Source organism: Gelidimonas diazotrophica, from assembly GCF_055694025.1.
On record NZ_CM146349.1, the window covers coordinates 1,553,657 to 1,611,327 of the forward strand.

General features: G+C 53.2%; 46 protein-coding genes (1 of these 46 cut by a window edge). 25 read left to right on the top strand and 21 right to left on the bottom strand.

The window, feature by feature from the left end:
- The 3 genes from KGFNPO_RS07180 to KGFNPO_RS07190 form a co-directional block, all read left to right on the top strand.
- A protein-coding gene (locus tag KGFNPO_RS07180; RefSeq protein ID WP_472633951.1) for a hypothetical protein crosses the window boundary here: on the top strand, positions 1-92 show its 3' portion. It extends 1,105 nt beyond the left edge of the window; the window shows 92 of its 1,197 coding nt (coding positions 1,106-1,197); its start codon lies beyond the left edge, outside the window; its stop codon occupies positions 90-92.
- Between the two features lie 299 nt (positions 93-391).
- Positions 392-1,561, top strand: coding sequence for a glycosyltransferase family 4 protein (locus KGFNPO_RS07185; RefSeq protein WP_472633953.1), 1,170 nt, complete (start codon positions 392-394; stop codon positions 1,559-1,561).
- Positions 1,551-2,312 (top strand): WecB/TagA/CpsF family glycosyltransferase, encoded by a 762-nt coding sequence (locus KGFNPO_RS07190; protein WP_472633955.1) that lies wholly within the window; start codon positions 1,551-1,553, stop codon positions 2,310-2,312. Before KGFNPO_RS07185 ends, KGFNPO_RS07190 begins: the two co-directional genes overlap by 11 nt.
- A gap of 298 nt (positions 2,313-2,610) precedes the next feature.
- On the opposite strand, the gene KGFNPO_RS07195 is transcribed toward KGFNPO_RS07190, so the two are convergent.
- The 10 genes from KGFNPO_RS07195 to KGFNPO_RS07240 all read right to left on the bottom strand — a co-directional run bounded on the left by KGFNPO_RS07195 (position 2,611) and on the right by KGFNPO_RS07240 (position 17,094).
- On the bottom strand, positions 2,611-3,621 hold the full coding sequence (locus KGFNPO_RS07195; RefSeq protein ID WP_472633957.1) for a right-handed parallel beta-helix repeat-containing protein: 1,011 nt from the start codon (positions 3,619-3,621) through the stop codon (positions 2,611-2,613).
- 1,153 nt (positions 3,622-4,774) lie between these two features.
- On the bottom strand, positions 4,775-5,902 hold the full coding sequence (locus KGFNPO_RS07200) for a glycosyltransferase family 4 protein (RefSeq protein ID WP_472633959.1): 1,128 nt from the start codon (positions 5,900-5,902) through the stop codon (positions 4,775-4,777).
- 73 nt (positions 5,903-5,975) lie between these two features.
- A complete protein-coding gene (locus KGFNPO_RS07205; protein ID WP_472633961.1) occupies positions 5,976-6,818 on the bottom strand; it encodes a glycosyltransferase family 2 protein in 843 nt (280 codons plus the stop codon).
- 376 nt (positions 6,819-7,194) lie between these two features.
- Positions 7,195-8,442 carry a glycosyltransferase family 4 protein gene (locus tag KGFNPO_RS07210; protein WP_472633963.1) on the bottom strand — a complete coding sequence of 416 codons (1,248 nt, stop codon included), beginning with the start codon at positions 8,440-8,442 and terminating at the stop codon, positions 7,195-7,197.
- Between the two features lie 250 nt (positions 8,443-8,692).
- Positions 8,693-10,042, bottom strand: coding sequence for an O-antigen ligase family protein (locus KGFNPO_RS07215; protein WP_472633965.1), 1,350 nt, complete (start codon positions 10,040-10,042; stop codon positions 8,693-8,695).
- 65 nt (positions 10,043-10,107) lie between these two features.
- Complete coding sequence (locus KGFNPO_RS07220; RefSeq protein WP_472633967.1) at positions 10,108-11,328, bottom strand: glycosyltransferase family 4 protein; 1,221 nt, start codon at positions 11,326-11,328, stop codon at positions 10,108-10,110.
- Position 11,329: 1 nt separating this feature from the next.
- Positions 11,330-12,826 carry a lipopolysaccharide biosynthesis protein gene (locus tag KGFNPO_RS07225; RefSeq protein WP_472633969.1) on the bottom strand — a complete coding sequence of 499 codons (1,497 nt, stop codon included), beginning with the start codon at positions 12,824-12,826 and terminating at the stop codon, positions 11,330-11,332.
- Positions 12,827-13,062: 236 nt separating this feature from the next.
- Positions 13,063-14,025 carry a GDP-L-fucose synthase gene (gene fcl, locus KGFNPO_RS07230; RefSeq protein ID WP_472633971.1) on the bottom strand — a complete coding sequence of 321 codons (963 nt, stop codon included), beginning with the start codon at positions 14,023-14,025 and terminating at the stop codon, positions 13,063-13,065.
- Positions 14,026-14,037: 12 nt separating this feature from the next.
- Positions 14,038-15,204, bottom strand: coding sequence for a GDP-mannose 4,6-dehydratase (gmd, locus tag KGFNPO_RS07235; RefSeq protein ID WP_472633973.1), 1,167 nt, complete (start codon positions 15,202-15,204; stop codon positions 14,038-14,040).
- Positions 15,205-15,672: 468 nt separating this feature from the next.
- The gene (locus KGFNPO_RS07240) at positions 15,673-17,094 is read right to left on the bottom strand and encodes a sigma-54-dependent transcriptional regulator (protein ID WP_472633975.1); all 1,422 of its coding nucleotides are present in this window, start codon (positions 17,092-17,094) and stop codon (positions 15,673-15,675) included.
- 18 nt (positions 17,095-17,112) lie between these two features.
- Between KGFNPO_RS07240 and KGFNPO_RS07245 the strand changes: the two genes are divergently transcribed.
- The 10 genes from KGFNPO_RS07245 to KGFNPO_RS07290 all read left to right on the top strand — a co-directional run bounded on the left by KGFNPO_RS07245 (position 17,113) and on the right by KGFNPO_RS07290 (position 27,431).
- Positions 17,113-17,346 carry a hypothetical protein gene (locus KGFNPO_RS07245; protein WP_472633977.1) on the top strand — a complete coding sequence of 78 codons (234 nt, stop codon included), beginning with the start codon at positions 17,113-17,115 and terminating at the stop codon, positions 17,344-17,346.
- A 403-nt stretch (positions 17,347-17,749) separates the two neighbouring features.
- On the top strand, positions 17,750-18,415 hold the full coding sequence (locus KGFNPO_RS07250) for a phosphoribosylanthranilate isomerase (protein WP_472633979.1): 666 nt from the start codon (positions 17,750-17,752) through the stop codon (positions 18,413-18,415).
- Between the two features lie 12 nt (positions 18,416-18,427).
- On the top strand, positions 18,428-19,660 hold the full coding sequence (gene trpB / locus KGFNPO_RS07255; RefSeq protein WP_472633981.1) for a tryptophan synthase subunit beta: 1,233 nt from the start codon (positions 18,428-18,430) through the stop codon (positions 19,658-19,660).
- Between the two features lie 238 nt (positions 19,661-19,898).
- The gene (trpA, locus tag KGFNPO_RS07260; RefSeq protein ID WP_472633983.1) at positions 19,899-20,696 is read left to right on the top strand and encodes a tryptophan synthase subunit alpha; all 798 of its coding nucleotides are present in this window, start codon (positions 19,899-19,901) and stop codon (positions 20,694-20,696) included.
- Positions 20,697-20,748: 52 nt separating this feature from the next.
- On the top strand, positions 20,749-21,621 hold the full coding sequence (accD, locus tag KGFNPO_RS07265) for an acetyl-CoA carboxylase, carboxyltransferase subunit beta (protein WP_472615469.1): 873 nt from the start codon (positions 20,749-20,751) through the stop codon (positions 21,619-21,621).
- Positions 21,622-21,718: 97 nt separating this feature from the next.
- Positions 21,719-23,023 carry a bifunctional tetrahydrofolate synthase/dihydrofolate synthase gene (folC, locus tag KGFNPO_RS07270; RefSeq protein WP_472633985.1) on the top strand — a complete coding sequence of 435 codons (1,305 nt, stop codon included), beginning with the start codon at positions 21,719-21,721 and terminating at the stop codon, positions 23,021-23,023.
- A gap of 27 nt (positions 23,024-23,050) precedes the next feature.
- Positions 23,051-24,052, top strand: a complete 1,002-nt coding sequence (locus KGFNPO_RS07275) for an SPOR domain-containing protein (RefSeq protein ID WP_472633987.1) — start codon at positions 23,051-23,053, stop codon at positions 24,050-24,052.
- Between the two features lie 40 nt (positions 24,053-24,092).
- Positions 24,093-24,581, top strand: a complete 489-nt coding sequence (locus KGFNPO_RS07280) for a CvpA family protein (protein WP_472633989.1) — start codon at positions 24,093-24,095, stop codon at positions 24,579-24,581.
- Between the two features lie 21 nt (positions 24,582-24,602).
- Positions 24,603-26,120, top strand: coding sequence for an amidophosphoribosyltransferase (purF, locus tag KGFNPO_RS07285; protein ID WP_472633991.1), 1,518 nt, complete (start codon positions 24,603-24,605; stop codon positions 26,118-26,120).
- Between the two features lie 69 nt (positions 26,121-26,189).
- The gene (locus tag KGFNPO_RS07290) at positions 26,190-27,431 is read left to right on the top strand and encodes a cystathionine gamma-synthase family protein (protein ID WP_472633993.1); all 1,242 of its coding nucleotides are present in this window, start codon (positions 26,190-26,192) and stop codon (positions 27,429-27,431) included.
- A 161-nt stretch (positions 27,432-27,592) separates the two neighbouring features.
- Here KGFNPO_RS07290 and KGFNPO_RS07295 read toward each other — a convergent pair whose 3' ends face one another.
- Complete coding sequence (locus tag KGFNPO_RS07295; RefSeq protein WP_472633995.1) at positions 27,593-28,186, bottom strand: LOG family protein; 594 nt, start codon at positions 28,184-28,186, stop codon at positions 27,593-27,595.
- A 51-nt stretch (positions 28,187-28,237) separates the two neighbouring features.
- On the bottom strand, positions 28,238-28,903 hold the full coding sequence (locus KGFNPO_RS07300) for a TetR/AcrR family transcriptional regulator (RefSeq protein WP_472633997.1): 666 nt from the start codon (positions 28,901-28,903) through the stop codon (positions 28,238-28,240).
- Between the two features lie 254 nt (positions 28,904-29,157).
- Between KGFNPO_RS07300 and KGFNPO_RS07305 the strand changes: the two genes are divergently transcribed.
- Positions 29,158-29,523 carry an HPF/RaiA family ribosome-associated protein gene (locus KGFNPO_RS07305; RefSeq protein WP_472633999.1) on the top strand — a complete coding sequence of 122 codons (366 nt, stop codon included), beginning with the start codon at positions 29,158-29,160 and terminating at the stop codon, positions 29,521-29,523.
- A gap of 272 nt (positions 29,524-29,795) precedes the next feature.
- Positions 29,796-30,743, top strand: coding sequence for a DUF808 domain-containing protein (locus KGFNPO_RS07310; RefSeq protein WP_472634001.1), 948 nt, complete (start codon positions 29,796-29,798; stop codon positions 30,741-30,743).
- Between the two features lie 36 nt (positions 30,744-30,779).
- Here KGFNPO_RS07310 and KGFNPO_RS07315 read toward each other — a convergent pair whose 3' ends face one another.
- The 4 genes from KGFNPO_RS07315 to wrbA are packed head-to-tail and all read right to left on the bottom strand — an operon-like array spanning position 30,780 to position 33,639.
- Entirely contained in the window at positions 30,780-31,205 is a 426-nt protein-coding gene (locus KGFNPO_RS07315; protein ID WP_472634003.1) for a hypothetical protein, read from the bottom strand.
- Positions 31,206-31,238: 33 nt separating this feature from the next.
- Positions 31,239-32,645 (bottom strand): FAD-binding oxidoreductase, encoded by a 1,407-nt coding sequence (locus KGFNPO_RS07320; RefSeq protein ID WP_472634005.1) that lies wholly within the window; start codon positions 32,643-32,645, stop codon positions 31,239-31,241.
- Entirely contained in the window at positions 32,642-33,034 is a 393-nt protein-coding gene (locus KGFNPO_RS07325; RefSeq protein WP_472634007.1) for a DUF2069 domain-containing protein, read from the bottom strand. Before KGFNPO_RS07325 ends, KGFNPO_RS07320 begins: the two co-directional genes overlap by 4 nt.
- On the bottom strand, positions 33,034-33,639 hold the full coding sequence (wrbA, locus tag KGFNPO_RS07330; RefSeq protein WP_472634009.1) for an NAD(P)H:quinone oxidoreductase: 606 nt from the start codon (positions 33,637-33,639) through the stop codon (positions 33,034-33,036). The genes KGFNPO_RS07325 and wrbA overlap by 1 nt, the downstream gene beginning before the upstream one ends.
- Before the next feature lie 183 nt (positions 33,640-33,822).
- On the opposite strand from wrbA, the gene KGFNPO_RS07335 reads away from it, so the two are divergent.
- Positions 33,823-35,091 carry a YihY family inner membrane protein gene (locus KGFNPO_RS07335; protein ID WP_472634011.1) on the top strand — a complete coding sequence of 423 codons (1,269 nt, stop codon included), beginning with the start codon at positions 33,823-33,825 and terminating at the stop codon, positions 35,089-35,091.
- A gap of 210 nt (positions 35,092-35,301) precedes the next feature.
- Here the strand turns inward: KGFNPO_RS07335 and KGFNPO_RS07340 are convergent, their stop codons facing one another.
- Positions 35,302-35,562: a hypothetical protein gene (locus tag KGFNPO_RS07340; RefSeq protein WP_472634013.1), complete on the bottom strand. Its 261-nt coding sequence runs from the start codon at positions 35,560-35,562 to the stop codon at positions 35,302-35,304.
- 440 nt (positions 35,563-36,002) lie between these two features.
- On the opposite strand from KGFNPO_RS07340, the gene rpoD reads away from it, so the two are divergent.
- The gene (gene rpoD, locus KGFNPO_RS07345) at positions 36,003-38,168 is read left to right on the top strand and encodes an RNA polymerase sigma factor RpoD (protein ID WP_472634412.1); all 2,166 of its coding nucleotides are present in this window, start codon (positions 36,003-36,005) and stop codon (positions 38,166-38,168) included.
- A gap of 246 nt (positions 38,169-38,414) precedes the next feature.
- Here the strand turns inward: rpoD and KGFNPO_RS07350 are convergent, their stop codons facing one another.
- Complete coding sequence (locus tag KGFNPO_RS07350; RefSeq protein ID WP_472634015.1) at positions 38,415-39,320, bottom strand: 1-aminocyclopropane-1-carboxylate deaminase/D-cysteine desulfhydrase; 906 nt, start codon at positions 39,318-39,320, stop codon at positions 38,415-38,417.
- 206 nt (positions 39,321-39,526) lie between these two features.
- A complete protein-coding gene (locus tag KGFNPO_RS07355; protein WP_472634017.1) occupies positions 39,527-41,122 on the bottom strand; it encodes an OpgD/OpgG family glucan biosynthesis protein in 1,596 nt (531 codons plus the stop codon).
- A gap of 331 nt (positions 41,123-41,453) precedes the next feature.
- On the opposite strand from KGFNPO_RS07355, the gene KGFNPO_RS07360 reads away from it, so the two are divergent.
- The 5 genes from KGFNPO_RS07360 to yjjJ all read left to right on the top strand — a co-directional run bounded on the left by KGFNPO_RS07360 (position 41,454) and on the right by yjjJ (position 49,925).
- Complete coding sequence (locus KGFNPO_RS07360) at positions 41,454-45,236, top strand: ATP-binding protein (RefSeq protein ID WP_472634019.1); 3,783 nt, start codon at positions 41,454-41,456, stop codon at positions 45,234-45,236.
- The gene (locus KGFNPO_RS07365) at positions 45,226-45,852 is read left to right on the top strand and encodes a condensin complex protein MksE (protein WP_472634021.1); all 627 of its coding nucleotides are present in this window, start codon (positions 45,226-45,228) and stop codon (positions 45,850-45,852) included. The genes KGFNPO_RS07360 and KGFNPO_RS07365 overlap by 11 nt, the downstream gene beginning before the upstream one ends.
- 8 nt (positions 45,853-45,860) lie before the next feature.
- Positions 45,861-47,090, top strand: a complete 1,230-nt coding sequence (locus tag KGFNPO_RS07370; protein ID WP_472634023.1) for a hypothetical protein — start codon at positions 45,861-45,863, stop codon at positions 47,088-47,090.
- Complete coding sequence (locus KGFNPO_RS07375) at positions 47,083-47,934, top strand: DUF7281 domain-containing protein (protein WP_472634025.1); 852 nt, start codon at positions 47,083-47,085, stop codon at positions 47,932-47,934. The genes KGFNPO_RS07370 and KGFNPO_RS07375 overlap by 8 nt, the downstream gene beginning before the upstream one ends.
- Before the next feature lie 584 nt (positions 47,935-48,518).
- A complete protein-coding gene (yjjJ, locus tag KGFNPO_RS07380) occupies positions 48,519-49,925 on the top strand; it encodes a type II toxin-antitoxin system HipA family toxin YjjJ (RefSeq protein ID WP_472634027.1) in 1,407 nt (468 codons plus the stop codon).
- A gap of 79 nt (positions 49,926-50,004) precedes the next feature.
- Here the strand turns inward: yjjJ and KGFNPO_RS07385 are convergent, their stop codons facing one another.
- Both KGFNPO_RS07385 and KGFNPO_RS07390 read right to left on the bottom strand, forming a co-directional pair.
- The gene (locus tag KGFNPO_RS07385) at positions 50,005-50,289 is read right to left on the bottom strand and encodes a type II toxin-antitoxin system RelE/ParE family toxin (RefSeq protein WP_472634029.1); all 285 of its coding nucleotides are present in this window, start codon (positions 50,287-50,289) and stop codon (positions 50,005-50,007) included.
- Positions 50,286-50,564 (bottom strand): antitoxin of toxin-antitoxin stability system, encoded by a 279-nt coding sequence (locus KGFNPO_RS07390; protein WP_472634031.1) that lies wholly within the window; start codon positions 50,562-50,564, stop codon positions 50,286-50,288. Before KGFNPO_RS07390 ends, KGFNPO_RS07385 begins: the two co-directional genes overlap by 4 nt.
- 746 nt (positions 50,565-51,310) lie before the next feature.
- Between KGFNPO_RS07390 and KGFNPO_RS07395 the strand changes: the two genes are divergently transcribed.
- From KGFNPO_RS07395 to KGFNPO_RS07405, 3 genes are all read left to right on the top strand, one after another.
- The gene (locus KGFNPO_RS07395; protein ID WP_472634413.1) at positions 51,311-54,076 is read left to right on the top strand and encodes a YjbH domain-containing protein; all 2,766 of its coding nucleotides are present in this window, start codon (positions 51,311-51,313) and stop codon (positions 54,074-54,076) included.
- Between the two features lie 242 nt (positions 54,077-54,318).
- Positions 54,319-56,217 (top strand): SLBB domain-containing protein, encoded by a 1,899-nt coding sequence (locus KGFNPO_RS07400; protein ID WP_472634033.1) that lies wholly within the window; start codon positions 54,319-54,321, stop codon positions 56,215-56,217.
- Between the two features lie 53 nt (positions 56,218-56,270).
- Complete coding sequence (locus KGFNPO_RS07405) at positions 56,271-57,491, top strand: GumC family protein (protein ID WP_472634035.1); 1,221 nt, start codon at positions 56,271-56,273, stop codon at positions 57,489-57,491.
- Positions 57,492-57,671 lie beyond the last annotated feature (180 nt).

The following is a 57,671-nucleotide window of genomic DNA, read 5'->3' on the forward strand; positions in this document are numbered from 1 at the left end:
TTGAAATTGGAGAGTATTCGGAAAATTCCGTATTGCAAAAAAAACGCACATTATGTCTTGAATTGTTATTACTTATGTTGACCCTGCGCTGACACAGGTAGTGTCTAAAGTGGATTTCGAAATCCGGACAAAAATTTTAGATATACCCAGTTATGAAAAGAAGAAGCTGGCAGTGAGCGAAGCAAGCGGAAAATTTTTACAGGCGACCTAAAGCCGGTCATGCGCAGAGCGACCCGAACCGGCTATACGTCGAGATTGGACAACGCAATCTGGCACGCGGCTTGGTGTATCTGATAAAAATTTATCTGGACAGAGGGATCTACTATACAAAGCACACGCATTAAAAATATACCCGCCCGGTTCTCCAACAACATTCTTGCCCACCTTCTTCATGAAAATTCTATTCGCGCATAATGGTTACCAGCATCGGGGCGGAGAAGATACCGTTGTTGATGCAGAGATCGCGCTGCTACGTGCGTACGGTCATACAGTCGAACTTTATCGACGGCACAACGATGAGCTCGCGCACATGTCGCGGGCGGTAGCGGCTGTATCAACCATCTGGTCGCAACGATCCGTAGGCCAGATGAAGAGTGCATGCGAAATTTTTCGACCGGATCTGATTCATGCACACAATACCTTTCCGTTGATTTCACCAGCGCTGTACTGGATGGCGGATCGCAAGCAGATTCCCGTGGTGCAGACTTTGCATAACTTCCGTCTCATCTGTCCGCAGGCGATGTTCTTACGTGAAGGCAAAGTGTGCGAAGACTGCCTCGGCAGATTGCCTTGGCGCGCGGTCACACGAAAGTGCTATCGCGAATCTGTCATTCAGTCGGTAGTCGCTGCCGGCATGTTAAGCGCCCATCGGCTAATCGGAACGTACAGTGAAAAAGTAACGCGCTATATCGCGTTAAACACCTTCTGCCGGGACAAATTTATCGAGGGTGGACTATCTGCCGAACGGATTCGTATCAAGCCTAACTTCGTTGCATCTGGCGCGCTTCCTAACTGGAATTCTCGTCGTGGCGGGCTATTCGTTGGGAGGCTCTCCACCGAGAAAGGACTCGACGTGCTAGCGGAGGCTGTGAATATTTTAAGTACCACCCGCATTGAAGTCATAGGTAACGGCCCATTGGTGGCGCTGGCAGCAGAATCTTTTGGTGAACAGTATTTGGGCTTCATATCTCTTGAAGACATCATGGACCGGATGCGTTCGGCGCTATTCTTAGTTGTATCGAGTATCTGCTATGAGAATTCGCCGCGGACTATTGTTGAGGCGTTCTCGTGCGGCCTGCCCGTTATCGCCAGCCGACTTGGCGCGCTTGTTGATATCATCCAAGATGGTGTCACAGGTTTATTGTTCAACCCCGGTGATGCGACTGACCTTGCTGCAAAGATTGCATGGGCGGAGTTACATCCCGACGAAATGCTGAGGATGGGGCAAGCGGCGCACGCTGAATACGAGGCGAAATATACGCCAGAGCGCAACTACCAAATGCTCATCGAAATATATGAAGATGCAATTGCGACAGCACAGGGAGATCGTCATGTTGCGTAAAGGCCCGGCCGTTCTTGGCGCCAGTATTGATGCCTTGTCCTGGAACGATGCAATCACACAAATCGTTACATGGGGTGCAGCGCACGAGTCTCGTTATGTCTGCGTTTGCAATGTCCATTCGGTGGTTACAACAACGCTAGACACTGAGTTCAAAATGGTGGTGAATGACGCTGATATGTCTACGCCAGACGGCGCTCCTGTCGCTTGGGCTTTGCGCCGGTTGGGCTTTCCAGTGCAAGAGCGGATTAATGGGCCGGATTTGATGTGGCGCTATCTGGGGGAGGCAGAGCGACTTGGTCAGACCGTGTTCTTCTACGGTAGTACGGAGGAGACTTTGGCAAAGTTGCGTGCATCTATTTCCAAGCATTTCGAACGCCTGGATGTGGGCGGCATGTACTCCCCGCCTTTTCGACCTCTTTCCCAGTTGGAGGATGAGTCGGAAGTGGAGATGATCAATCGCTCTGGCGCGCATGTTGTATTCATAGGGCTGGGGTGTCCAACGCAAGAAAAATGGATGGCGACACATCGCGGCCGGATAAATGCTGTAATGATTGGGGTAGGGGCCGCTTTCGATTACCATTCCGGGGCAATAAAACGGGCGCCATTGTGGATGCAGCGTAAGGGTTTGGAATGGCTTTATCGCCTCTTGACCGAGCCACGCCGGTTATATAAGCGCTATTTGATCTGCAATACACTTTTCACTATAGGCATTGCCAAGCAATTGATCGTCAGGATGTTAGCGCGCAATTGACGAAGATATTTATATGTCTTAGCTTCTTCTTTAGTCTGACAATACTGCTTTCTTTGTCAGTCTACGCTTCAGAGCCGTTGTGCTATGCCTATCCAGGTTAACGGCAACAAATACATTCCTACAATATCCGGGCCAATTACTTTTGCAGTCGCATTCATGGTGGACTCCCTCTCCCGATAGGTACGCGTCAGCCTGTCTGACACGCGTGGTACTTTATGATGCCGTCTTTGTGAGGGGAGTCCATTTTATTAACATCAGTTAATTAGCCGTTTCTTATAATCGTGGTTGGTGATTATAGTTAGGCGCCGCACTGGGGAAACGTTTCGTTCCAAATACTGGATCCGATAGTGGAATCTCCAAATACGTTATTGCTCATGGCGATCGGGCCGGAATTACCTGCATCCCACCAGTTGTTCGCCTCCCCATTGCTGTTCATCCAATTTATGCGATTGCCAGTCACTACTTGGCCGTAAGATGCAGGTCCGCTTTGATTCCAAATGTACGTACCGACATTTGTCCATGCATGAGCGGATGAGTAGACTTTGTTGTTGATAAGCTTGTTGTCGTGTCCTCCGCCAATTGCAATGCCATACTGTCCCGGATCGACAAGGATGTTTGTATCGAAGGTGACATACGAACCACCGTTGTCTCCAGCCATCAAACCGCCGCCTGAGGTGCTTGGGCCACCACCGCGCAACTTGTTATATTGGATGAGTAATGGACTCGCTGCCGTACCGGATGACTGAAACATGTTGACATGATCTTCTGTGCCGGCCTTGTAGCCAGGTGTCGTCTGATCACTCGCATTGCAAGAGACTCGGTTGCCGCTCCCGTTGACATTATTAAACTGTACCATCTGACCACGCGGCATAGGCCCGCGAACACGAGTTGCATAGTTATGGTCGAAGACGATGTTGTTTGTACTCGAGGCGATATAGAGGCCACTCGCCACATCATCAAAAGAGTTGTGGTCAACGCTGATGTCATGCGCATTCTCGATACTGATGCCAACACCGTCCGACCCTGGACCACATGGGCCGATCTTGTTGTTGTAAATATGCACATTAGACACCCCGCTTCCTTGGATACATGGACCATTTGGGTTTGTGATCTGCAGACCTGTGATTGTCTGACCGGAGGTGATGGTAATCGGGCCGGAAGGAGTAAATGTAGTGCTCGTTGGTCCGGCAACTGTTGCTGTGGTTGGTGTTGTAGTCGTGGTGGGACTTGCTGCTGTGGTTGCTGTCGGACTTGTGGATGCTACCTGACTTGGGGGTGCTGCGTATTCACAAGTTTTCTCGACGGTCACGAGTGGATCTCCGAACACTGCATTGGAGCACTGTATTGAACTGGTTGCAGTCTTGTAGAAGTAAGTCCCATTTAAACCATAACGTACCTGTTGTGAGCCGGAGAATGAGCACAAAGCCCCCTCCGATGCGCAAGGCGTCCAGCTTGTGGTTGAAGACGTGGGTGTTATGGACTGGGTGCTCCCTGCCAAGGTTTTAGCATCGCTTTGGGCAGTATCCCCGCCTGAGCCTCCGCCACAGGCTGCAAGCAAAACGGTTAGGCTTGTACATAACATGGCGCGAGGTGATTTGAATGGAAAAACTATCATATTTATCATTAAAAGTTCTTTAACTCACTAATTTAATCGAACTTTATTGATAAACATCACTTAGCTTAGTTCAGCCATTTTTGAAAAAAAATTCTAAATTGCAATATAATCAATTGACATATTATAATTTTTTTATTTAAAAATATATAATATGTCAATATTTTTCTCATTGAAAATTGATCCGGAAAACAACTGAATCGCCATTTATTATTGATCCCAAAAATCAGTAAAATCACGGATGCATGTGCACAATAAGACACAAAAATCCCACGATTTCTAAGGTGTTTATCTATGGCGTGGTTTGCTTTATTAGTGAATCTCCCTGGTCGTCTTAGGGAGTAGGGAATCTGTAATTTATATTATTATTTCTACATTTATTACTCTAAAAAAATATTAAAATAACATGTTAAATTTGCTTTTAAAATTATATTAATTTATTGCCAAATAATAAATTGAATATTTGGCAGTCAATTCATGATATGAAATTAAAGAAAGGGTTTTCATATAAAAAATGCAGCGCTAGGCTGCAAAAATGCGGTGCTATATCCGCTATATCCGAACACATTCACTTGCGCATACAAGCACGGACAGTCACATCAATTTAATGGCGTGGTAACGCGTTATGTTGATTAGCACAGGATAATTGATCGCTTAGATCAAAGCATCAATTCTGGTATGCATTGGCTCTCAGCTAATGAAAGAAAACGCCATTACCAATAGATTAATACGACATCCCATAACTTTCTATTTGCCCGGATTCAGCGATAGTAAAAAAGTCATGGATGTGTCGATTGAAGAGTGGCACACGATGCCGTAATCCTCTTCATGATCCCCACTCTGCTGGTCGTCAAATAGTGGGGCTGTCAACTTCGGCCGTTTCGTCCGCCGATAGGGCAAAGTGGCAAGCAGCCAGGAGTCCTGAAGCCGCTTTGTCAAATGTGTATTCACTTACCAAAAAACGACTGCGTTCAGAAAACCTCTGATAAACGTCAGGATGCGTCAAAAGCAACGCTGCACGTTCTGCCCACAGGCTCACATTGAGATCGCAAACGTATCCATTTTCACCATCCAGTACAAGCTGGCCAGCTACGCCCGCATGGGGCGAAACAATGACAGGTAGTCCAGCGGCACATGCTTCATTGGCAACCACACCCCAAACATCTCCAAGAGTCGGAAATAGAAATATGCGAGCGGATCGGTACAACGATGGCAGTTCATTTTGCGTCGCAAAGCCGTTAAATTCAGCTTCCACAAGGTCCTGTTGCAGTGGCGCCGCTCTCTTGACGTTTTCTTCTTGGCTGCCTGCTCCGACAAACAAAATTCTGATTTTTCGGTTTAGCGTTTTGGCGACTTCCAGCGCCACATTCAGCGCAAAGAGAGGACCCTTGCCTTGCTCAATTCGCCCACAAAAGATGAAATCAAATAATTTTTCCTCTTGCTTCGGTTCTGGAGAAAACGCTGCATTATCGATACAAAGGCAAGATTTAAAGCAATGTTCCGCCGCGATGCCATAGCTCTCGTATAACTTTTGTCCTCCGAAACTTGCTGAAATGAAAGCCTTGGATCTCGCGAACACAAAACGCCGAATGACCCTATGCCAGTAGCTCAATTTTTGTTCTGAGATATCTGTGCCGTCTGTCATGGGTATGTGAGGCAATCCTTTCGCCAATGCGTAACCACAAGTGTAGAGGTCAGTCGGATTGAAACCAGTCGTGACAATCACGTCCGGAGAAAACTTGGTCAGGCTTGAGATCACATCATAATTATTATGAATGCAACGTCCGTCCCACTTCACAAAACGCTCACGGAGAAAAATGTGATTAAAATTCAAAGGTGGCAAGTCCCACTTTCTATGCGGCTCCCGCTCGCAACAGAAGATAACTTGAAGACAGATGCCAGATGCCTGACTAATTCTCTGGTAAATGGGTACTCGGTAGGGCGGGGGGCTGTTGGTGACAATTGCAATTTTTAGCATTTTGCGTCTCCCCGGATTACGTAAGTGTAATTAATAATGTGGTCCATAAGTGTTATCTCCAATTCGGATCGTTTTAGCGTCGACGGTGGCCGCCAAAAATCAAGCTGATATAGGGCCATGTGAAGTACAGCAACCACAAGGGACCAGCGTGACGGCGGGTCAGCACGAGCCAAGATCGCCAAGGCAAGCCCTTGCGGCTCATCATCAGTCGCCAGCGGCGCGAAAGGGGTTGGCTCCCGTCGAAGTAGGTTCCTGTGTTCGGGTTGTTGCCGCAGGTGCCAAATACGCCAGGCCCAACCCACACCTCGAAACCTAGTTGGCGTGCCCGTAAAGCGTAATCGGTGTCACCCATGGCATGCTCGAACACGGGATCCAGGTTGCCCACGACCTGGGCGACTTTCGACGGAATTAAAACAATGTTGCCAGTCATGGAATCGCAGCGTTGTGGCACACTGCCAGGCACAACCCGCTGGAACGTAGTAGGCCTGAACCTAGAGTTCCGAACCACCCCGCCGTAGGTAAGCTCCCCGGTTTTGGCGTCTACCGTACTGCCGACCACGATCACCGGCTTCCTTTGTCCCTGTGCGTCCTCACACTCAAGCAAACGCAACAGCGCATCCGGACGCAGCAACGTGTCATCGTTCAACCAGAGGTAATAGTCGTAGTTGCCCTGCAGGGCAATTTCGAAGGCCTTATGCATGCCTCGGCACCAGAAAAGATTGCTGTCGCCGCACAGCACATGAACACAGGGGAATAACGCGCGCACAGCGTCAGCAGTGCCATCTGTGCTGCCGTCGTCGACAAGAAATACCTTAAGAATATTTCCATCAGGCAGCGAGTTTTTGAATAAAGCCTCAAGGCAAGCAAGGGTTGTTGCTTTGCGGTTGTGGCAGGTAATTAAAACGGAAAGTTTCATGCTTTAACCAGTGACGGACGCTGATGAGGGACAAGATAATTTTTTTGTCCTGCCTGTTTCGCTGTTTATCTACGCTGTTTATCTAATTAATGCGCACAAGTACAAGATGACAAATACATTAATAAAAAATCACTTTTTTAAAAAGGATCAACCGTCATAACTGCTTCAGACATCGAAAAATCTAATAACAAAAGAACCAATAAAAGCGACAATGATCGATTTACTGAGGTGCTCTCTTAGAGCAACGGAAAAAAGTGCAAATATGCAGCCAATTAACCCGAACAAACCTGCATTAGATATAGATTGGAAAATGATATTGTGCACATGGACGTAACCGGCATTGCCAGCCGAAAAATTTTGAGCCAGATGCAGGCAATCAATTACATGACTTACTCCCCTCAATCTGCTGCCGATATACATTTTCATAGGCCGCCGTCACCATCTCAGGTGAAAACCGTGCCTGTGAAGTTTGGTGTGCTACCACTCTAAATTTCCGCCAATGATCTTGATTGGACAAAAGGGCTTTAAGAGCATCGGCGATTTCAGTCGGGTTAGACACGTCTACCAGCGCGCCGCCATCACCTATCACCCAGGGCACAGCGCCACTTGTTTTGCCGCCCACTACAGGCAGACCCAGCGCCATTGCTTCTGCGACCACCATGCCAAACGATTCTTCTAACGACGGGTGTAATAAAACATCACCCTTAGCGATTTCCTCCAAAAGATTTTCGTAACGCAACCTGCCGACGAACTCCATTCCCTTTGCGATACCTTGCGCCTGTGCCCAACGATGGGCGACCTCACTTTGCCCAAAGTCAGCGCCAAACAATCTCAAGCGCGCGCCCCCATGAGTGGCGCGTAATTTTGCAAAAGCGAGCAATCCGGCCTGGGGATTTTTTAGCCTACCCCAACCATTCGCCACCATCACCACAACGGGCGCAGTGAGTGACAATTGCCTTGCTGGATCAAGTGTTCGATGCGCAATCATCGGAGGTATCGAGTTAGGAATGACTTCGATGTTTTTACGTGTCAATGGAAAAAGTGCCTTGCACATGTAAGGCGATACCGTGGTTAATTTTTGCGCCGCACGCATCGCCTTGAGCGCCATGAAAAAATGCCCTAAACGGTATAGATTAGACATATATTTTAAAACTTCTTGCGGCGCGTCGTGGCACGTCACCACATGAGGCTTGCCGGATGCGATGGCCGCTAAAGCGAATTCATAAGCCCAGTGCGCATGCACTATATCGGGGTTATCGATCTGTATCGCTTGTGCTAAATAGCGTCTTTCCAAGCCGTAAAAATCAACGATTCTTCCGAGGTGCCAACCATTCATACGCATGGAATGTTTGCGCATTGGGCAATAGTAAATCTTGAACCGCTCTCCCTGCGCCATGATTGGCTGTGGCAGATCCAGCGGCAAGTTCGACGAAAGGGTATAGGCGGATACGTGATGTCCACGATCCAACAACGCCCCGATGAGCGTCCCCAATAGCGGTGCGCCGCTATACCCCTTGGGTAACGTAGCGATATCATCTTTGATAAAACCAGCCACGCTTTCAGTTGCGATAGGGCCGGATATCCCTATATGGAGCGGGCCGGGCATAGTTACAGTTGGCATCATGACTCGGTGGTTCCTTTTGGATCAGGTTAAAAGGGCGATACCACAATTTCACCAGCTTCCGGTCGTATGCTCTGTTTCGAAAATCATGAACTGTACTGCGCACAATATGTATTCATGGAAATCTCTGAAAGACCCACTCGGTAGTGCTGTCAATGCGCCAGTTATCTATAAGCACAGCTATCAAACTTACGCCCCAGTTGTAACAGCGGATTCAAGTTGTTCTAGACATTGGAATGTCGAAGTACGCCGGTCATGACACGTTAGGATTGTAGTAATGCTCACTGCGTTCATCTTGTAACGGTTGCCGTATTTTTTGAATAGGCGACACACTGAATGCCAGATTTAATGCGAGACCAAAAATTATGCTTTGCTCATAAGTTGCGCCATAGGGGATAAAGTAAATGATTTCGGCAACGAGTAACGCTAGAAATATTCCCGAGTACGCAGCGGCAGGAGTGCGGTAACGTCCTCTCTTCCATAAGCCATAAACAGCCCATATACAAATGAGCAAAAATGTAGCCAGGCCGATCACCCCAGTCCGAAGTAGCGTTTCCAAGTAATAATTATGCGGAGCGTATTCCACAGCTTGTGTAGAAAGATCGCTCTCGTAGCGAGAATGTATAGTTCCGAATGGGAACCCAATGAGCTGAGTTTTCACTCCGCCCCCATCCCACTGCTTCAGTAATTGTGTCCAGCTATATGTCCGCGCAGCTACGGTGCCTTCTCCATGCGCTGCGGAAGTGCCCGAGTCCTCAATTGACGCTATTGCTTTTTTCCCAAAATCAGTCGTTGTCATGAATACGCCAACTACAACTAGAATTGTAAAAATACCGGCCACTGGAGCGATTTTTTTGACAATTTTCTCGTGAGTAACAAAATAGAGCACACCAACGCCTGCCACGACGGAAAGCCATACTGATCTATGTTGCAACAATAAAATTACAATAATAAACAACGGTAGCAATAGACGTGATGACTTTAATTGCATACCATTTAGAGATATTCCCATTAGGATAATCAGCCCATAGGCCATAAACAACGCCTCACGTGCTGTCATCACCCGGAACGGAGTACCTGCCCCAATTACCGTCCAGTCTGATAACCCCGCCGCATCTGTACCCCAGCGGAATATTGCTATAGCTGAAAACAGTATGGCGACTTTAACCCAGTGCCGTCCTATGGCGATAAACGGGAGTTTATGGAGTTGGAAACTCATAAAATAGAGACTGCCACTCCAAAAATAAAAATATTCTCTAAAATCCACACCTGCGGCTTTTCCATTGACATTCAATCCGATAATAAAATTAACAAACAGAAGACCTCCAAAAAAAAGCCATGCAAGCGTCAAAGGTCTAAAAAATTCCTTTCTGAAAATTCTTAAAATAGCTGCCACTGCGATTGGCGCGAAAATCAAGTCGGGTAGAAAAAGGTTCATGCCCCCGACGTTCAATGAAGCTGACGAGCCCATAAGGGTTTCAACAAAGAAGATCGTAAGGATTAAACCTATCGCGAGCATAGGCGCACGGTAGAGAGACCAAATTAGCCAGCTGCCGAATATTGCAACAGCCCCTGCGATAAATAATGAAATTACTAGATTCATCAAAATCTCTCTCTACACAAACAGGTTGAATATAGAATGTCCTAATATGCCAAGAACTTAGATCATTAACAATTCTTCTCTAGGTTAGTCGACTGGCTTTCCTTTGCATAATGCTGACCTGCAGTAAGCGACATTATGGTATTCAACCATCTGGCTGCTAACATGTCAGGATGGAATCGAGCTTGGAAAGTCAGCCTTGCACGTTCCGACATGCGCTGCCACTGCATCGGGTTATCGAGTAAATTTATAAGAATTTCAGCAGCTCCCTCGGGATCAGACAAATTCCAGAAATGACCTTCTTCACCATCTGCGAATATTTCTGGGATACCACCGACAGCTGCAGCTAGTATTGGTCGGCCATATGACAAAGACTCAATCAATGTAAGTGGCATATTCTCCATTTCCGCAGCATGTACAACTATCCGATGATTCGCTATCAAACGTGCTGCATTTGGCATGAACTCAAGAAAATTTACTTGTGCGCCCACACCTAAGCTTGCAGCCAACTGTGCCAGCCACTCGCGATCTGGCCCGCTACCAACCAATGTAAGCAGATATATTTTTTTATGCTTGTTACATGCAGCCAACACTTGCAACAAGTAGCCTTGATTTTTACGCGGCTCCAATGTACCAATGGAGATTAGATCGCCGGTAAGCACCGCATCGACAAGATTAGCCTCGACCGGCTTTGATGAAAAATTAGGGATGACAGCTTGGGGCACTTGGGATAATTGAGGCAGCCTTTGGTTAACCACCTGACTCATAAATTTTGAAACAAAGATCAGTTGATCGACCCTGGGCAGGCTGCTACGTTCTAAACGCATGAGCTCCCGCCACAACGCGCTGCCTTCAGTGGTCAACCCTTTTACAACCACCTCACTTGCTTCGGAAAGATTAAAGTGAGACACAGCAACAACACGGCAATTGCTGCTTTTCCGTGTATCCAGGGCCGCGGCGGTACTCAATGGGTCTTGCGCATACAACGTGATAACGCGACCTGCATTGTTAGCCAGCACAAACCGTAACTTACTTTTAAGCCTCCGATATGAAACCATACGGTTCCATATCGTCGAATACTCAGGGTTAAACAATTTCAGCAGTCGACCAATCCCATTTGCGGGTTTTCTCAATAGCCAATGCGTGTCATGCGGCATTACCAATATAGTCTCAATACCTTTACTGGCTGCGTATTCCATGATTAGGTTGAAATGCGTTTCAACCCCGGTAGGACCTCTACCCGTAAGGCAGCTCACGACTATCAGCATGGATTGAGATTTTTTTTCCATGTTAAACACCTAGCAAACGATGAAACATGACTGGCAACCTGCCAGAGGCGAGGAGATAATCACCGTGCGGCCCCCGCAATATTCTCTTGCCGAATAGTCCCATCAATACAAACAGAGTTACTGCAGCGGTTGCGATGTCGGCAATGAGTCTTGGAAAAGGCGATATGCCTTGCAATACCTGATCAGCAGAAAATGTCAGTAATGCCAAAATCACCGCGCACACAAACGGCCACTGTAGTATTTTTAACATATCAGTCCAGCCTGTATTTAAACTGCCCAGGATGGCGTTGGCTAACAATGTCCAGCGCAAAAAATAAATACACATCACACTCCAGGCAATGGCTTGGAGCGATTGTTGCGCCGTGAAATACAGTACAGGAACCATTACCAACGTAGTAATAAGTTGGGCACGCAACTCCAGGCTAACTTTGTTTTTTGCCATCAAAACTGGGCCAACAATTGCGAGCAAGGCATTCAGAGCCATTGCCAATGCTAGTGGAGGTAATATCGGAATGACAGCAACCCATTTCACTCCGTATATCGCAATGACGATTGTTTCAGGGACACTCGCCACCGTAAAAGCTATTGGCAAGCACATTAATCCAATCACAGCTGTTGCAGCAAAGTAACCTTTTTTGAGTTGCACGTTATTGGACTGGGCGCGCGAACTTGCAGCGAATAACACACCCTGCAAACTGGTTGTGAGCGTATTTATTGGAGTCGCCACCAACACCATGGTTCGGTTATAAATCCCCAAGCTTACAACCCCGAGCATACGACCAATCACAAGACTATCGAGATTGCTGATGCTCCAACTAGCGAGATTGGCGCCGATTACTTTGCCACCAAAAGCCAACATGCCAGGTGAAGTTGGTTTTAATGTTGGACGCATGGGTAGCTTTGTCTGCCACATCGCCGCTAGTGAAAAAATTAACGACTGAACTAGTTGCGCTGCCACCAAACTCCAAGCGCCTAAGCCGTAATATGCGCAAGGTATGCCTATCAGAAGATAACCGATCAAATAGGAAGCAATATTGGTTCCTTGATAGACCTTGAAATTGAGCGATCTACGCAGTAATGCCCCTGCCGTCTGACCAAACGATTGCAGCAGAAATAGAAACGCCATGGCTTGTATAACTGGGCCGGCATCAGCATGGTGAAAGAAAATGGCGATTGTATTTGCCGATAAAAACCCGATCAGCGTAAGTAGCGCGCCCAATAACACTTGTGTAGTAAATGCAAATCGAATGTCTTTATCGGCAATGGTTTTACATTGGATCAGTGCGGCGCTCAAACCAAAATCTGCCACCAAATTTCCAATGCCCACCATCAACCATCCGATAGCCACAGTCCCGAAAGCTTCCGGACCAAGTAGTCGAGCGAGGACTATCCCAATTAGAAACTGAGAGGACATGCGAACAGCCGACCCAATATAATTCCAAATAAGGGCGTTGTAGCTGCGCTGCGCTATTCCTCCTGATCCGCTTTCTTTTATCATTTTTCGTAACCTGTCAATTCTTATCTGGTGTACTGCACAAGATTCAAACTCTCATTACTTATCCCCGCTTCCGTATTTTTACGCCTCGCCAATGGCGTATTTCCAATTATCAGATTGCGTCGCACAACGTTGTATTTCGTCTTACCCGGTTCGTTTTCCAAAATGCTGGCGCAAATGCAGCTTGCGCTTTTTGTGGGACGACTGGTTATAGGGCAAAAAATCACGTATGGTGACCTTCACGTTTTTGCTCCAATCAGGAAGTCTTCATAGGTTTGTTTGAGTCCTGCTGGCAGGCCGACATGTGCGGCCCATCCCATACCGGCCAGATTGGCGGCATCCAGCAGCTTGCGGGGTGTGCCGTCCGGTTTGCCGGCGTCGAATTCAACGGTGCCTTGGAAACCGACCGTATGCATGATCGTTTCTGCCAACTCCCGAATGGTAATTTCTTCCCCGGTTCCGACATTGATATGGCTTGAGGTCGGCGTGGTATGGGCATCATAGGTGGCGCGTTCCAACTCCATCACATGCACACTCGCTTCAGCCATGTCTTCTACATATAAAAATTCGCGGCGCGGCGTGCCGGTGCCCCAGACCACCACTTTTTTTGCGCCGGTGCTTTTGGCTTCGTGGAAGCGGCGAAGCAATGCGGGAATGACGTGGCTGTTCTCCGGATGGTAATTGTCGCCGGGGCCGTACAGGTTGGTGGGCATGACGCTGCGGTAGTCAGTGCCGTACTGGCGGTTGTAGCTTTCGCACAGCTTGATGCCGGCGATTTTGGCAATCGCGTAGGGTTCATTGGTGGGTTCGAGCGGGCCAGTCAGCAGAAATTCCTCCCTGATCGGTTGCTCGGCCAGGCGGGGGTAGATGCAGGAGGAACCTAAAAACAACAGCTTTTGCACGCCCGTGCGCCAGGCTTCGTTGATGACGTTGGCTTCCATCATCATGTTCTGATAAATGAATTCCGCAGGATAGGTATTGTTGGCATGGATGCCGCCGACGTGCGCAGCGGCCACGTAGACTTCATCGATCTTTTCCGAGTTAAAAAAAGCACGCACTTGCGCCTGGTCGGTCAGATCGAGTTCCGCATGGGTTCGCGTGACAATGTTGTTGTAGTCGCGCTGCCGCAGCGTACGGACAATGGCGGAGCCGACCATGCCGCGGTGGCCTGCTACGTAGATGCACTTTTTCGTATTGGGCATTTTGATAAGTCCTTATTCGCCATGCGCGTAAGCGGCAAAACCGTTCTGCCTGATCAGCGCGTACTTGCGATTGGCGTCCAGGTCTGCCTGCACCATCTCTTTGACCAGTTGCCCGAATGTGGTGGCGGGCCTCCAGCCTAATTTGGCGTGGGCTTTGCTGGCGTCACCGAGCAGGGTTTCCACTTCGGTGGGGCGGAAATAGCGTGGATCAACACGCACGATGACCTGGCCGGGCTTGGTGCCGGTATGCGGCCCGGCATTTAATACACTGGCGGTTTCTTCCTGCCCTTCACCTTGCCAATCTAGCGTCATGCCTAGCGCAACGGCTGCTGCGTTGACGAAGTCGCGTACGCTGTACTGGAAACCCGTGGCGATGACAAAGTCTTCCGGTTGCTCCTGCTGCAGCATCAGCCATTGCATTTCAACATAGTCGCGTGCATGACCCCAGTCGCGCTTGGCACTCATGTTGCCCAAATACAGACAATCCTGCAGACCGAGCGCAATACGCGACAGTGCGCGGGTGATCTTGCGGGTGACAAAGGTTTCCCCGCGCAACGGCGATTCATGGTTGAAAAGGATGCCGTTGCAGGCATACATGCCATACGCTTCGCGGTAGTTGATGGTGATCCAGTAGGCGTACAGCTTGGCCACAGCATAAGGACTGCGCGGGTAGAAAGGCGTTGTTTCGCGTTGTGGGGTTTCCTGCACCTGGCCATATAGTTCTGAGGTGGAAGCTTGGTAGAACCGTGTTTTTTTCTCCAGGCCGAGGATGCGGATGGCTTCGAGCATGCGCAGTGGCCCGAGCCCATCGGAATTGGCGGTGTATTCGGGCTCTTCGAACGAGACGGCGACATGGCTTTGGGCGGCGAGGTTGTATATCTCGTCCGGTTGGGTCTGCTGGATGATGCGGATCAGGGATGAGCTGTCGGTCATGTCGCCGTGATGCAGGGTGAAGCGATGCGGCGTCTCGTGCGGGTCCTGGTATAAATGGTCTATGCGCCCGGTGTTGAGCAATGATGTGCGGCGTTTGATGCCGTGCACTACATAGCCTTTTTGGAGCAGCAGTTCTGCCAGATACGCGCCGTCCTGGCCGGTCACCCCTGTAATCAGTGCCACTTTAGGGGTGGTTTTATGATGGGGCGTGATGAGATTGGAGGGGGCGTACGGTTCGGTCGTCATGGCTATTCTCCCTCTATGTGCTGGTGTTTTTTATTATTCTGACATCGGGTGTCCATGCTGGCTTGACCTGCGTCATGCTTGCGCAACACATAGGAATAATTTGTTTGGTCTGTCGATGACTCAATAACCGTGCGGATTCATCTTTTGCCAAATCCCGCCAAGGCAACTGCACCGCCGGCCTTGGCGACGGGTAAAAGTAATTTAGGATAATTCCGCTAGCAGGGATCTGGGCGATGGGCGGAGGTAACCCCCGCTCCTATCGCGACCAATTACTTTTACAGAATTACCTACCTGTATCGCTGTCAACTTAGCAACAACGGCCCAGATTGCGAAGGTCTGCGATGAACATCTGCTGGCCTTGGCGTATGCACGCGGTCTCCGTCAAGGCGGACTTGGGATTTATCAGAAATTAAGCACCGCAATCCGTGCAATGACTGCCATTTACATCACTGAAAAAATCACGCCGCGTTAAATACCGGGCGTGCGTTCGCGCTGCTCAAAGCTGCTTCCGGAAGAATCGAAGAACTGCAAGTCACACTCGGAATCGTATTCATGCAAGCGGTTGTAGAGCGTTTTCAAGCTGATTCCCAAGATGTCTGCCGCCTTTTCCTTGGCACCCTGGCACTGCTCCAATGTCGCCAGAATGAGCCGGCGCTCCACTTCCGCGACTGTACTGCCGACGCGCACCTGTAGAAAGGGACCGGCGGCATCATTTGCCATATTTAACCTCACCGGCTGCAGCGAAAAGCTTTTGGCATCGACCAACTCGTCAGCCAGGATGTAGGCCCGATGTATCGAATTTTTTAGCTCCCGCACATTGCCCGGCCAATGGTACTTTTTCAGTAGGTCAAGCGCATCCGAGGAAAAGGTCTTGGTGGAACGTTCAGCCTGATTGAGTTCGTTCAGATAAGCATTGGCGAGCAGTCCAACGTCTTGCTCCCGCTCGCGCAACGGCGGCAGAGACAGTGGAAATACTTGCAGACGATATAACAAATCTTCCCGTAATTTACCGTCGGCAACTGCCTCTTCAGGAATGCGGTTGGTAGCGGCAATCACCCGCACATCCATTTCAATGTCTCGACCGGAACCGACCCGCATGAAAGTGCGCGCCTCCAGGACCCGTAACAATTTGACCTGCAATTCAGGCGGCATTTCAGTGATTTCATCGAGAAACAAGGTGCCGCCGCTGGCGCGCTCGAAATATCCCTTGTGTTCGCGCAGGGCGCCGGTAAAGCTGCCTTTTTCATGGCCGAACAGTTCGCTTTCAATTAACTGCGGCGAGATGGCGCCACAATTAACCGCAACAAATGGATGCGTATGCCGGCGGCTCAGATCATGCAGCGTCTGCGCTACCAGTTCCTTGCCGGTACCGCTTTCTCCGGTGATAAATACAGTTGCCGAGGTAGGGGCGACGCGCTCAATCTGGAGATATATTTCTTGCATTGCGGGAGAAATTCCCAGCAGTCGTCCGAAATATCCCGCATTGCGCAATCGTCCCGGCAATGCACCGAGGCCATTTTTGAGAGCCGACGGATGGGGCACGCGCGACAGGATGGCTTTTAAGTGCTGGATGTTAATCGGCCTCATCAGGCAGCCGACAGCGCCTAGGCGCAATGCCTGGGCCGAGGTTTCGACGCTGGAAAGGCCGGTAATGATAATGACCTGGTTGGTAACATGCTCGACAATGTGGCGCAACAACTGCATTCCGCCTCCATCGCCATCAGGCAACAAGACATTGAGCAACACAACATTCGGGCGCTGTTCCGCCATGCGTTCCCGCGCTTGTTGCAGATTGGTTGCGATAGCTGTCGTGAAGCCCTCACCAGAGGCCGCTTCGGCGAGCACATTCAAAGTAGTTTGGTCATCATCTACAAAAAGTGCATGCATCATCCGGTTTAACCTGCAGGAATGATTTTACAAACACGAAACAGGGTCTGGAACCTAAGGCCTGAAACGCAAAGTATCGTGATTTTTGATATCGAGGTGATGAGATTGTTCCCGACTGGCCGCCTACAGCGCCAGCGCATCCTGCCGCTTATGGCAACTATCATCCGGCTTGTGGCGGATATGGGGATAAAGCTCAATGCCGCAGTATTCCGGATTCCACAAGCGAATTGTGCAGGGACTGATCATAGCTTATAGGTTAGTGAGAAGGATCGACAGATCAAGGCTGCATCGGGTACGCATTTGCGTTATATCAAGGAACGCACACTCCACCATCGACAACACATGGGACATGGGAAAGCAATTGCTTATACCTTCATTATCATTCTTGCGATGACCAAACCACCAATCCATTCCTACCAAAATGTATTGTTTCAAGCGCATTCTTAGCTGGAAATACAAGTACCGTTCAGGCTTATACTTTCTTGAATAAGTATCCGGCTTTTCATGCGGCATCCTGGCGGGTACACTCTAGCCGGATTGCTGTCTTGCACCATATTTTATAAGTCGGGAATCAGCGTAAATACTGTTTTTTGCCTGCACTGCTTAATTATTTAATTACTTAATATTAATTGCGTAGCCCTATACCTGATTGGACCCGATGCGCCAGCGAACCCGAATTAAAATTTGCGGACTGACCCGCAGCGAAGATGTGCAGGCAGCGGTGGCTGCCGGTGCCGATGCGATCGGCTTCGTGTTTTATCCCGGTAGTCCGCGTTATATCGCGCCCGAAGCGGCGGCACGTTTGATTGCCGCAATGCCGCCGTTTGTCACTGCGGTAGGCTTGTTCGTCAATGCCACCGAGCAACAAGTGGCGCAAGTGCTCGCACAAGCGCCGATTGCGCTGTTGCAATTCCATGGCGACGAAACTCCGGCCCAGTGCACGGCCATTGCCAAGGCGGTCGGACGGCCGTTTATCCGCGCGCTGCGGGTACGCCAGGATATGGGCGCCGCTGATTTGCTAGAATGCGCACAGGATTATTGTGATGCCGCCGGATTGTTGCTCGACACCTTTGTAGACAGCTATGGCGGCGCTGGAAAGGTATTCGATTGGTCTGTCATTCCAAAAGAACTCGCGCTTCGGGTCGTTTTAAGTGGTGGCTTGCGCGCACAAAACGCGACTGACGCAGTGCAGCGCGTGCGCCCTTACGCGGTCGACGTCAGTAGCGGCGTCGAACACAGCAAGGGCATCAAGGACGCCGACAAGATTCGCGCCTTCATCGACGCGGTACGTCAGGCCGATGCCATCCCGGACACTTCCGACTAATTGAGAAAAACCATGAGTGAACACGACACCACCCCTCTTTTCCATGCGGAAAATTATCCTTTTCCGGACGCCAACGGCCATTTCGGCCCGTATGGCGGTACTTTCGTTTCCGAGACGCTGACCCATGCGCTCACGGAATTGAAGGAAGCCTATGCAAATTACAGTAGCGATCCCGAATTTCTGGCGGAATACCGCTACGAACTGAAGCATTTCGTCGGCCGTCCAAGCCCGATTTATCACGCCAAGCGCTGGTCCGAACTGCAGGGCGGGGCGCAGATATTTCTCAAGCGCGAAGACCTGAATCATACCGGCGCGCACAAAATCAACAACACCATCGGCCAGGCGTTGCTGGCGCGGCGCATGGGCAAGCCACGGGTGATCGCCGAAACTGGCGCCGGCCAGCATGGCGTGGCAACCGCCACCATCTGCGCCCGTTTCGGCCTTGAATGTGTGGTCTACATGGGTTCGGAAGACGTCAGACGCCAGGCCCAGAATGTCTACCGGATGAAGTTGCTGGGCGCTACCGTGGTGCCGGTCGAATCCGGTTCCAGGACGCTCAAGGATGCGCTGAATGAAGCGATGCGCGATTGGGTCACTAACGTCGAAAATACGTTTTACATCATCGGCACCGCCGCCGGTCCGCATCCTTATCCAATGATGGTGCGCGATTTCCAGTCGGTAATCGGCGAGGAGTGTCTGACTCAGATGCCGGAAATGACCGGCCGCCAGCCCGATCATGTGGTGGCTTGCGTTGGCGGCGGCTCGAATGCGATGGGGATTTTCTACCCGTACATCGACCACCAGGACGTCAAGCTGATCGGGGTCGAGGCGGCCGGCGAGGGCATGGAGAGCGGCAAGCATTCGGCTTCGCTGACTGCCGGCACACCGGGCGTGCTGCACGGCAACCGCACTTATCTGCTGCAGGATGAAAACGGCCAGATCATCGAAACCCATTCGGTTTCGGCCGGTCTGGATTATCCCGGCGTCGGTCCGGAACATGCATGGCTGAAAGATTCCGGCCGTGCCCAATATGTGACTATTACCGATGAAGAAGCGCTGCAAGCATTTCACCGCTGTTGTCGCATCGAAGGCATCATCCCGGCGCTGGAATCGAGTCACGCGCTGGCCTACGCCGCCAAGCTGGCCGCCACGCTACCGAAAGAGCAGACGATACTGGTCAACTTGTCGGGGCGCGGCGACAAAGACATACATACGGTAGCCGAACGGATGGGCGATTTTTATTGATTTTGCAGCAATTTTAAAAATTGCAACTATCCTGCGATGCGTACTATACGGATTTCTCTTCTGAATGCATACTGCGCATCGTATTTTTTAAAGTTATTTAAAATATTGCGGAATAGTGGCTATTTTTTGCCATACTCCCCTATAAATATTTTTACAGAAATCGGCTGGCAAATTTGGCATAAGCCGTTTATGCACCGCATTCCTGCCGGATAACGAACACATTACTGCGAGTCCAACCATGTCCAGAATCCAGCCCACTCTATCCGCTTTGGCGGCGCACAACAAAAAAGGCTTGATCCCCTTCATCACCGCCGGCGACCCGGACCCGTCGCTGACCGTGCCGCTGATGCACGCGCTGGTCGCAGGCGGGGCCGATATTATCGAATTGGGCGTACCCTTTTCCGATCCGATGGCCGACGGCCCGGTGATCCAGCGTGCTTCGGAACGCGCATTACTGAAAGGCGTCGGCTTGCGCGACGTATTGGGTTATGTCAGCGATTTCCGCACTACCAACCAGAAAACGCCCGTGGTTTTGATGGGCTATGCGAATCCGATCGAGCGCATGGGTACCGATGCGTTCATTCTGGCGGCCAAAGCGGCTGGCGTAGATGGCGTGCTGGTGGTGGATTACCCGCCGGAAGAGTGCGAACAGTTCGCCGCTGCCATGCGAGCCCAGGAACTCGATACCATCTTCCTGCTGGCGCCCACTTCGACCGATGAACGGATCGCAAAAGTCGGCAAAATCGCCAGCGGGTATGTCTATTACGTGTCCCTGAAAGGCGTCACCGGCTCCGGCAGCCTCGATCTGGACGCGGTGGCAGCCATGATTCCGCGCATCAAGCGCCATGTCCAGGTGCCGGTTGGGGTCGGTTTCGGCATCCGCGACGCCGCGACGGCGAAGGCGATAGCATCGGTGTCGGATGCGGTTGTGATCGGCAGTCGCATCATCGAAGAGTTGGAAAATACGCCGCCAGATCATTGCACTGAGGCAGTACAAACCTTCATTTCCAGCGTGCGTCAGGCATTAGACGCGTAAAATTGCACAAAATTATGCGGCAAAGTCGCAGTATTCCACCAAGGAGTTCACTATGAGTTGGCTAGAAAAGCTGCTTCCCCCGCGCATTCAGCGCTCCGATTCCGCGAATCGCAAGTCGATGCCGGAAGGCCTATGGGTCAAATGCGCATCTTGCGAGGCGGTGTTGTACCGTTCAGACCTGGAGTCCAATCTCCACGTCTGTCCCAAGTGCAACCATCACATGCGAATTCGCGCCCGTGAGCGGCTTGATGCCTTGCTCGATGCCGGCGGCCGTTATGAAATCGGTCAGGAATTGCTGCCGGTCGATACTCTGAAATTCAAGGACAGCAAAAAATATTCGGATCGCCTCAAAGCCGGCGTCGATGTCACCGGCGAAACCGATGCGATGGTGGTTCTGGGCGGCGCCATCATGACGGTGCCGGTGGTGGTGGCCTGTTTCGAGTTCGATTTCATGGGTGGTTCGATGGGCTCGGTCGTAGGCGAGCGTTTTGTGCGCGGCGCGAAAACCGCAATCGAACAAAAAGTGCCTTTTATTTGCATTACCGCAACCGGCGGTGCGCGTATGCAGGAAGGCTTGTTGTCGCTATTTCAGATGGCTAAAACCACCGCTATGCTGACCAAGCTGTCAGAAAAGAAAATACCGTTTATTACCGTCCTGACCGACCCGACCATGGGCGGCGTGTCGGCATCTTTTGCATTCATGGGCGACGTTGTGATTGCCGAGCCGAAAGCACTGATCGGTTTTGCCGGTCCGCGTGTGATCGAAAATACCGTGCGCGAAATACTTCCGGAAGGCTTTCAGCGCGCCGAATTTCTGGTCAAGAAAGGCGCAGTCGACATGATCGTCGACCGTCGCAAGATGCGTGAAGAAATCGCTCGTATCCTGGCGTTGTTGCAAAATCAGGCCGCAGACGCGGTGGCCTAAGTCGTCTGGACGCACCGCATAACTCCAGCCAGCAGCCGGAGCGGAATGTCACGCAAGCGATTACAATTGCACGTTTCCTCTTTCCTACAAGTTTTGCATGTCGATCCAAACACTACACACACTGCCGCAATGGCTCGAAACCATCTCCCATTTGCATAGCCACACCATCGACATGGGGCTGGACCGGGTGGCAGAGGTGTATGCCCGTCTGGATATTGGTTTTGACGCCGCCGTCATCACGGTCGCCGGCACCAATGGCAAGGGATCGACTTGCGCATTGCTGGAATCGATCCTGCTGCAGGGCGGCTACCGGGTCGGCTTGTACACTTCGCCGCATTTGCTGGTTTTCAACGAGCGGGTGCGCATCGGTGGCGAAATGGTGACCGATGCAGCGCTGATGGCTGCCTTTACACTGGTCGAAGCAGCCCGCGGCGAGATCACCCTGTCTTATTTTGAATTCACCACGTTGGCGGCACTGAAGCTGTTTGCCGACGCCGGGCTGGACGCCGTGATTCTGGAAGTCGGTCTGGGCGGCCGCCTGGATGCGGTCAACGTGATCGATTCGGATGTGGCTATCGTTACCAGCATCGATATCGATCATACCGATTACCTGGGCGACACCCGCGAGAAAATCGGCTTTGAGAAAGCAGGGATTTTCAGGACCGGCAAGGCGGCGATCTGCAGCGACCCTGTACCGCCGCAGTCGCTAATTGATTATGCGACGGAAATTGGCGCCGATCTGTGGCTATTCGGCCGCGATTTCAATTATTCCGGCGACCAGTTGCAATGGAATTTCGGTGGTCGTAACCAGCGCCGCAACTCGCTTGCTTACCCTAGTCTGCGCGGCGCCAACCAGTTATTGAACGCCTCGGCGGCACTGGCAGCGCTGGAAGTATTGCGTTTGCGCTTGCCGCTGGGCGCGCAAGAAATCCGTAAAGGCATCGTGCTGGTGGATTTGCCGGGCCGCTTCCAAGTCTTGCCGGGACAACCGACCGTGGTGCTGGATGTGGGGCATAATCCGCACGCGGCAGCGACATTAGCCCAAAATTTGGGCAACATGGGTTATAGCCCCTACACTTACGCAGTATTCGGCGCAATGCAGGACAAGGATATCGATGGCATCATCGCGCATCTGAAGCCTTGCGTTGATCACTGGTGCGTAACGGACCTGCCGTTGCCGCGTGCAGCTTCCGCTGCCGCATTGCAACAAAAGCTCTTGCAGGCGGGCGTTCATGATCAGGCAGGGGCGGCGGCAGATTCGAGCATCAATACTTTTTCGTCTCCGGCAGAAGCTTTTGCAAATGCACAAAGCAGGGCAGGTGTGAATGATAGAATCGTGGTCTTCGGCTCTTTCTTGACCGTCGCCGGCGTGTTAACTGCACGAAAATCCGAATCTCACTAACTCACTAACGAATTTAGCATCTACCGTATGGGCTTGTTCTCGTTTCTTGGTACAAAAAAGCAGAAATCCACTAGCGGCAAGCCAGAATTTAACTCTCGCTCCGAAGAAAATTCTCATGCTTCTAGCAACCGAAGCACCCGCAGCAAAAAGCAGCCGGACGGTGCTACTCAAGCATCTTCTGACACCGCACTGCCTGAAAAAAAACGGGCCCGGAGACGCCTGATCGGCGCCATCGCTCTGGTACTGGCAGCCATTATCGGATTGCCAATGCTGTTCGATTCCGAGCAGAAATCGGTGCCAAGCGATATCGCCATCCAAATCCCTTCTGTGGATACCCCACCAGCACCAGCCGCACCAGTCTCCCCGGCCATGCCGGCGCCACCGGCCGCAGCAGCAGGCGCATCGTCTTCCGGGGCAGTGTCTGCTTCCACCGCATTGAGCCAGCAAGAGGAAATTATCGAATTGGCGCCAGCACCGACACCAGCACCAGCACCAGCACCAGCAATTGCGCCAGCTCCCGTAACTAGCAGTGCCGCTGCGCAGCAAGCGCCGGTGGTGGATGGCGCGCTGCACAAGCCCGTTCCGGAAACCAAGCCCGTCCCAAAATCGGAACCGAAGCAGGAGCCAAAACCAGAACCCAAGCCGGTGCCTAAACCAGAGCCTAAGCCGGAACCCAAGCCGGAACCCAAGCCGGAACCCAAGCCAGAACCCAAGCAAGCTAAAAAACCAGATGAGGCAGCGCGCGCTCGGGCCATTCTGGAAGGGCGGACCGTTACCGTTGTAGCGGAAAAAGTATCGTCCAAATTCACGCTGCAGATCGCTGCATTGGCAAGCCAGGAAAAGGTTGACGAATTGCAGGGAAAGTTAAAAGGTGCCGGTATTAAATCGTATACGCAAAAAGTCGCGACCAAATCCGGCTCGCCTATTCGTGTCAGGGTAGGACCATTTGCCAGTAAGGAAGAGGCCGAGAAAATGCGCGCCAAGCTGGTTAGTCTGGGTTTCGGCGGCACTCTGGTGCCGATTAACTAGCAGCCGCTGGCAACGAATGGCAGCGGATGGTGACTAACTTGTGACGATCTTCGATTATCTGGTTTTGTTCGTGTTGCTGTGCTCCATTGTCATCAGTACGATGCGAGGTTTGCTCAAGGAAGTACTGTCATTGCTTGGCTGGATAGCGGCGTTCGTTGTCGCCAATGCGTATGGCGCAAAACTGGCTTTATTGTTGCCGGAGATCATTCCCGGCGGCACATTGCGTTTGATTGTGGGCTTTATCGTGCTGTTTATTGGCACCCGTTTGTTAATGTCGTTACTGACGATGGCGGTCGATTCTGTGGTTACTGCCAGCGGTCTGAAGGTGATTGATCGCGGCTTGGGTGGTTTGTTCGGCCTCGGGCGTGGGGTTGTGATTGTGCTCGCCGTGGCTTTGCTGTGCGGCATGACCTCGATTCCGCAACAGCCGTTCTGGGCCGATGCACTATTGAGTCCGCTGGTGGAAAGCGCTGCGCGCACCGTCCAGCAGTTTTTGCCGGGCGATATCGTGCGGCATGTAAAATTTTGAATCATTTGTTAGGAGTCCTCCATGTGTGGCATTGTCGGTGTTGTTTCTCATGGTCCCGCTAATCAGCTGATTTATGACGCTTTGCTCTTGTTGCAGCATCGAGGCCAGGATGCTGCGGGTATTGCAACCAATCACGGAAATAAATTCATCATGCACAAGGCCAATGGCCTGGTGCGTGACGTATTTCGCACGCGCAACATGCGTTCGCTGCTGGGCAATACCGGCATCGGTCAGGTGCGCTATCCGACCGCCGGTTCTGCTAGCGAAGAAGAGGCGCAACCGTTTTATGTCAATGCGCCGTTCGGCATCATTCTTGCGCACAACGGCAACCTGACCAATAGCGGACAACTAAAGATCGAACTGTTCAAAAACGATCGGCGTCACATCAATACCGATTCCGATTCGGAAGTGCTGCTCAACGTGCTGGCGCACGAAATTCAGGAAGCCACCACCGGTTATTCGCTCGATCCATCTACGTTGTTCAAAGCGGTTGCAACCGTGCACAAACGGGTCCGCGGCTCGTACGCAGTGGTGGCGCAAATCGCCGGCCACGGCTTACTGGCCTTTCGCGACCCGTACGGCATCCGGCCACTGTGCATCGGCGTCAATGAGACAGCCAAAGGCAATGAATACGTAGTTGCCAGCGAATCGGTGGCGCTTGAAGGCTTGGGTTTCCGGTTTTTGCGCGATGTCACGCCTGGCGAAGCCATCTTCATCGATCAGGATAGTGTGATGCATAGCCACCAATGCGCGGACAATCCGACGCTCAATCCTTGCGCGTTCGAGTTTGTATATTTTGCACGTCCGGACTCCATCATCGACGGCGCATCGGTGTATGCCAGCCGCCTGAAAATGGGCGAGTATCTGGCAGAAAAAGTGCGGCAACAATTTCCGCAGGGCGACATCGATGTCGTGATGCCGATTCCAGACTCGGCGCGCCCGGCAACCATGGAACTGGCTCTGAAGCTGAATATCCAGTATCGCGAAGGTTTTATCAAAAATCGTTACGTGGGTCGTACTTTCCTGATGCCAGGACAGGCAATCCGGCAAAAATCGGTGCGCCAGAAACTCAATGCGATAGCCTCCGAATTCAAGGGAAAATCCGTGTTGCTGGTGGATGACTCGATTGTGCGCGGCACCACCAGCCGTGAAATCGTGCAGATGGCGCGCGATTCCGGTGCCAAACGGGTGATTTTCGCTTCTGCAGCGCCACCGGTGAAGTTCCCGAACGTGTACGGCATCGATATGCCCACCCGTAACGAACTGATTGCTTTCGGGCGTTCCGATGAAGAAGTCTGCCGCGAGATTACCGCCGATGCACTGGTGTATCAGGATCTTGATGCGTTAAAACGCTCCATCTCGGATGTCAATCCGGCCCTGAAGAGATTCGAGGCATCCTGCTTTGATGGCGTCTATGTGACAGGCGACATCACGCGCGATTATCTGGACTGCATCGAGGCGGCGCGCAACAATCCGCGGCCCTTGCTCGAAGATGCGGTGCGCTCGCAATTGAACCTGAATCTGGCGCACGCAGATTGATCACTGCACCTGCGACGATGTCCCGGTTATCCGGGGCAGGAGTGCTTGTTACTATTAAAATTGGTTAATATGGCCGACCTCAAAAACACCGGATTTACCACCAGCATCCTGCATAGCGATCGGCAAAAACCGATTGAGCATGGTTCGCTGCACAAGCCGATTCATACCTCGGTCGCGTTCGGCTATAAGGATGCGCGTGAACTGGCCGCCGTATTCCAGGGCAAGCAGCCCGGTTACCGATACGGCCGGCAAGGAAACCCGACTGTGTCGGCGCTGGAAGACAAGATTACCAGGATGGAAAGTGCCTATGCGACGGTTTGTTTTGCTACCGGCATGGCTGCTATCGGCGCTATTTTCCAGAGCTTGCTGCGCCAGGGCGACCATGTTGTATCGTCTTCCTTTTTGTTCGGCAATACCAACAGTCTCTGGCAAACGGTGAATGGTCAGGGCGTCGACGTATCGTTTGCTGACGCTACCGATGTCCGGCAGATCGAAGCGGCGTTGACGCCGGCTACCCGCATCGTGTTTGTCGAAACCATCGCCAATCCGCGCACCCAAGTAGCCGACCTGAAGCACATCGGCCGTCTGTGCCATGATCGCGGCATTCTGTATGTAGTCGATAATACGATGACGTCACCTTACCTGTTTCAGGCGAAATCGGTCGGGGCCGGGCTGGTCGTCAATGCCTTGACAAAATCGATAGCCGGGCATGGCAATGTACTGGGCGGCAGCCTGACCGATACCGGCCTGTTTGACTGGACTGCATTTCCGAATATCGCACCGGGTTACAAGCGCTTCATACCCACTCAGTGGGGCATGGCGCAGGTGCGCGCCAAGGCCTTGCGCGACTTCGGCGCTACATTGGGCCCGGAAGCCGCGCATCACATTGCGATGGGAGCCGAAACCCTGGCGCTGCGTCTGGAGCGCGCATGCGCCAGTGCTCTGGCGATTACCAGCATGCTGGAAGCCGATCCGCGGGTCGCAGCTGTCTACTATCCGGGCCTGCCATCGCATCCGCAGCATGCCATTGCTACCGAGTTATTCCGCCATTGCGGCAGCCTGTTCAGCTTCGAATTGGCAGAGGGTATCGATTGTTTTGATTACCTGAACCAGCTCAGACTGGGGATTCCGGCCAGCAACTTGGGCGATACGCGCACCCTGGTGATCCCGGTTGCCCACACGATTTTCTTCGAGATGGGCGCCGAGCGTCGCGCCAGCATGGGAATTGCCGATTCGCTGATCCGGGTCTCAGTCGGGATTGAAGATACGGCCGACCTGGTTGAGGATTTCCGGCAGGCTTTAGAGGCTTGATGCGCTGTCTGTAGGGGCGGGTTTGGAACCCGCCCTTTTGTGGCCAAAATACGAGGGCGGGTTTGGAACCCGCCCCTACCAGAGTTTCGGCATTTTTAATGGAGTATTATTTTTCTCGCTTATAAAAAATGCGTAAATTGCATGTTTTATTGATATACACGTCAGGGGTATATATTGCGATCCGGAGGCAGCGTCCATTTATTCAGATCGCCCGGCTGATAAGACTTGAATTTTGTCACCAGCGCAGCGGGCGTCGTTTCCGCCAGCAACAGGGATGCCTGTTCCGAGCGCAGGAAGCGCTCGGTGACGATGTGCTGCATGAAACTAAGCAGGCCGTCAAAGAAACCGCCCACATTCAGCAGTCCAATAGGCTTGTTGTGCAGTCCCAGTTGCGACCAGGTAAACACTTCGAATAGTTCCTCCAGCGTACCAATCCCGCCCGGCATCGCAATGAAGCCGTCTGACAAGCTCGCCATCATGGCTTTGCGCTCATGCATATCCTTGACGATGTGCAGGCGCGTCAGGCCAGGATGCCCGATTTCCTTGTCTCGCAGAGCGCTCGGGATGACGCCTGTGGCTTCGCCACCGAGCCGCAAAACTTCGTCGGCGATGATACCCATCAGGCCGACGCTGGCGCCGCCATAGACCAGGGCGATATTGTCAGCGACCATTTCCTGGGCCAGCGCACGCGCCGCTTGTGCATACATCGGCGAGGCTCCGGCAGAAGAGCCGCAATAGACGCAAATTGATTTCATTTTCATTGTTGAAATTAATTGTTGAAATTGAGCTTTGAAATTCAGACAAGTCTATTTGGATTTTTGCAGATATTCGGACGACAGCTTGTCGAACAGGGAGTGCGTATCGCCGCGCAAGAATGGTTCAATTACCGACAGTACCTGATAACAGCCGCGCGCCAGCGCTTCCGACATTACTTTTTGTTCGGAATAATTGCGCGGATTGCGCACGTATTCGTATGACAGCCAGTAAGTCGCCACCACCACCATATTTGTGGCCAGCGCATCGATTGCTGCATCGCTGGCTTCGAGCGCCTTTTCAGTGCGCAATTCTTCACACAAATGCTTCGCAACTTTGACCTTCTGCGCCAGAATCTGCTTGAAATGCAGTTCCAGTTTGCGATTGCGCGACAGCAAATCATTCATGTCGCGATAAAAGAAACGGTAGCGCCACACCAGCTCAAACATCCAGTGCAGATACAGCCAGACGTCTTCGATGCTGGGCCGGCGTTCGGCGGGAATCGCCAGACGACGGTTGATTTCTTCTTCGAACTGGACAAAGATCGAGTTGACGATGTCATCCTTGTTGCGGAAGTGGTAGTACAGGTTGCCCGGTGAAATATTCATTTCTTCCGAGATCACCGTGGTCGTGATGTTCGGTTCGCCGAATTCATTGAACAAGCGCAATGATAATTCCAGAATTCGTTCGCGCGTGCGGCGGGGGGCTTTTTGTTGCATATATAGCAATCTTTCTGTATAAAATCAGTTTCTGCGCAAGCTTAACATCATTGAAATTTTACGCAAACGCCCTGAACAGTGCCAGTGGTCAATGATTAAGTCCGCACCTTGAAATGGCATTTTGTAGCGCCATGTAAAAGACATGGCAAAAGAGGGCAAGATACAACCGGCATTGCTGTCCTCGTAAAAATTGCCGGACCCGGCTTTGGCGCCGGGAAGATCGATTCATCCACCCGTATCAGGAGTAGGCAACCATGCAAATTCAAGTCAATACCGATAGCAACATCGAAAACAATGAAGGACTGACTAGCCACATTGAAACCGTAGTTCGCGGCGCTCTGAGCCATTTCAAAGAACAGGTGACAAGGGTGGAAGTCCACTTGAGTGACGCCAATGGCCCAAAATCAGGCGCTGCCGATAACCGTTGCCTGATGGAAGTGCGGCTGCAAAACCATCAGCCAATCGCCGTAACCGAGCAAGCAGCGACGGTGCATCAGGCGGTTCAGGGTGCGGCAGAGAAATTGAAGCGTACAGTGGAAAACACATTGGGCCGGCTGGATGCGAATGCAAAAGCGCGGCCGGAGTCGGTGGATGCGGCAGAAATCGATGAGGATGCATAAGCGATAAACATCGCGTTTTTTCATTATTTTTACTGGCAGCCGGATGGTGTCTTTGATGTCTGGTTTTCTTCAGGCATCAAGAGCGTCATCCGGCTGCCGCTTTTTGTACGGCGGATTGGATCGCCTGAATTCGGATAAAATGCGCAGCGCGCGCAAATCCTGCAATTTGACACACGTAATTCGACAACGCTGACAACGTCAACTTTGGCCGCCTCCATCATGGCAAATACGCGTCATGTTTGAAAAAATTTTATCATCCAAGGAACTCAAGCATGGCCGGATCCAGCCTTTTAGCCCTCATCGATGACATTGCCAGCATCCTCGATGACGTTAGCCTGATGACCAAGGTTGCCGCCAAGAAAACGGCTGGAGTGCTGGGCGATGACCTGGCATTGAATGCCCAGCAAGTCACCGGCGTGAAGGTCGAGCGCGAACTTCCGGTGGTCTGGGCGGTGGCAAAAGGCTCTTTCCTCAACAAGCTGATTTTGGTGCCGTCGGCGCTTGCCATTAGTTTTTTTGCGCCGTGGGCGGTAACGCCGCTTTTGATGCTGGGCGGCGCATTTCTTTGCTATGAGGGCTTTGAAAAACTGGCGCACAGCTTCATGCGCGGCAAGGAGCAACACGACGCCCATCAGACCGAATTGCTGCAAGCCTTGTCGGACCCGGTGGTCGATATGGTCGCGCTGGAGAAGGACAAAATAAAAGGCGCGGTGCGCACCGACTTTATCCTGTCGGCTGAAATCATCGCCATTACCCTGGGCACGGTGGCCGCAGCGTCGTTCGGCGAGCAAATCGTCGTGCTGTCGGTGATTGCGGTCATCATGACCATTGGCGTCTATGGTCTGGTGGCCGGCATCGTCAAGCTTGACGATGCCGGACTGTACTTGAGCCAAAAAGATGGCGACAGTTTGTTGCTGAGAATGCAGCGCAGTCTCGGCAGGGGCATCCTGATATTTGCGCCGTACATGATGAAGAGCCTGTCGGTGATCGGCACGGCTGCGATGTTCATGGTGGGCGGCGGCATCCTTGCCCATGGCGTACCCGCCGCAACTGGATTGATCCACGATCTGGCGCTCAGTTCAGGCACACTCCCGATGGTTGGCGGCGTGCTGGAAACGCTGGCCCCGACACTGCTGAACGCGGTGTTGGGAATCGTGGCTGGCGCAATAGTGATGATTGCCGTGAGTGGTGCACAGAAAATCTATCGCCTGTTCCCGTAGGGGCGAATTTATTCGCACGCATCAAATTGTGATTTATTATTTTCCGCAAGCGAGGGTATATTTCTCAGCGGCGCGGCGCGCTTTACTTTTGGCGTTTTCCATCGACTTCCTGGACGCAGTTGCAGCATCCTCTTTAGCCCATTGCTGGCGCTGTTCCAGCACCGCGCATTGTTTGCGCCTGGTGGCAGCGGCGCGGGCGAATTTTTCATGGGCGCGATCTTCGCTGGCCTCGTTTTTATTGCGCTCGCGCGTCAATCGATTCAGTTCGGCCTTGTCCGTTGCCAGGCGCTGGCGCGCGTCTACGGCAGCTTGTGCGGAAAACGTATCGTCGGTCTTGATAGCTGTTCCGTTGGCGCATTCGGTATCGCTATAAGTGATTTGCGTACCCGCTTTACATTTGTAAATAGCCGATGCGGGTACCGATACCGCGCACAGGGCGGCTAACAATAGCAATCTGTTCATAGTATTTTCTCTGGACGATGCTACAGAACGAGGTTACAAAACTTTACCCGGATTCATCAGGTTCAATGGGTCGAACGCTTGCTTCAGCGTTTGCATCATCTGCATTTCCACTGCCGACTTGTAACGCCGGATTTCATCGCGTTTCAGCGCACCCAGACCATGCTCGGCGGAAATCGAGCCGCCGCAGCTGTGCACGCTGTCATGTACCACCAGGTTGATCGCCGCTTGTTGCGCGATGAAAGCCGCGTCGCTGATACCTTCCGGCGGCGATACGTTGTAATGCAGGTTGCCGTCGCCGAGGTGGCCGAAAGTGACCATCCGGCAGCCGGGCGCTGCCTGCTGCAGCAGCACATCGGTGGCCAGGATAAAGTCGGCGATGCGTGAGATCGGCACCGAGATGTCGTGTTTGACGTTCTTGCCTTCGGCTGCCTGCGCCAGCGAGATGTGTTCGCGCAGGTTCCATAGCGATTTGGATTGGGCGATCGAGGCCGCGACGATGGCGTCTGTAATGACATCCTGTTCCAGCGCCGCGCCTATCAGGCTTTCCAGCATCGCGTTGGCATGTTGTTCTGATTCGCTATCGGATAATTCCAGCAGCACATATTGCGGATGATTTTCCGCAAAAGGCAGGCGCATCTGCGGAAAATGCTTGGTCACCAGCTGCAGGCAGAAATCCGACATTAATTCGAAGCCGGTCAGCGCCGCGCCGCAATGCGCCTGCGCCAGTGTTAACAGTCGCAGCGCATCGGCTGGCGTTGACATTGCAGCCAGCGCGGTGATCTGCGCCCTAGGCTGCGGAAACAGCTTCATCACGGCAGCGGTGATGATGCCGAGCGTGCCTTCGGCGCCGATGAACAGGTCGCGCAGATCGTAACCGGTATTGTCTTTGCGCAACCCGCGCAAGCCATCCCAGATTTCGCCCTGGGCAGTCACGACTTCGAGGCCGAGACAGAGTTCACGCGTATTGCCGTACCGCAGCACGGCGGTGCCGCCCGCGTTGCTTGAAAGATTGCCGCCGATGGTGCAACTGCCTTCGGACGCCAGCGAGAGCGGGAACAAACGTTCGGCATTGCTGGCGGCTTGTTGCAGATTTTCCAGGATGCAGCCGGCTTCTGCCGTAATGGTGTTGTTGAGCGTGTCAATCGCGCGGATCTGGTTCAGGCGCGTCAGCGACAACACGATGGCGGCACCGCTGTCGTCCGGCACGCTGCCCAGCACCAGCCCGGTATTGCCACCCTGCGGCACTAGCGGGATGCGAAACTGATTGCAGAGTTTGACGACAGCAGCGACTTCGGCAGTGGAACCGGGTTTGACCACGGCAATGGCGCGGCCGGTAAAACGTCCGCGCCAGTCAGTCAAATAGGCGGCGGTGTCAGTCGCCTCGGTCAAGACATAATTGGCCCCAATTGCAGCGCGGCAGTGAGTGAGGAAATCGTTCATTTTGCAGCCTTCTCGATGGTTTCGCGCGCCAGTTTTTTGGCGGCCCGCTTGAGCGGTCGCAGATACAAAATCGCGCAAAAGAAATAAATCACGGACAGTGCTACTTCAGCCCAGCCCAGTGTGGCCGACAGCCCTTGGTCGCTGGTGGCGCGCACCAGACCTTCCATCAAATACAGCAGGATCAACATCGACGACCATTGCAGCGTGTAATTGTCGCGCTTTAAAACCCCGCGCAGCGGCAGCAGCAGCGGCACCACTTTGAGCACCATCCATGAGCCGCCCGGGCGCAGCGGCGCCAGCACCAGTTCCCAGGCAACGCACAAGGCAATCAGTGCGATCAGACTGAGGCTGGCGCCGAGGTGATAATTTTTTTGGAGGTTGTTTTGCATCATTTTTGTAATTTAGTGGCGGTGCTGGCGAGCCGTTGTCCGAGGGCGATGGCGAGGTGCCGGGTGTCGTTCGAAATCGTCTTGTTGCCGTCGGCGCCGGCCCAGTGCGTGGCGCCATAGGGGCCGCCGCCGCTGGCAGTAGTCATCAATTCCGGATGCGTGTAGGGCAAGCCCTGGATCAGCATGCCGTGATGCAGTAGCGGCAGCATCATCGACAGCAAGGTCGATTCCTGGCCGCCATGCAGGCTGCCGGTCGAGGTGAAGACGCAGGCCGGCTTGCCGCACAGGGCGCCGGACAGCCATTGCGCTGCAGTGCTGTCCCAGAAATATTTCATCGCGGCTGCCATGTTGCCAAAGCGCGTCGGCGAGCCCAGCGCCAGACCGGCACACTGTTCCAGATCGGCCAGTTCGACATAGGGCGCGCCTGCAGCCGGAATAGCCGGTGCGGTGGCTTCCGCCACGGTCGAGACTTCCGGCACGGTGCGCAGCCGGGCATCGCAGCCGGGCACGCTTTCAATGCCTTGGGCGATGCATTCTGCCAGTGTGCGGGTGGAGCCATGCCGGGAGTAGTACAAAACGAGCAGAGTAATGTTGGATGGATTCATGCTTGATATTATATTGTGGTTTATCAGTATCTGATGTTACGCACGTTGCATGCAAGACATGAAAGGCATTGTCCACGAAATACACGAAAAGCACGAAAGAATGTAAAGAAGTTTTTTTCGTGGACCGAATTTTTTTGTGCGTAACATCAGTAACCACTTTATTACACCGAATTATCGCAGCCAATGTCCCTGAAAAACCTATCGATTCTGCGTGGAATGTCCTGGGCCGACTTGCGCGACCTGTTCCTGTTCGCGCGCAACCGTTTGCATGAAGAACGCCTGTCGCAAGTGGCGGGCAGCTTGACCTATACGACCGTACTGGCGCTGGTGCCGATCCTGACGATTGCGCTGGCGATCTTTACTACTTTCCCGCTATTCAATACCTTTCGCGCAGCGCTCGAATCATACCTGGCCGGCAGTCTGATGCCGAGTTCGATTTCCAATACCATCCTGGGCTATCTGACCCAGTTTGCGACCAAGGCCAAGAGTCTGTCGGCGGTCGGCGCAGTGCTGCTGATCGTGACCGCAGTGCTAATGATGATGACGGTCGACCGCACCTTAAACGACATCTGGCGCGTCAAGACGCAGCGCCCGTTTGCGCAGCGGGTGACCGTGTATTGGGCCGTCGTGACGCTGGGCCCGCTGCTGATCGGGGTGTCGATGACGCTGACTTCGTATTTATTTACCGCCACCAGCGATGTGGTGGCAAGCGTGCCTTTCATCGGCGCGGTGTTTTATACGCTGGTTTCGATCCTGATTACCGCCGGCGCGTTCACCCTGCTGTATGTGATGGTGCCGAACCGGCCGGTCGATTGGCGCGACGCCGCTTGGGGCGGCCTGGTCGCCGCGATTGCATTCGAGCTCGTCAAGCGCTTGTTTGCCGGCTTCGTCAGCCAGTCGCCGACCTACACTCTGGTGTATGGCGCAGTGGCTGCGATACCGATATTTTTGTTGTGGATTTATCTTTGCTGGCTCATCACCTTGTTCGGCGCGGTGCTTGCCGCATCCTTGCCGATTGTGAAGTACGAACGCTGGTGGCATGTCGCCGCGCCCGGCAGTGCTTTTGTGGATGCGATGTCGGTAATCGAAGTGCTCTATCGTGCGCGCGTTTCAGACACGACTGCCGTGGTCGACACCCTGACGATCCGGCGCAAGACGCGGCTTGGTTTTGAAGAGATAGAACGCCTGCTGCAAAACATGCACGACGTCAATTGGGTCGGGCGCGTCAAGCCGGAGCAAGCCGGAACAAGCCGGGCACGCTGGGGCCGGCGCATTGAAAAAGGATTCGATAGCTGGGTGCTGGTCGCCAATCCGGAACAATTGACGCTGGCAGATGTCTATCGGATGTTCGTATTCGATCCTGCCGGCGATGCGGGACTGGCCAGACAGGTGGAAGCGGCGATCGAGCAGGGCTTAAAAGAGACGCTGGCAGAACATTTTTCCAATGCCTGATATATCTTTGAAGCGAAAACATACTGCATCCTCTATTTTTATAAAGTCTTAAAAAATATGCGGGTAAGCACATGTTTTTGTCTATACTCCGCCAAAAATGGCGATGGCATGACGCGGTGGCAGGCTCGAAATACGACGTATGGATGATGATATGCGCGGTAATGCGCTTAAAAAATGCCTGATATGCGAGCCAAGTATTGGAAATTATTGTCATAAAGCGGCATAATGCCAACTTTTCGTCATTATCTTTTTTGGAATGAATTCCCAGCTCGCTTTTATCAGCGGGCTTTTTTGCTTTCCAAACAAACCAATAGAAATTTTGCATCTTATAAATCGATCCGGCCTATCCAGCAGGCACAAGGGGACGTTAATCTTCACCCATCCAATGAATAATTCTGGAGCGCGGATTGTCGGTGCGTGTTTGGTGGCAAGTGGTTGAGCGGTAACACAGTGATCTTCAACGGTACACATATTACAAGCTCTACCTATTCCCCATTAGCCGGATTGGGTCGAGTCATTCACCTCGTACATGAAAGTAACCAAGTTCGTCTTGACTTGGTGTTAAAGCAATGAAAAATACTTCAAAAACACTGAAACTCGCCACCAAAACTGAGCGCACGGATTCGACGCCATTGACGCTGCCAAAAGGCACGCTGAGCCATGTACTTGAACTTGATAATGCCGAAACGCCAAACAAGGTGAAAGTCGTCACCAAACGTTCCAGGCTGGCCGTGTCCGTTGTGGCGGAACCGGTTGCAGCGCCTGAAGAAATCCTGACCGAGAGCGCGCCCATAGAGCTGGCGGCAGATCCGGATTCTGCTCTTGCAGTGGTCAAGGCTCCTGTAGTCGCCAAGAAAGCCAAGGCAAAGACAGTCATTGTGCCTGCCAAAATTGCCGCCCAAGCTGAAACCATGCCGGACGCGACTCCAATGGTAGGGCAGGTGGTCAAACAAACCACCGATGCCGCAACGCTGGCGGCGATCGACACCTCCGGCTATTTCCTGCCTTCGGTCAAAGTGCCGGGCCGTCGCGGGCGCAAGCCGAAGGAATTCCAGCCTGAGAACGATGAAGTTGCCGCACTAAACGCGGTCGAGCGCTCCGAACTGAAATCGGTAGCCAAGGCCAAAAGCCGTAGTGCGAAAGAAAAAGCCCTGCTCAAAGATGCGCTTTCGGCCGATAGCGAAGCGACCCCGGAGGACCTGGAGCAGCGTCGCAGCAAATTGCTGGCCTTGATCAAGTTCGGCAAGGAACGCGGCTTCCTGACCAACGCGGAAATCAACGATCATCTGCCGGAAAACATTTTCGAGCCGGAAGCCATCGAGGCGATCATCAGTACCTTCAACGATATGGGCATCGCAGTCTACGAACAGGCTCCGGATGCCGAGTCATTGTTGTTGACGGACAATGTTGCGACCGTCACCAGCGATGACGAGGTCGAGGCAGGCGCCGAGGTGGCACTGTTGACTGTCAATGCGGATTTTGGCCGCACTACCGACCCGGTGCGCATGTACATGCGCGAAATGGGTGCGCGCGATCTGCTGACACGAGCCGGCGAAATCGAGATTGCCAAGCGCATTGAAGGCGGCCAAAACGATATGATTCAGGCAATTTCTGCCTGCCCAACCACGATTGCCGAAATTATTGCCACTGCAGAAAAAATCGCGAATGATGAAATCAAGATTGATGAAATCGTCGATGGTTTAGTCGATCCGGATAAGTCCGACGAACAAGCTGCTACGGCAAGCACGGACGAAGACGATGAAGACGATAGCGACGACGAAGCCGAGGCCAATGAAGACGAACCGGGCAGTGGCGGCATTGCCGGCATTGGTGGCGCAGCCGGCTTTAGCGCCGAGCAGATCGCGCAACTGAAGCAAGCCGCGCTGGCGAAATTCGCCATCATTTCAGTCCAGTTCGACAAGATGCGCAAGGCCAACGACAGCGGTGCTTACAAATCTGACGCTTACAACCAGGCACAGGCAGTCATTTCATACGAACTGCTGGGTATCCGCTTTACCGCCAAAGTGGTCGAGAAACTGTGCAACACGTTGCGCGGGCAAGTCGACGAAGTGCGCCACATTGAAAAGCAATTGCTCGGGATTGTGGTCGACAAGTGCGGCATGCCGCGCACCCACTTCATCAAAGTGTTTCCTGGCAACGAAACCAACCTGGATTGGGTCGATGGCGAAGTCGACGCCAGGCATCCATACAGCCTCGTGCTGAGCCGGAATGTGCCGGCAGTCAAAGAGTTGCAGAAAAAACTGATAGCCTTGCAGTCGCGTGTCGCATTGCCGCTGCCTGACGTGCGCAGCATCAACAGGCAAATGTCGGCCGGCGAAATGCGTACCCGCAAGGCCAAGCGCGAGATGACGGAAGCCAACTTGCGGCTGGTGATCTCAATTGCCAAAAAATACGTCAACCGCGGCCTGCAATTTCTCGATCTGATTCAGGAAGGCAACATCGGTCTGCTGAAAGCCGTCGACAAGTTCGAATACCGTCGCGGCTACAAGTTCTCGACCTATGCGACATGGTGGATTCGCCAAGCGATCACCCGTTCGATCGCCGATCTGGCGCGCACCATCCGCGTTCCGGTACACATGATCGAAACCATCAACAAGATGAACCGGATCTCGCGCCAGGTGCTGCAATCCACCGGTGCCGAGCCGGATGCGGCGACCCTGGCATCGAGGATGGAGATGCCGGAAAACAAGATCCGCGAAATCATGAAGATCGCCAGAGAGCCGATTTCAATGGAAACCCCGATGGGCGAAGACAGCGATTCGCAACTGGGCGACTTCATCGAGGATAGCCACACCGTGGCGCCGGCCGATGCCGCGCTGTATTCATCGATGCGCCGGGTGGTCAAGGATGTACTGGACTCGCTCACGCCACGCGAAGCCAAGGTGCTGCGCATGCGCTATGGCCTTGAAATGTCGTCCGACCATACGCTGGAAGAAGTCGGCAAGCAGTTCGATGTGACCCGCGAACGGATACGCCAGATCGAAGCCAAAGCGATGAACAAGCTGCGCCAACCGTCGCGCTCGGACAAACTCAAGAGCTTCATGGGAGCTAATTAAGCAAGCAGTGGATTACTTGTATTGAAAATATACTATTGGCTGTATTTTTAATAAGCGCAATGAATACATGCGGTAAATACGGTGTTTTTGTCTATACCCATTGATAAATCGTGAGTGCTGAACGGCTCAGTGCGCTGAAGCATTTTTTGGTGGAGCGCACTTGAGTGCGCTCCACCAAAACCGCAGCACTGCGCTCTTGGTTGGTATGTTGGCTAATAATTACGAATTATTAACGGTCCTGCAGCGCTAAAACCCCCGCGCCCCTTGTAATCCGCCCGTATGCACCGCGACGATGCGTTCCTCCGGGTGGAAAGCGCCCGATTGCGCCATCTGCCGGAGCGCATAAAACAGTTTGCCGGTATACACCGGTTCAATCGGGATTCCAGTTTCCTGCACAAAATCAGCGCAAAACTGCCTTAACGCCGGCGGCGCCTTGGCGTAGCCGCCGTGATGGCAATCGGTCAGCAAAGTGTAATTGTCATAAGCCGGATAATCAGCCTGGCGCAACAGTCGCGCAATTTCCCGATGCAGATATTCGGCATTCTTGAACACCGCAATCCCGATCACGCGACCGCGCCCCTGCAAGCCGGCCAGCAAACCCGCCAGCGTCGCGCCCGTCCCGCAAGCCACCATCATCGTATCGGGAATGAAAGGCAATTCGTCCACCAGTTCCGCCACGCCGCGCAGCGCTGCCGGCGCGCTGCCGCCTTCCGGCAGCCAGACATGGCTATCGTCTGTGTTCGCGTCCAGAGCCGTCACATGTCGCCGCCGCTGTTCAGGGCATTCGCGCAGCGCCCGATAATCCTCACGTGACACAAATATAATCTGCATCCCGAGCCGCCGGCAATCATCCAGCGTGGCAGTATTCACGCCTTCCGCGCCGCGCACCAGACCCATCGTCGGCCAGCCCAACAGCGCGCCAGCGTGCGCCAGCGCATGCAAATGATTCGACCACGGCCCGCCCATCGTCACCAAAGTCGCGCGACGATCGCGCAATGCCAGCAGCGGATATTTGAGCTTGCGAAATTTATTCCCGGACACCTCGGAATGCAGCAAATCATCGCGCTTCACCCACACCTTGCAGCCGGCAAACAACGGGCTGAACGGGTTGATGAGAGGAGTGCAGGGTGATGGATGGTGGGGAAATGGCATCGATGTGTTTGCTGAATAGGAGAAAGAAAGATTCTAGCGTTGAACCGTCCGATGGGAGGCCCGCAGCGGCCAAGCGCGCGACAGCATTTTTGAACTTAGGCGTCATCACTGCATCGGAAAACGCTTTGGTTGTCTCAAAATGATTGTCTCAAAATGGTTAATACATTCCGAGTCAGCCAAGCTCCTGAACAAAGGTGAAATCATTCTTAAAACTGACGCTGCGCCATCGCCGGTGGAGTCCATTGATATAACCAGGTCTCGCACAAGGTCTGGCCTTCCGCAACCAGATACACCCGCAAATCAATCGGCACGACGCTGGCATCCGTCGGTTTCAGATCGAACATCACCCGGTAGCCTTGAATATTATCTAACGGCCGCGCCGAGCTCACTTCGACCTTGCCACGCGAAGCAGTGATGACCGGCGTCACCTTAGCGTCCTTGCCTAGCAACTTCAGATCGCCACCGGCGAAATCGACCACGAAGCGCCAAGAATAATAAGTGCGTTTCTGGCCAACCACACCGCCCATGCCAGTGCGCGTGGCCACTACAGTTGCCAGCGGCGGCACGATCGGCATCTTGCTGCCCCAGTGCAAACGATATGTGAACAAATGTTCCTGGCCGGCTTGCGGCTTCTCAGCCGGATTCCAGAAGCAGACAATATTATCGAAAGTTTCGTCGACGGTCGGGATTTCCACCAGTTGCACCGCACCTTTTCCCCAACCGGACTTCGGTTCGACCCACACGCTCGGACGCCGGTCATAGAACACGCCGTCATCCTGATAGTGGTCGAAATTGCGGTCGCGTTGCAGCAAGCCGAAGCCACGCGGATTCTCATCCTGATAACTATTGAAGCGCAACTGCGCGGGATTGGTAAGCGGCCGCCAGACCCATTCGCCATTTCCGCGCAACAACGAGAGGCCATCGGAATCATGAATCTCCCGACGCCAGTCATTGGCCGCAGCAATGCGACGGTCATTTTCGCCATACTGGAACATGCTGGTGAGCGGGGCTATGCCCATACGTTCGATGGTTTTGCGCGGGTACAACGCAACCTCGACATCCATGGACATGGTTGCCGCAGGTTGAATTTCGAATCGATATGCACCCGCCACGCTGGGCGAATCCAGCAGCGCATACACCACTAATTTGCTTGAATCCTTGCTCGGACGTTCCAGCCAAAAACTGATGAAATTCGGAAATTCTTCCGGTCGCTGCATGCCGCAATCGATCGCCAAACCGCGCGCCGACAATCCATATTGCCAGTCGGAACCTACAGCACGGAAATAACTCGCGCCCAGGAACGCTGCGACGTCGCGTTCAAGATCGGTATGAAAATTTACCCTGAAACCGGCAAAACCCAAATCTTTCGGCATCTTGCCGCCATGCAAACCGCTTTTGCCATATTCGAACATGGCAGAGTCGTACGCCAGTTCCTGGGCCTGACCATTTTTCAATTCAAAGATGTGCACCGGCGATTTGAAATAAAGACCCAGGTGGAAAAATTTGGCCTGGAAACGCAATTGATCTTTGGCCCACAAAGCGTGATCGGCGCGGTAATTAATGGCTTGATATTGATCCCAATCCAGTTTCTTGACCTCATCCGGAATATGGTTTTCTGGAGCACGGTACGGTTGCCCGGCCAGTTGTCGGGCGTACCCTTTGAGCCAGGCGGTATCAAAGGCCTGCGCTTTGCCAAGGAATTTCAATGGGCTGGGCGCGGCTGCGGCAGCAAATAATGACTGGGCTGGAAAGCCGGCAGCAGCAAGCGCGGCCGACGCTTTCAAAAAATCTCGTCGTTGCATGGTATTCCCTGTTTCAGTAAATCAAAATGAGTGACCCGCTGGGTTGGCGGCAACCAACTCCTGCCACGGGCAATTTACTTTTGACAAGCTCCGAACCTAAAAGTGCAATTCGAACAGCATCAGCGGATCGTCCGCCATGGTATTTTCTGGCGTTGCGACAAATCATCAGGTCCATCTTTCAATGCAGTTCGTAGCCATCTATTGACTTCGCAGTTTTAGCATCGATTATGCTGATAGCGGGAAATCAATTATTTGCCATCTTCCTTCTGGGACGTCATCGTTCCAACCAGCAGTACTAGCTTGAGCCATCCTTTTTTAAATGGAAATTTTTATGAATTTGACAAACCGTGCAGTTGAATCGGATGGAGTCCGGGACGTGCTCGAAGTGTCGGCTGCGGCGCCAGTCGGCGCGCTCTTCGCACCCTTCACACCCTTCGAGACAGATGTGATTACCGACGATCCGGGAGCACCTGATGACGTGATATCGAGCGTCTGCGGACTCAACAAAGTCATTGTCATCAATTCCTACGTCAAGCATAAAGCGCGCATTCAGCACATCGACAACCACACCCATATTTCCGGGCGCAATGGGCGCGGCAAGACCACGTTGCTGCGCTTGATCCCCTTGTTCTATGGCGAGCAGCCTTCCAAGATGGTCAAGCCGTCCGGCGAAGTGCTGCGCCCAATCCGGGAATATATTTTCGACTCCAATTCATCCTATCTGATCTTCGAATACCGCAATCATGACGGCGTCAAGCTCGCCATCATGTATTACAGCCCAAGCAACAATAGCCCTTCTTATGTTTTATGCGATGGGCCTTATGCCGGCGAATTGTTCAAGGAAAATGGGCGCTTCGTCGAAAGTGGCCATCTGAACGGGCGTCTAAAGACCTTGCGTCGCAATCCGACCAGTTCCATCGGCGTGATGGAGTATCAATCCATCATTCAGGCCCGTAACGACCGGGTGCGCACCAGCGGCGACATGCGCAGTTATATCCGACGTTTTGGGCTGGTTGAAAAAGGAAATCTGAACGGGATTGAAAAGATCGCCAGCGCCATGTTCTTCAAGGACATCACATTTATGGCTCTGAAGCGCATGGCGTATTCGGTCATGAACGACTCGGACGAAACGGCCATCAGGACATCGATCACTGACAAGGAACTAAAGCCGTTCTTCGCCAATTTCCGCGCCTATCAGGATGTGATGAAGCAGAGCCAGGCATTTCTCGATGGCAGCACGGCCCATATCGCGATCGGCCATGCCCGCACCAGCCTCACCAATGTTGCCATCAAGGCCAATCTGCTGAGCCGGCATCAAGGAATCGAAATTGAATCGGCACAAGCAGAGATCGATCAGCTTTATGCCACCATCAATAATACAAGCGAGCGATATAGTCTGGACGCAGCGGCGACAAGCAAGCGCATCGCCGAACTGAAAGGGCAGATCGGGCGCGCTGATGCACTGATTCTGCAGATCAATCGGGAGCAATCGGAATTTGAACGCCAGGATATCGACGCCCTGCGCGAGTTGGTGGCGTCGATTCAGCTGATCAAAGGGCGTATTTTTACTGTAACAAAAACACTGAATGCGCTCAAGGAGGCTTCAGGGAACATCAATCAGAAATACGACAGCGAAATTACCAAGGTGCATGAGCAGTCGGAAGCGCGCGCCGTGCCATTACGCGCCGAACAGCGCCTGATTACCGACGATGCCACGTTGCGGCAGGCGAAGATTCAATCCGATCTGGCCGCAGCCCAGAATCAGCTTAATGAGGATATCGATCAGGCAACAGGATTGCTCAACCTGAATCTTCAGGAAGCCAATGAAAAGCTGACCGCGCTGAAAGAACAGCGGGCAAGCATTGGAATTTCGCCGGAATTTGAGCAAAGGATAAGCGACCTCACGGATAAAAAAACAGGATTGCAAGCCGAGATCAATGCCATGCAGACGTCGCTGCAGGCGCTGGTGGATCAGCACGCGGCCAGCAGATCCCAGCACCTGCAAGTCGATCTACAACTCACGGCGGCAAAAAAGCACCTGCAAACAAAAGAGCAGCGCTATGAACATTTGCTGAAACTAAATTCGCCGGCGCCTGGCACGCTGCTGCACTACTTGCGCGCGAATGTGCCTGGCTGGCTCGACAATATCGGCAAGATCGTGCGCGACGACGTCCTGCTCAATACCGATCTGGCCCCGGTGAGCGCCGTTGATGGTGCAGGCGACAGCTTGTATGGCATTGATATCGACCTGGCAAAGATCGATTCCTCCCTGGCCGCACGCGAGCATGTCTTAGCCGAAGAAATCGGCGCGGTGCGCGTCGCGATCGGGGACGACAAGCTGCGGGTGCAGCAGCTTGAAATAGACCTTTCCAAAGTGACCGATCAATTGGGGGCGGTGCAAAAGAGGCGCAATCTGACCGAAAGCCAGCTGGGCGCGAAAAAACGCACTCTGGCCGAGATGGATGCACCGATTGCCGCAGCCCAACGGGCGGCACAAGAAGAAAAATTGATGCGCAGCAAAGAAGTCGAGCTGCAGGTAAGCAGCGCAGCCGTTCATTTGCAAGCGGCATCCGAAGCGATCCGCAAGCGTCCCGCCGAAAACAACATTCGCCGCCGCTCGCTGAGCGCGACCTTTGATGCGAAGTCGGGCGAGCTGCAAGCCTGGGCCGTGCGCGAAAAGACGCGCGTAGAGCGAATGCTGGCGGATGAACAGCATAACAAGAAAGAAACGCTCATTGGTATCAATGCGGCACGCGCGGCCGAACTGAAAAAGGGCGGCGTGGACATGGACGCGCTGCAAATGTTGCAAACCGGAATAGCGAAGGACGAGACACTGCACGAGAAGGCGCTTCTGTCGCAGGCGCAAGTGGATAAATACACGCGCTGGCTTGAAACGCGTCCGCTTGAAAGGCAAAACGGGATGGAGGCGATGACGGCGGATATGGAATTGCTATCCACTGAAGAGGCGGTTCATCAAAAGACGATGGAGGCCTTCAACAGCATCGTCGTCTCCCTGACGCAGCGCAAGGAACAGCGGGAAGCGAGGCTGGTTAGTGCGAAGGTGGCGTTGCGACGCCTGGACGAGTTCCGCAGCAATAAGGCAACCGAAGAAGCGGGCACCACACTGGTTCAGCCTGTGGATGTCCGTGGCATGACACTGGAGGCACTGGCAAACGAACATGCCAGTTCATCGACTGAGATGAGGAGGGCGCTAGTGGTTCGCAACCAAAAGATCGCGCCGATTCATGCGTTGTTCAACCGCCCGGGAGAGCAAACGCATGTTGCCAAATTCGGCATGAGTCTGCCGTCCGTGTATTCCGATTCGACCGGCAGCAGCACGGTCGAAGCAACCATCAACGTGCTCAAAAGCTGGTATGCCGGCGGCTCCGAGCAATCGCGCGACATGATCAATGGAGAATGCCAGTCGGCATGTGGGCTGTTTCAGACCTATCTGGACAAGCTGAAGGATTTCCAGGAAACGATCGGGCGTCTTTCACGCCAGTTGCAGAACAGCCTGAACTCCGACATGGTGTTCGACGCGATCCGCAAGGTGTCAATCAGCCTGTCCGGCCGCGTCGAGCGGGTGGCGTACTGGGCCGAACTGAACAACGTGGTGTCCGACTTCGGCAGATGGAAAGAGATCGACTGCGAAGGGATGCCGTCTGCCAACCTGATCAACAATCTATCCGCGTTGACCAACAAGATCTCCGGCGGCAAGCTTGAGGAGTCGCCCGAGTCATTAATCGACATGGAAATCATGGTTGACGACGGCGCCGAAAAACGTGTCAGCAACGAGGCTGAACTGAAGAATGTTTCAAGCAATGGCTTGAGCTACATGATCATGTGTCTGATCTTCGTTGCCTTTGTCAACCGGGTCAGAAAAGACGCGGATGTCTGGCTGACCTGGGCACTCGACGAGATCGGCACCATTGACCCAGGCAACTCGCGGGCGCTGTTGAAGATGCTCGCGCACCACAAGATTCGGCTAATCTCGGCCAGCCCTGTCGGCGAGGAAAGTGTGATGGGGCTATTCCAGAACCATTATGAAATTTTGCCAGACTTTGAAATACAGCGCTGCAGCCCGGCGAAAAGGAGAAACCAGCATGTCGGCTAACACCATCCAGAAATTGATGTTCCTGTTCATCGAGGGGAAGTTCGTCAACGCCGACACCGAAACCCCTTTGTTCGAGTTCCTGGAGGATGACCCGGTCAACATCGAAAAAATCAATACTTTGCTGGCTGGACTGGGCGTGCATATCGTTCGAACCTCCAATGGCCGCACCTGGTTTCCGGCGTATAAGGACATGAACGACGAAGTGCGCAAGCGCGTCGAGGAGACCGTGACGGAGCACAAAAAGAAACTACGGCATCTGATCAGTTTTTTTCGCTTGAGTCTGGGCGCCATCGGCGGCATGGCGCCGCAGGGTGGTGTGCTATTTCGCGCCTCCACACTGTCGGAATCGATTCACTCCAACACCAACCTGAACGATGCGCTCAAGCTGTTGTGCAGTCGATTAAGCATCAGCAACGATTCGGTTCAATCCATGACAGCTGCCATGCTCAAGTGGGCCGAAAAACAGGATCTGATCAAGTCGACCGATGCCAGTCGTGGCGAATACCGGTTCACAGGCAAGACGGATTGGGCCAACGACATGATCGAGTCGTTCGATGAATGTATCGAACAACCCATGCTGGAAAACCTGCCGGAAACAGTCCAGCTCAACTTTTAAGGCATGCCATGAACGACCAGATACCTGCGCTCATCAATGCACTTCAGCTGTGCCGACACGAGATTGACCAGATTTATGCCAATCCGCAGGGCGTGCATTTCGACGCTGAGGGTCCCAGCCACCACATCGCCAAACTGGTCGCCGCCAAGGCGATCCGGGTGGCCCACGATGGCTCATACCGGCTCGATTCCAGGCTGAAAAAATTCTTCGACTGGGCGATCAACCGCCGCAGCATTTACGGCAACTCAACGCATTACCAGGACATCCTGTCCAATCTTGAAGTCGCCGTGATCGGCTACCTTGAGGCGCTGACGCGCGCGGAGTCGGTCGAGCTCGCTGAAAAAATCGGTGCCGTGTTCGAACTGTGCGATGATTTTTCCTCCGGCATGACCGAGGACATCGAGCGCTTCCGGTTCTTCATCGAGGTGCAACAGGGATTCACCGGAGGCAGCCTGGACGAAAAAATTCTGTATAACCGCAATCGTCTCAAGCGCGCGCGGGAACTGGTTGAAAACGTCAGCAATGTGCGTGAACTCAATCTGCTGGAAATAGCCGGTCAGGCCGAAGAACTGACGCGCGTGTTGCGCAAGGAACTGTATAACCGGCACGACGAAATCCAAAGCCGCCTGTACCAGGTGCAGACCCGTCTGTCAGCGACTCTGTTCGAGCTGGAAAGCATCGATCCGAAGGCGCTTCGCCTGATCAACCTGGACAATTACTTGGTCAAGCACCCCGATCTGGCGGTACCTGCATGGGACGCGATGCCAAAGCCGCCGGCATGGGCAACGGTATTTCCCGGAATTAAACTGGTCGCCTATCCCGACCCTTGCTCAGAGGCCTATGGCGCGTCGCTGCAGGCGATGATCAGCGCCATCAAGGACGAGGTGCCGGCACTGGCGCCGCAAAAAGAAAAACGGTCGAACGATATCGTCGACCAAGGCGAGCCGGAGATAAAGGACATTCCGATGTCAACTTATCTGACGTCGTTGTATCGTTTCTCCGACCAGGCCGAGAGAGAGGGTGGATTAAGCGCGCTGGACTGGCTTGCCAGCAACCGGGATGTATTCGCGTTCGACGCCGTCATCTGGCTCCAGATGCTGTCCAATAGCCATGCGAATGGCAACCTCGATATTCCGCCGACATTATTTGGCGAGCCGCAGAAAGCGGAAGTTGGTGACGAATACCTGCTGACCGATTTTCTGCTGAAGCTGAAAGTGCCGGAGTCCGTCGATGGCTGACACGCGGCAGGGTGATCTAACGGTGCTGGTGCGTGTGTACCAGTCGGGGACCGACAAGACATCGGTCACGCAGGCTGCGCGATTTTTCGTCCGGGAATGCGGCTTCGGCAAGATTATCGGATCGAACTGGTTGCTGGACGCAGACGTCCGCCGTCGCATCCGCGATTATCTGGTGTCGTACCACCATATCGCCAATCCTGACCAAGTCAACTTCGACTTTTCCGGATTGTCGAGAATCGAGGCTGCCGGGATATCGCCGGCCGAGAAGTTCGCCGGACGCGGGCCACGCGAGGGCAGAGTCCTTCTGCGCGGGCTGCACGGTACTACCCGTATCAACGATCAGTGCTTTCCATCGATCGGCAACTCCGCCATCGATCTGCACGACAGCGACATCCTGAGTCTCGATCACGACTGTTTGATCGTCATCGAAAATTTCGAAGCGTTCACGGGATTTGAACGCCTGCTGCTATCTTCGTTTCCCTATAAGAATCCGATTCTGGCGTTCCGGGGCGATGCGACCAACCCGGCCGGCGGAGCCAGGCGGCTGGCGGCAAAAACGTCGCTGTCGGTGGTCGCGTTCACGGATTTTGATCCGCAGGGACTCAATATCGCCGCCAGCACCCCGTGCGTCGCCGGCGCCATCTTTCCGGTCGAATTTGGGCAGCTGAAGAGGGCTGATCTGTTCGATAAGCAGCGCCACCTGTTGAAAGAAACGGCGGGCTATCCCGAGGCGTGGCGCCACATCGTGTCCGCGATGAAAAGCGCCAAGAAGGGGATTACACAGGAAGAGATGATCGCAGGACAGATTTCGTGTTCGTATATCCCAACCATTCTGGCGGTGTGATCATGCGTCGTGTACACGGCCGCAGCAGTGGGCTTTGTTTATACAACACCATCGGTACGGCCCGGCATCAGGACTGTTTCTAACCTCCGCAGCCAGCGTAGAGTCGGAAGTTATCTCTTGGATCAGGATGCGCTATCCGCCAGCTAGGTTGTGTCAATGGATGATACCTATTCTGCATGTGTGAGCGGCATCCTAAAAGTGCCTTTTCTTCGCTTTTTTCACTTTTATGTTGGCGCTGATGCACTTTTCACCCAATTCTGCCAGAATTCATTGACCCACCTACATACTTAACAAATGATGGCTTCCTGTGGAGTTTCAAAGGTTTGAAATGGGCCATTCAAAATCGGCAGCCAGGGTCCAAATCGAGTTGGCGGCAACATGCATTGATGCCAACGCTATGTTGTCCATGGGCCGACAGTTCAATGACCTACCCGCAGTTCAGTGCATTTAAATCCAATTGTGCTATAAAGCATATTCGATTATTTTAATTATTAATCGTTTCATAAATTGTTTCGTTTAATTCGGATTCCTGCCGTAATTTAAATCTTATTCATGTTTAAAAAAATCGTTTCATATAATATTCTATGAATGTTCCTTCAGCTGTCCTGCGGGCACTCCGCCTTTGGCACAAAATGTCTGCCGGAGAGCTGCTTAATCGTCTCCAAGTAAGTCGCGCAACCATGATGCGGGCAATTCAGGCACTCGGACCTGAAGTGGTTGCCCGCGGCAAAGCACGCCGAACAGCGTATGCGGCGCGCCGTTCTGTCAGAGGGAGTAACGAGTCAATTCCATTATTTCGCATTGACCGCGCAGGATGTGGTGTCGAGGTGGCTTCAATAGACCCAATTTACCCTCTAGGCTGCGCGGCACTGTTCCAGGAACCGTTCGGCTGGCCTCTGCTAGAGGGTATGCGCGATGGGTGGTTCGAGGGTATTCCCTACCCGCTGGACGACATGCGCCCGCAAGGCTTTCTAGGGCGCCATTTCGCGCGCCAACATGCCGGCTTGCTGCAGGTTCCGGAAAACCCAATCGACTGGTCGGAAGATGATGTGCTCTACGCGCTATCAGTGCTGGGCGCAGATCAGCCGGGGAACTACATCCTTGGTGAACCCGCTTATCGCCGGTTTCTGAATGACGCGAAAGAGGGCGCCCATTTTCTGAATGACGCCGAAACTGAAGCTGCGTACTCGGTTCAAGCTCAGGACGCGCTGAACCTTGGTGTTGTCGGTTCCTCTGCCGGTGGTGAATTTCCGAAGTTCACGGAGAAGCGGCTCATCGACGGCGTGCAGGTTCACGTTATCGTGAAGTTTTCGGGGGCCGATATATCGCCGGGAACCCAGCGGTGGGCTGACTTACTGATCTGTGAGCACCTAGCCCTTTGTACAGTGTCAGAGTGTTTGAAAGTCGACGCGGCTTTCAGCCGTATCTACCAGGCCGGAGGCCGAACGTTTCTTGAGGTTCAACGGTTCGACCGGCACGGCGCCTTTGGCCGCTCAGCGGTCTGCTCCTGGGCAGCCTTGAACGCCGCTCTGTTCGGACTGGCAGGAAAACCGTGGGTGGCCGGTGCTGCTGCATTACGCAAGCAGGGTCTTATCCAAGAGGCCACCGAGCAGGACATCCAGCGCGTCTGGCATTTTGGTCAACTCATCGCCAATACAGACATGCATGATGGGAATCTGGCGTTCAGGCCGGGATTGCTGCTGGCACCGGTGTACGACATGTTGCCGATGTACTACGCACCAGTGCGCGGGGTGGAGCTGCCGGTACGGCAATTTGCGCCCCAGCTGCCGATGCCGTCCGAGCAGGCGGTATGGCAAGAGGCAGCGCAAGCAGCCATCGAGTTCTGGCACCGCGCCGCCGGCGACACGCGTATCACCGCGTCATTTCGACAGACCTGCTGGGAAAACGCGGAAAAGGTGCAGCTGCTGGTTCGCAGCCCGGTACTTACAGCACAGAATGAGTGGACTGCAGCACCAGCTCCCCCAGTCTAAGAAGGGGACGTCTCAGAAAACGGAAAAAATCGTACGTTAAGGATTCGTGTAGGCTGGAATCCAGCGGTAAGCGTCGCGTTCATCCTCGCACTGGCGGCCACTGCCTGGCCGTATGAATCAGTACCAGCACCCACACTGTTTCCCGCTCGATTTCATACACCAGACGATAACTTTCATGTGGTATCAGTTCGCGGGTGCCGGGAATCTTCCCTGTCCGCCCAAGCTTGGGATGTTCTGACAGCCTGGCTGCCGCGTCGCTGAAAAGCTCATCCATTCGAACTGCGGCGCGCGGGTTGTCGGCTGCGATGGTGTCCCACACGTCGGCGCGGTCTTGCTGCGCCTCTGGCGTCCAAATAACCCTCACACGTGGTTCGTCGTGCTTGCACGACGTGCAGCGAACTCGACTTCAACCTCATCATTCGACCGGCCAAGGCCGGCACGCATCGAGGATCGGGCGATATCGACCTTGCGGCGCAGGAACTCGTCATATTCCCTTGCTTCGCGTTGGCGTTGGACAAACTCGCGCATCAACTCGCGCATGACCTGAGACGCTGGTCGATGGACGGCCTCGGTCTCAGCCATGAAGTCGGCGCGCAGTTCGGGTTCCAGCTTCATTGTGAAAACAGCTTCTTTCGACATGGCGCAATCTCCTTCAATGGTGTGCTTACTAAGTATATACGTTATCACTACTTTGTACTAAGCCGTTTTGCTCACAAAGGAAGGTTTCTGAGAAGTCGCAATGAGAAAGCTGGCCTAGCACCTGCCGTTCTCGCAAAGCGCTCTCGTATCGAGTGGTTCAAACTGTCGATTTCCAAGAAGACTGGCCTCAGATTGTCCAGAAACCAGAAAATCTTGCGACCTCAATCCTTGATCGGTGCTTCCAAAAACGCAATGATCCGATCTGCATCAAAGTAATGACTATATCTGTAATGCCCATTTTTGTTTTTTCATGGCAACGATGAACTGCGCCGTAATAGCGTGGAGGATGTGGTTTATGGGAAACAAATTTATTATTCTGGAGGGCAATAATGCTAAAATCCGGCGTTGATTAAAGTCAATACAATGTTTTTTTTGTAACTATTTATGGTCGTCATCGATGTTTTCATTCTTGCTACTTCCACAAGGCTGGCCTCGAATTCCGGTGCAATCACAATAAATACAGTTGCATAAAAATTTGTGTCGAGAAGGCAATGCATCTCCTCAGTTTTTGCTTTAAGACACTTCGTTGTCTTTTTTTATTGCTGGATTTTCCAGTGCTGAGTTAAACCTCAGGGCTTTCTTTTGGGCTGTTGAATTTGTTAACCGTACTGCGAAAATCAATCAAATATACTTGGTGCGGCTGCCTGGTCTTTGGGTTCACCCAAGACATCGGCGCCACGCCAGCTATTAATGGACAGTCCGGTTATGTCAACATGCCCAGTGCGTCAGTTGAGGCCGACGGCACCTTCAGTATGGGCTATGGCTATGACAGTCCTTATGGCGAGTTATGGGTAACGTCCACTGTGCTGCCATTCTTGCAAGTGACCGGCCGCTATGTATCGATATCTGGCATTCCGGGATTTACCAATGCTAGCAACAGTTTCGGCAGTGGTTACGGGCGCTATAAAGACAAGGTGGTTGATGCCAAGCTCAAGCTATGGGACGAAACTGCCTTGCTGCCTACGGTAGCAGTAGGGGCAACTGATCTGCTGGGCACTGCGCTGTTCAAGGGGCAGTACGTAGTTGCGACAAAAACTTTTGGTCGTAGTAAGAATCTGGAAGCAAGCATAGGCTATGGCCACAAAAGGCCCGATGGCCTGTTTGCCGGCGCGCGTTGGCGGCCCGACAATCTGCCCAATTGGGCGTTGGTCGCAGAATACGATGCAAATGATTACGCCAAGGATTTCCGCGCTTCAGAGACATACGCCGGGCAACGTAGCAAAGGCCCATCGGTAGGTGTCGAATATCGCTGGGGTTGGCTGGGTGTTCAGGCGGCACGGCATCGGGATCATTCCAGCATCAATGCCTTTGTCAGCATTCCGTTTTCCGACAGGGAATTCATCCCTAAAATTTTCGAGCCGGCGTATTACCAGGAGAAAGGTACTCGCTCGCGTCCTTCGATCGCTGAATGGAAAAATGATGCCGGCCACGGTGCCGCCCTGGTGCAGGCACTGGTCAAGCAGGACTACAAGAATATCCGCATCGCGCTTGAGGGTAATGCGCTCAATCTCACGCTGACCAATAACCGCATTTCCAACCTGGGGCGTGCAGTGGGGCGTGCCACCCGCACCGCGTTGGCTTTTGCTCCGATGGGAATCAGCACCATACGCATCACCTATACCAAGCTCGAACAGCCCGTCGCCACCTATGAGTTTTTTGACATGAAAAAGCTCAGCGACTATCTGGACATGAAGATAGACCGTCGGGCATTTCTGGAAGCAGTGCTGGTGCGCTATCCCAACCGGGATGACATCATTCACGACGAACAGGCAGGCATGCTGGCCGGCATAAAAGATGATTCAGGTTTAGACGTACTGCTGGGCCAGGATGGGAATATCGTTCAGGTCAGTTCGGAAGATCGCGAGGCCAACCGATTCAAGGTGGTGCCAAAGCTGGGTTTTTTCTTCAACGATCCCAGCGGCGCATTACGCTATGAACTGTCGGCAGCTACCAATTACGACAAGCGCCTGGGCGAAGGGCTGTATCTTAATGGCGCACTGGGCTTGACGCTTGCCGAAAGCGTCAGCGGTGTCACGCAAGCTTCCAACAGCCTGTTGCCGCATGTACGCAGCGATGTGGCCGAATACAAGCGCGGCAATCGCCTCAAGCTGCACCGACTACTTCTCAATAAGTATGTGACGCCTAGTGAACGCTGGTACGCGCGCGTTTCAGGTGGAATTTATGAAGAAATGTTCCGCGGTGTCGGCAGTCAGATACTTTATTTGCCAAAAAACAGTCGCTGGGCTGCGGATGTATCTGTCGATGCACTGCAGCAGCGGGATTTTAAAGGCTGGTTCGGCAAACAGGATTACCAGACCGTCACCGCGCTAGGTGCGCTGCACTATCGTCTGCCCTATGACATCACCGCCACCGCTAGAGTCGGGCGCTTTTTAGCCAAGGATGTAGGCGTGCGGGCCGAGTTCAAGCGGCGTTTCCGTTCCGGTATAGAAGTTGGCGCATGGTATACCCGCACCAACGGCAAAGACACCACATCGCCGGGCACGGTTGCTTCGCCCTACAACGACAAGGGCATTTTCCTTTCAATCCCGTTGGGCACCATGCTGGCGTCCGACTCGCAAGCGAATGCCGGATTCGCTATCTCGCCATGGACGCGTGATGTGGGACAGATGGTTTCCTCACCGGGCGATCTGTACGAAATGTTGGAAAATCCCCGCCTCGACATGGCCACGTTTGACGGCCTGGGCAACTTTGCCGAACGTACGGACGAGCAAAATCATCCCGCTGTCAACCCGCCGGAAAGAACCTTCGGCAATCCATGGCCTGCCATGCGGATGCGTTTGGACCAGTCATCCTCCGCGTTGCCCGCACCCACTGATTGGGTGAAAGGAGCGGGGCTTGCTGCCGGTGCGGTACTGGTTGCATCGCTCAGCGATAAAAAAATAGACCAATTCGTGAAAAATCATGTCGGCTCACGTGTCATGCGCGGCTGGGGTAACTTCGGCAATGCCTTGCCGTTTGCGTTGGTCGGCGCAGCAGGTGCTGCGGTCGCCCTGGGCGATGATCGCATGCAAAACACGGGGCTAATATCGCTGCAGTCTGTCGCCGCAGCGACGGGCGTGGCTCTTGGCACAAAATACATCGTTGGCCGTGCTCGCCCGGAAGAGGAGACAGGCCCTTGGTCGCGGGTGGGCAATGGCCAGTCCCGCTCGAATGCATCGTTTCCGTCCGGTCATGCCACAGTCGCTTTTGCCGCCGTCACGCCTTTTGCAAAGGAATACGATGCGCCCTGGTTGTACGGAGTGGCTGCAGTCGGTTCGATGGGCCGCGTGGCGGGCAGGGAGCATTGGGTATCCGACGTCGTGGCCGGCGGCATATTGGGTTATGCCGTGGGCAGTTGGCTCTGGCACGCCCAGCGGGATGAAAAAAAATCCGCCATCTCCATTAACACAGGGCCGGGAGAAGTTGGCGTTACCTGGCAAAAATCATATTAATAACGGAGGTTACGCACTTCCCAAGCAAAACGAGTCGGAATCAGTAGGTTGGTGCTGAGTTTGCGAAGCCCAACACTCTGCGCAGAATGTTGGGCTGATAAAGCGTCAGCCCAACCTACAAAGGCCGCTCCAATATTTGTTCAGTTTTCTCGTGACGGGACAAGTGCGGAACATCGGATAACAGAGTTAACGTGCGTAGTGCATTGAACGAATCAACCTAATCAAACCAAGTAAAGATAAGCATGAAAAAGCAATATTTCGTAGCCAAGCCGATCATGAAACAGCTTATATTTTCTGCATGTCTGTTGGGGATGGTGTCTCCGCAGGTATGGGCACAGAGTGTTGGTGGACAGAGCATTCCAACTGGCGTGGAAATGTCTGCTGGAAAAGGTTTGCCGTCCATTAGCCCGTCCATTACCAACATGCGGCCTGAAACACGCCAGCAACAGAATCCATTGACGACCCGTCCGGCCAAGGCCGCCAGCAAGGATAAAGACACATTCGAGTCCTACGTGGAAACGGTAACGGGCAGAAACCTGAATATCTTCGGTAGAGATCTGTTCAGCGATGTTCCGTCCACCTTCGCACCGTTCGATGGCGCACAAGTCAATCAGGACTACGTGATCGGCACCGGCGACGAATTGCAGATTCGCGGCTGGGGCATGGTCGATATCGATATCAGCGCCACCGTAGACAGAAGCGGCGCAATCTACATTCCACGCGTCGGCTCGGTCAAGGTCGCGGGTGTCAAATACCGCGACTTGCAGGGTTATCTTAAAAAAGCCGTCAGCAAAATATTCAATAACTTTGAACTGACTGCCAGCATTGCGCAGACCCGTGCGGTGCAAATTTATGTGGTCGGCCATGCGGTGCGTCCCGGCACCTACACGCTCAGCGCCATGAGTACGCTACTCAATGCGTTGTTCACCTCCGGCGGTCCGGATGCCACTGGCTCCATGCGCAACATCCAGGTAAAGCGCGGCACGGAAACAGTTACCTCGTTCGATCTTTACGACATGCTGATCAGTGGCGATAAAAGTCGCGATGTCGCTTTGCGCGATGGCGATGTAATTTACATCCCGGAAGTGGGGCCGCTTGTGGCGCTCACCGGCAACGTAAAGAACCCTGCGATATTTGAATTGAAAGGGCCTTCATCCCTGGCCGACATCGTCAATTGGGCGGGTGGTTTTGATTCGGCGGCAGAGTCGAAACAGATCATCGTTGAAAAGAACGTCGATAACAATTATCAGACCGTGGTGGAACTAGTTGCCGACAAATCCGCGATCACCAGCCAGCTAGCCAGCATACCGGTGCAGCCGACCGATATCCTGCGCGTATTTGCCCCTGGTGCAGTCCCGGTACAAGTACAGATCCAGAATGAATACGTGCGCGTCGCCGGCGAGGTCAAGCAAAGCGGTGTATTTCAGCTCAGAAAAGGCGAAACACTCAGGGAACTCGTCGCCCGGCTCGGTGGCGCCACTGATAACGGCTATATTTATGCAACTCAGCTCAATCGCGAATCCGTCAGGCGTACCCAGCAAGCAAAATTAAATGAAGTCGCGGACCGCTTCGAGCACGATATGGAGACCAGTGCAACGCAGCGCGTGGCGGGTTCTACCGATAAAGACATCATCGCTACGGCGGCCGCTGAAGTCGAGAGCCAGCGCCGTATCGCACAGAAACTGCGCGCCATCAAGGCCGAGGGCCGCATCGTGCTGGAGTTGCCGGATGGCGAAGCGCAAGTCAAACATTTACCCGATTTGGCATTGCAGGATGGCGATAGCGTGTATATCCCACGCAAGCCCGGCACGGTAGATGTTCTGGGCGCCGTATTCCAGCAAAATGCCTTCATCTACCGGCCGCGCCGCACGGTAAATGACTATCTGGCGCTGGCGGGCGGGCCGACCGTTACCGCGGATAAGTCTGAGATGTATCTGATTCGGGCCGATGGCACCGCACAAAGCGGGCGCAGCACCGGCTGGTTCAGCGGCATAAGCGGCGCGCAAGTCAACCCCGGCGACACCGTGGTGGTGCCGGAACAAATCGTGCGCAGCTCCTGGACCCAGAACTTAAAGGAATGGACAACGATCCTGTACCAGTTTGGCTTGGGTGCGGCTGGCATCAAAGTGCTGCAAAACTAAAAATTCTTCCAGAAATCCGGGCTGCAAGCCCGGTATCGACTTGAAAGTAAAAGATGTCTGAACAACTGGAAAACAATGTGCAAGCGAACCATGATGCTAATGCGGATGACGAAATTCATCTGCTGGATCTGTTAATCGCATTGGCACACCACAAAAAACTGGTGATCGGCATGCCTATCGTCACCGGCGCATTGGCGATGGCTATCAGTCTGTTAATGACGCCGGTGTTTACCGGTACCGCCAAGATGATGCCGCCGCAACAGCAGAGCTCCGGTGCTGCGGCTATCCTGGGTCAGCTCGGTGGATTGGCTGGTGCAGTAGGCGGCATGGCCGGCATTAAAAATCCCAATGATTTATATGTGGGAATCCTGGAAAGCCGTACCGTTGCAGACAATCTGATCAAGCGCTTCAAGTTGAAAGAACGATATAAAGCGGAAACGATGGATGCCGCCCGCAGTAGCCTGAATGCCGCAAGTGAGATCGTCAGCGGCAAGGATGGATTGATTTCCGTTGACGTGGTTGATAAAGACCCCAAATTTGCAGCCGATTTGGCAAATGCTTATGTCGATGAGCTGGACAAACTGACACAGACCATGGCGATCACCGAAGCATCGCAGCGCCGCCTCTTTTTTGAAAAGCAGTTAAAAGAGACCAAAGACCAGTTGGCAAATGCCGAAGTCGCCCTGCGCCGCACCCAGGAAAAAACCGGCATGATCCAGCCGGACGCGCAAGTGCAGGCGATTATCAGCAGCGTTGCGCAGCTAAAGGGCACCATTGCAGCCAAAGAAGTGCAGTTGACTGCAATGCGCACCTTCGCTGCCGGCCAAAATCCGGATCTGCTGCGTACCCAGGAAGAGCTGCGCGGACTGCAGGCGCAACTGGCCAAGCTGGAAAAAAACCGGCCATCCAAAGAAGGCGACTTCATGGTCCCCACCGGCAAGATCCCTGAAGTCGGGGTCGAGTATGTACGTAGTATGCGCAACGTAAAATATTACGAAACCATATTTGAATTACTCGCGAAACAATTCGAATTAGCCAAAATTGATGAAGCCAAAGACTCGTCCACCATCCAGTTACTGGATAAAGCAGTTCCTGCGGAACTCAAATCCAAGCCGAAGCGTGCATTGATCACGCTGGTAGGTGCGCTCGGAGGGGGAATATTCGGAATTATTCTGGCATTCATGCATGCGGCTTATAGCGGTTCCCGCCAAGATCCGGAAACCAACAACCGTTGGCAACAACTATCGATGGCATGGAGGAGATCGCCGCGTTAAACGACACTCTAATATTTTCTTTTGATAAGTGGATGGGGCGAATGGTTGCAACATCAATGGAGATGATCAACCTCTCTGCCAACGCCATTGTGTCTGTCCAGGTGGGCAAAAGTGCCCACCCACATCAGGACTCGCCAAGTACAAGAATTCCGTAGGAGTGCCTTCAACCGCAAACGCCGG

Bases quoted from the DNA above. Each gene is read 5' to 3' on its own strand.
- KGFNPO_RS07185 (WP_472633953.1), top strand. From the start codon at position 392: ATGAAAATTCTATTCGCGCATAATGGTTACCAGCATCGGGGCGGAGAA.
- KGFNPO_RS07190 (WP_472633955.1), top strand. From the start codon at position 1,551: ATGTTGCGTAAAGGCCCGGCCGTTCTTGGCGCCAGTATTGATGCCTTG.
- KGFNPO_RS07200 (WP_472633959.1), bottom strand. From the start codon at position 5,902: ATGCTAAAAATTGCAATTGTCACCAACAGCCCCCCGCCCTACCGAGTA.
- KGFNPO_RS07205 (WP_472633961.1), bottom strand. From the start codon at position 6,818: ATGAAACTTTCCGTTTTAATTACCTGCCACAACCGCAAAGCAACAACC.
- KGFNPO_RS07210 (WP_472633963.1), bottom strand. From the start codon at position 8,442: ATGATGCCAACTGTAACTATGCCCGGCCCGCTCCATATAGGGATATCC.
- KGFNPO_RS07215 (WP_472633965.1), bottom strand. From the start codon at position 10,042: ATGAATCTAGTAATTTCATTATTTATCGCAGGGGCTGTTGCAATATTC.
- KGFNPO_RS07220 (WP_472633967.1), bottom strand. From the start codon at position 11,328: ATGGAAAAAAAATCTCAATCCATGCTGATAGTCGTGAGCTGCCTTACG.
- KGFNPO_RS07225 (WP_472633969.1), bottom strand. From the start codon at position 12,826: ATGATAAAAGAAAGCGGATCAGGAGGAATAGCGCAGCGCAGCTACAAC.
- fcl (WP_472633971.1), bottom strand. From the start codon at position 14,025: ATGCCCAATACGAAAAAGTGCATCTACGTAGCAGGCCACCGCGGCATG.
- gmd (WP_472633973.1), bottom strand. From the start codon at position 15,204: ATGACGACCGAACCGTACGCCCCCTCCAATCTCATCACGCCCCATCAT.
- KGFNPO_RS07240 (WP_472633975.1), bottom strand. From the start codon at position 17,094: ATGATGCATGCACTTTTTGTAGATGATGACCAAACTACTTTGAATGTG.
- KGFNPO_RS07245 (WP_472633977.1), top strand. From the start codon at position 17,113: ATGATTTTACAAACACGAAACAGGGTCTGGAACCTAAGGCCTGAAACG.
- KGFNPO_RS07250 (WP_472633979.1), top strand. From the start codon at position 17,750: ATGCGCCAGCGAACCCGAATTAAAATTTGCGGACTGACCCGCAGCGAA.
- trpB (WP_472633981.1), top strand. From the start codon at position 18,428: ATGAGTGAACACGACACCACCCCTCTTTTCCATGCGGAAAATTATCCT.
- trpA (WP_472633983.1), top strand. From the start codon at position 19,899: ATGTCCAGAATCCAGCCCACTCTATCCGCTTTGGCGGCGCACAACAAA.
- accD (WP_472615469.1), top strand. From the start codon at position 20,749: ATGAGTTGGCTAGAAAAGCTGCTTCCCCCGCGCATTCAGCGCTCCGAT.
- folC (WP_472633985.1), top strand. From the start codon at position 21,719: ATGTCGATCCAAACACTACACACACTGCCGCAATGGCTCGAAACCATC.
- KGFNPO_RS07275 (WP_472633987.1), top strand. From the start codon at position 23,051: ATGGGCTTGTTCTCGTTTCTTGGTACAAAAAAGCAGAAATCCACTAGC.
- purF (WP_472633991.1), top strand. From the start codon at position 24,603: ATGTGTGGCATTGTCGGTGTTGTTTCTCATGGTCCCGCTAATCAGCTG.
- KGFNPO_RS07290 (WP_472633993.1), top strand. From the start codon at position 26,190: ATGGCCGACCTCAAAAACACCGGATTTACCACCAGCATCCTGCATAGC.
- KGFNPO_RS07295 (WP_472633995.1), bottom strand. From the start codon at position 28,186: ATGAAATCAATTTGCGTCTATTGCGGCTCTTCTGCCGGAGCCTCGCCG.
- KGFNPO_RS07300 (WP_472633997.1), bottom strand. From the start codon at position 28,903: ATGCAACAAAAAGCCCCCCGCCGCACGCGCGAACGAATTCTGGAATTA.
- KGFNPO_RS07305 (WP_472633999.1), top strand. From the start codon at position 29,158: ATGCAAATTCAAGTCAATACCGATAGCAACATCGAAAACAATGAAGGA.
- KGFNPO_RS07310 (WP_472634001.1), top strand. From the start codon at position 29,796: ATGGCCGGATCCAGCCTTTTAGCCCTCATCGATGACATTGCCAGCATC.
- KGFNPO_RS07315 (WP_472634003.1), bottom strand. From the start codon at position 31,205: ATGAACAGATTGCTATTGTTAGCCGCCCTGTGCGCGGTATCGGTACCC.
- KGFNPO_RS07320 (WP_472634005.1), bottom strand. From the start codon at position 32,645: ATGAACGATTTCCTCACTCACTGCCGCGCTGCAATTGGGGCCAATTAT.
- KGFNPO_RS07325 (WP_472634007.1), bottom strand. From the start codon at position 33,034: ATGCAAAACAACCTCCAAAAAAATTATCACCTCGGCGCCAGCCTCAGT.
- wrbA (WP_472634009.1), bottom strand. From the start codon at position 33,639: ATGAATCCATCCAACATTACTCTGCTCGTTTTGTACTACTCCCGGCAT.
- KGFNPO_RS07335 (WP_472634011.1), top strand. From the start codon at position 33,823: ATGTCCCTGAAAAACCTATCGATTCTGCGTGGAATGTCCTGGGCCGAC.
- KGFNPO_RS07340 (WP_472634013.1), bottom strand. From the start codon at position 35,562: ATGTGTACCGTTGAAGATCACTGTGTTACCGCTCAACCACTTGCCACC.
- rpoD (WP_472634412.1), top strand. From the start codon at position 36,003: ATGCCGGACGCGACTCCAATGGTAGGGCAGGTGGTCAAACAAACCACC.
- KGFNPO_RS07350 (WP_472634015.1), bottom strand. From the start codon at position 39,320: ATGCCATTTCCCCACCATCCATCACCCTGCACTCCTCTCATCAACCCG.
- KGFNPO_RS07355 (WP_472634017.1), bottom strand. From the start codon at position 41,122: ATGCAACGACGAGATTTTTTGAAAGCGTCGGCCGCGCTTGCTGCTGCC.
- KGFNPO_RS07360 (WP_472634019.1), top strand. From the start codon at position 41,454: ATGAATTTGACAAACCGTGCAGTTGAATCGGATGGAGTCCGGGACGTG.
- KGFNPO_RS07365 (WP_472634021.1), top strand. From the start codon at position 45,226: ATGTCGGCTAACACCATCCAGAAATTGATGTTCCTGTTCATCGAGGGG.
- KGFNPO_RS07370 (WP_472634023.1), top strand. From the start codon at position 45,861: ATGAACGACCAGATACCTGCGCTCATCAATGCACTTCAGCTGTGCCGA.
- KGFNPO_RS07375 (WP_472634025.1), top strand. From the start codon at position 47,083: ATGGCTGACACGCGGCAGGGTGATCTAACGGTGCTGGTGCGTGTGTAC.
- yjjJ (WP_472634027.1), top strand. From the start codon at position 48,519: ATGAATGTTCCTTCAGCTGTCCTGCGGGCACTCCGCCTTTGGCACAAA.
- KGFNPO_RS07390 (WP_472634031.1), bottom strand. From the start codon at position 50,564: ATGTCGAAAGAAGCTGTTTTCACAATGAAGCTGGAACCCGAACTGCGC.
- KGFNPO_RS07400 (WP_472634033.1), top strand. From the start codon at position 54,319: ATGAAAAAGCAATATTTCGTAGCCAAGCCGATCATGAAACAGCTTATA.
- KGFNPO_RS07405 (WP_472634035.1), top strand. From the start codon at position 56,271: ATGTCTGAACAACTGGAAAACAATGTGCAAGCGAACCATGATGCTAAT.